Consider the following 57671-nt stretch of genomic DNA (forward strand, 5'->3'; position numbering starts at 1 on the left):
ATATCGATATGAATGCTGCAAATACCAGCGACAATCTTGATTTTACTAAAGTCAATATTTCAAAATTCAATATGGATTTTGGAAGTAATCCAATATCAGGAAGATTACTTTTGGAAAATTTGGTAACATACGATATCGATGGAAATTTGGTTGGTAAATTGAATTTAGAGGAATTGACTTCGATTTTTCCAATAGAAGGAATGACCTTAAAGGGGATTTTGGATGTCAATGCTTCTGCAAAAGGAAGGTATGATTCTGTGAAAAATATCATCCCAAATATCAACGCGAAGATGCTTTTGACAAATGGATATGTGAAAAGCTCAGAATATCCCGCTCCTATTGATAAGCTCAACGTCAATGCAAGCATCATCAATACAAGTGGAAATATGAAAGATTTCTTGGTAGATCTCAGCAACTTTGGTTTTGAACTCGAAGATGAGGCTATCAGTGGAAATATAAAAATCCAAGATTTTGAACAAATGAATTGGGACGGTGCTGTGAAGGGAACAATTGATGTTGGTAAAATGATGGCTATTTTCCCAATCGAGAATACCATCATGGAAGGAAAAGTGGTAGCTGATCTTAATTCCAAGGGATCATACAAAGATGTGGAGGAAGGAAGGTTTAACAAGCTAGATACAAGGGGTGATATGTCTATCCAGAAGTTCTTCTATACTTCTACTGATCTACCGCAGGGAATCAGAATCAATGATGCAAAGGCGGACTTTACACCAGAAAGAATCAATCTGACAAAGTTTGATGCAAGAGTAGGTGAAAGTCCTCTACAAGCTTCAGGATTTCTGTCAAATTATATGAATTACTTCCTTAAAGAAAACGAAACCTTAAAAGGACAGCTTTCATTAGAATCATCGAAATTCAATGTGAATCAATGGATGGTTGAATCTGGAGAAGCTGAAGATTCTGAATTGACCGTCATAGAATTGCCCAAGAATATTGATTTTACAATGGCTGTTTCTGCAAATGAGGTTTTGTACGACAATTTGAACTTGAAGCAAGTGAAAGGCAATATGACTTTGAGAGAGGGAGTGTTGAGCTTTAGGGAAGCTTCTATGGCGACGATGGGTGGACAAGTGGTCATGAATGGCACATACGATCCTAGAGATCTGACAGCACCGAAATTTGACTTCAACTTCAATGTCATTGATCTGAGTATTGCGGAAGCATTCAGCTCTTTGAATACTGTGAAAGTTTTGGCCCCTGTAGCACAACATTTGACAGGGAAGTTTTCTACGAAATTGGATTTTTCTGGACTTTTGGGCCAAGATATGATGCCAATCCTAGCCTCATTGGATGGGAAAGGTATACTGAGAGTATTGGAAGCTGCGTACAAAGATAGCCCATTGCTGAAAGGTGTAACGAGCTTGACCAAACTGAATGATACCAATACGATCCAATTCCGTAATCTCAATCTCCCAATTGTAATTCAAGACGGGATGTTGAATTTGAGTCCCGTGGATCTCAAATTGTGGGATTACCAAGCTAAGGTACAGGGAAGCACAGGATTTGATGGATCGATCAATTACTTGATCAATATGCAGATTCCTGCAGGTAAGTTTGGGTCACAAGCCAATAATTTGTTGGCCACGATTTCTGGAACAGAGGCTACAGGTTCTACACTAATTCCTGTATCTATCAATTTGGGCGGTACTTACAATAGTCCCAAAGTTGGTTTGTCAGGAGAGAATTCCATTGAAAGTTTATTGACAAATGCCTTAAGATCAAGGGTGAGTTCTGAAAGGGAAAACCTGCAAGCCAAAGCTACGGAACAATTCAAAGCAGCTGAGGATAGTTTGAAAAGCGAACTGAAAACAAGATCAGAAGCACTTCAAGATAGCGCCAAAAAAGAGGCAGAGAGAAAGGTAACAGAGACCAAAGATAGAGCTGTAGAAGAAGCCAAAAATGTGCTCAAAGGAGTATTGGGCAATAGAGCTAGACCAGCAGCAAAACCAGACACTACCAAAAATCAGCAGTAAGTTTCACCAAAAGTTCCTTAGTGTGCAATGTTTTACAGAGGGGGAGGTGTGTTTTAAGGTTGAAAAGTTTTAAGGTTAAGGATCTCTAATAGCTTCCTCTTGGTTGGTGTCCGCACCAACCAATCCTTCCTCAATCCCCATCCTTGGTCGGTGTCCGCACCGACAAATACACAATCCCTTGTTTTAAGGTTGGAAAAGTTGGAAAGTTAAAAGGTTGACGGCCTCTAATATATTTGCTTCCGTCCATGGTTGGTGTCCCCAACGACCAATCCTACTCCTTAGTTGGTGTCTTCACCAACCAAGCGAAATAAACAAAAAGCACTATTTACATAATTTACTCATTTTCTCACTACCCAACGATACCCGTGGTTTGTGTCCGCACAGACCAACTCCAAATCACCCAACAACCCAATACCAAAAGCCAATAGTGAAGAAGGATAAAGGAATCCCCAATCCAACCAAAAGAGAGGCTAGCTTGGGCTCCAAATCATGGGAAATAGCGATAATGGATCCTGTGATCATGGGAGCCATGGCTGTTTCGATCACGGTGACTTTGAATACAAAATCTTCCAAGCGAAAAGCAAATCCAAATAGCAAAAAGATCACTGCAGGAATCAATAGGAGTTTGTAGCCAAGTCCAAGCCATAGATATTTAGAACGTATTGCATCCATATTTATCTTGACTTGCAAGCCAACTGCAATCAGGGCAATTGGGGTCAGGGTTTTGGCAATAAGATCAAATAGTATTGCAATGTTTCCGGTAAACTGGATATTTGAAAAATTCAAAACAAATGCTAGAATAAAGAAAATAAAGGGAGGAAAAGTCAAGATTTTCTTGGTGATATCTCGTTTTCTTTTTTTCTCTTCAGAATAGATAGAAGCTACGATGATAGCGATGCTACTGACGATGATAAAAGATCCTGCCTGATCTATTAGCAGGGCGATTTTTAGAGCTTCCTCACCAAAAAGAGCCTTGACTATCGGAAATCCCACAAAAGATGTGTTTGCTAAGCCCGCGGTGATGATCAAGCATCCGGTGACAGATTTTTTCCAGTTGAATTTTCTTCCCAATGTCCCAAAGAGCACCCAAGACAAGCCAAAACTTATCCACGCACTCGAAATGGGCAAGAGCAGTGATAGCTCCAAGTCGATCTCGGGGATGTATTTCAACGCAAGAATCGGCAACACCACATAGATCAGGTATTTATTCAAATACTGGGCGGTGCTTGTAGGGACTTGTTTTACAAACTGTAAAGCGATACCTACAAGGAGAAAAACGACAACGATGAAGAGGTTGGTCATAGGCAGATTTCGCCGAAAGTTAACACAATCGTAATTTGGTTTTAATCAATTAGTAATTTTTTTTGAGTTGATTTGAGCTTAAAATAAGCCAGTTATGAATAAATTGATACCTATAGAGATCGAAGGCCAAAAGATTGTACAGTTGTCACAGTTAACCATAGATCAGGCAAATGACTTGAGAAGCTGGTTGCCGACTGATGGATTGAAGAAAGTAAACCTTCATGGTGTGGAGTTACAGGACTGTCTTTCTTTTGAAACTTATGAGTATTGGTTCAAGACCAATCATGTACTTTCAAAAGCCTATGAGACTATTCTGGATTTTTAGATCATCCCGAAAGTTTTTCTTTTCTCTGCAAAATATGCTTCTAGGTGATTGTAGAGCATGCTTTCGGCTACAGGTATTCCAGAAAGTGTTAATTCAATATTGCCTTGCGCTGATTTTGGATCAACATCCATTGTTTCGATCATAAATATCAACTCTTGTAAAGTAAGTGGTTGATTGCATTTTTCAGGGTTTAGGTTGATTTCATTGCCATAGAAATCCACCGCTTCAAAGTAATATTCTCCATCCAAAATATTGGCATAAATGCTTATTTCCTCACCCCACTGACTTTCGGGATAGCTAAGCTTGCAAATCAAAGTGTTTGGCCCTGTACCATTGAAGTAGCTTTCGGGTCTATAGTTGAAATTTATCACAAGGCAAAATTAGGGATAATTATTTGTCTTGGAAGTGAGGATTGAAATGTGATTAGAGATTTATTTTATATGATTAAAAATAAACCCAAATTCTTTCTTTTTTTGCCAAAACTACTTTTTAGGTATTTGAATAGTTTGTTTTCAACTACCGTTGAAAGTGCTAATTCGATATTTAATTCAGATACATTACTAAGCTATGGCTATTTAAATATTATTTAAGTAAACATTTTTTTATAAATTAGGCTCTCAATGTTCTTTAGTTAATATGAGGTTTTTCTATTGTCTATATTTAGTCTTTGCTTTATTTCTACTGTTTTTCTCATGTAGTTCTAAGGATCAGAGTGATCAAAAAATCATTTCAATCAACCCTACTGAGGCCTTGGAATCTACCCTTTTATCTGAGTTTGTGGAGGAAGTTAAATTCATAAAGCTAGAAACAAAAGAAGAGTCGATTTTGGCAGGAACGAGAGAAATCATTATCAAAGATAGATTCATCTATGCGGTAGATAAATTTCAAAAGGCAGTATTGATTTTTGATATTGAAGGGCAGTTTGTGACCAAACTACTTAAATTGGGAGATGGACCTGATCAGTATAGAAACCTTGGTCCTGTGTTTATCTCAGATGATGAATCCACCATTGAGGTGATTGAAATGATGGGAGAAAAATCAAGAAGATTGACTTATTCAATGCCAGACTTCACATTGTTGGATACTAGTCCTTTTAATACACCATGGTCGAATTCATGGAGAAGGGATGGGGAATTGTATTATTTTTCCACACAACAAATAGAAAATAATATTGATGGTGAAGCAACCAATGCGGCCATAATTGTTAGAGACGAAAACAATCAACTTTCTTCCATATTTCCAAAGACTATTGAAACAAAAGGTTCAGGATTTTCACCGTTTACTGAAAGCTTAACTGAAAATAAAAATGGAGATCTTTTTATTTCTTTGGTATATGACAATACATTTTATCAATTGATAAATAAAGAAGCCAATCCTGTGATGTCGATTGATTTTGGGTCCTTTGGGATAGATCATTCGATCAGTTTTGAGTCTATTGAAAGACAAATGGAATACTTGGCACAGCAAACAGAAGGGAAAGCATCATTCCCTGTTTTAAATATTCAAGATCCAAGTTTGTTGGCCTTCTCCTACTATTTCAAAGAAAATGGGAGCAATGGACTCCATCAATATCTAGATTTCAAAGAAAGAAACAAGGTTATTCATACCAAGTCTATACTCAACGATCTCAGTCCTTTTCCCGAGAAAGTATTTCTAAGTTCCTACTTTTTCACAATAAAACATGAAGTAATGCACAAAGGATACTTGGTAGATATTGTACTCCCAAGTTATAGCCTCAATGGCAAAAAAGAAATAGAAGTAGAAGGTTTGGGATTGATCCATGCAGAGGATAATCCGATAGTGATGTTGATGAAGATGAGGAGTTTATAAGACTGTTGAGTTTAAGATTGAACAAAGTGTTTTTTTTAACATAAAATAAAATCATTGAATATCAGATAGTTATGACTTTTGCAAAAAAAAAGAAAATAGTTTAAAGTTTGGAAAATGTACTAATGATTTGTTATTATTGATAATCAGATCAATACAAAGATAACTGCGCAGGAATTTTTAGGTCGGGTGAGTTAAATAAATTTTAAAACTTCTAATTTTAATAAAGATGAAAAAGATAAAAATGGTAATGGCAATTTGTGCATTTTTAATTGCATCGATTAGTATAACCCAAGCTGGAGATACATTTATTGATGCAGGATCTGGAGATATATATGTGGTTTCAACTTACGTTGATGATTATGCATGTGCTGGTAGCGCGGGAGATTGTACTCGTCGTGTAAGTTATGGTTACTAATTAAAAAATTATAAACTAAAAGTCATGAAAAATTTAATTTTGAGAATTTTATGTGTTAAAACAATTCTTGTTTTTGGGTGTATTCAATTTATATCCATAGCGAATGGTCAATCTGAAGCAGATTACTCTATAGATGAAGGGACCGGTACAATAACAGTTTATTCTACCACTGTTGATGAAGGTGCCTGTATGGGAGCTTATACTGACTGCGCTCGTCAAGTTTGGTCTTGGTAATTTTAACAACCAGTGGATTAATCGTCCTCTGGTTAAGTTTTATTATATGAAATCGGCCATGTCAAATTTGAATTATCTTCCCTGAGTGATTCTATATAGAAATTCAACTTAGTAAAGGTACAAAATTGATAAATGAAATGAAGTATATCAGATACATGACATAATGGGATGATTAATTGCCATTCTAGATTCATTGTTATAATTAAAAGACAAATTTCAAACATATGAAAAGTAAAATTTTATTATTTTTTTTAAGTATAATATTGGTTTCATGTACTACAAATAATTTTCAAGAGTATACCAACAATCTTATTAAGGTTGATTCATTAAGAACAAAGCTTCCTGAATATGGTAATTATTCATTGTCCTACATCCAAATTTATGAAAATGAATTTGACACTTTGCTTTTTGCAGGAAATGTAATTAACAATAGTATTGATGTTTTTGATTTAAGTGGGGAAAAATTTAGAACTAGGATAGAATTTCAAAAAAATGGGCCTAAGTCATTAACTACCTTGCAAGGTTTTTACATAATTAATTATGATTCTATTCTTGTTTTTCCTAATAGTCTTTTACACAAAAGTTTAATAGTTGGTATGGACTCAAATAAAATTGAAAATTTGGTAATTCAGGATTTTAGAAACCAGGAACCGAAAATCATCAATCATGTTTCATCAACTTTAAATCCAGTAATTCTAAATAATAGTAAGTTAAGTTTTATTCAATACCCTCTTTTTGATGTTGAAAGTGCAGAAAACATAAATAATGAATTTGATTTTGAAATTATTTATGATTTAAAAGACAGCACAATTTCTGAAGGAGGAATTAAATATCCTCAGTTTTATCATGGCAAGATTTGGAGTATTTATAGTACATTGTTATTTAGAACATTAGGGGAGAACGATTTATTAGTATATTCTTGGTCTTTAAGCGATAGTATTTATGTTAAATCAATTAGTGGAGAGGTTGAAAGCTTTATTGCAAAAGGTGTTTCCCACAAAAAAGTTTTACCATTTACTCAAAAACCTGAACAACAGGAAAGGATAAAAAAAACAATAGAAAGTATAAACTATAAAGGCATTCTTTATGATAAGTATCGCAATTTATATTATCGAGTAGTTTTAAATTCTACAAGGTATGACCCTAAAATTCATATTGATTATAAAGCTTTTTTTGATCAACAGTTATCAATAATTACATTGGATAGCAGTTTTAATATGATTGATGAAACAATACTTGATAAAAATGTCTATACTTATTCTTCTATGTTTGTTGGCCCAAAGGGATTATATATTTCGAAAGCCAATGTGAGAAATAATACATATGAAGAAGATTATCTTCTTTATGACATTTTTAATTTACAAAGATGATGAAAAAGCTCTTGTCAACATTAGTAACTGTTAGCTTGCTATTTAGTTGCTATAAATCTAATGACGATTATTTGCTTATCAAACAAATTATTGGAGATAGTTTAGTTTCAAATAAAGAATTTAAAGTTTTAGTACTCTCATTAGATGGGTGTATTTACTGTCTTGATGATGCAGTTTATAAAATAAATATTGATGGATCAATTGATGCTTTAATCTTAACGAGTAAAAATGAAAATACTTCCAAGATATTTCTGAAAAACATTAACGAGTCTATTTCAACATATACTTATAAAGGTGAAATACCCCCAGATTTTTTTCTGAAAAATGAGTTAAAAATAATATTGTTTGACATAGATGGGGGAAAAATAGTTAAAAAAGAACCTTATGAAATATTCAAGAATTAGTTTAGTTTTATTTATTTCTTTTGTTTTTATAACAAATGTTTATGCTCAGGCAATAAAATTAGAAAATATACAAAACATAGAGATGAAATATATTCAATGTATTGTTAAAGAAGATAAAATAGTAATTCATGATAAAAGAGAAACTGAAATCTATATTTATGATATGAATGGAACTTTATTAAACCAAAGGAAAATGGAGCATAATTTTCCTGGAAATGGAATCTTTCAAATTGATATTTCTGATAAGAATATTCATTTGCTTTTGTTGAGTCCATATGCCATTTCTAAACAAAGTTTAGATTTGAAAAGTAAGGATAAAAGTTTGGTAAACATGCAAACAAATAAGCTAAAAGTATTTGATTTTAGCTCTTCAGTTTTTCTAGAACTATCAAATGGAAAATACTTAGCTTCTACATTAGAATATGAATATTTAAATAAATTTAGAAAAGGAAATTCTTTGACAATATTTGATATAAAAAATAATTCGAATATATCTTTTTCTGAATTCCCAAAATTTCTCAGTAATGGTTTTTATTTTTTTTCAGGGAAACAAAGGTTTATTTCATTCTCAAATAACTTAATATACTCCTATTTCAATGGAGATTCCGAGATTAAGGTTTACAACGAAAATGGCTCTCAAATTAATTCTATTAAATTAGAAAAAGATTTTGTTCCTAAAAAATTGTACGATGCTTCTACAAAAATCGAATTATTTAGAGATTTTTTATCTCTTTCAGTCGAAGTAAAGAAGAATTTAACAAACCTTTGGGCTATTGACTTTTCGGTAAATTCTAGTCAAAACATTTATTTTGTTTATCAAAATTTAGAAAACGGATATTTAATAAAAGAATTAGATTCAAATTCAGGAAAGATTCTAAAAACGAAAGAAATTAAAGATTATCCAATTAACCCAGTTGGATTTGTTAACGACAAATATTATTATATTTTTAAATCGGATGGGCAATATTTTTTAAAATCAATTTAACATATTATACCTTAATATTTAAACTAACTAATGGTGTTTGATATATGAATTTTAACACTTCATAGCTCGATTTCAAAAATGTATAATTCTTAAAATCAATATGATTTTTCTAAATTTTAACGGAATAATAAAACTCATTCAAATATATCCAAAATAATAGTTTTTCTTGATCAGTTTAATACCACCCAACCGCATAAACCTGACCTAAAAGTAATTCTTTGCTTATTATTTCAAGATTCTTTTATAAGTTTGCAACCTAACTGCAAATATTCAGTTTGAAGTTTAGCATATACCTTGGATCAGTTTAGAAAAATATTGCCTCAGTTTAGCCATTTTTGTTTGGCTTTGTTGCTAAGTGTTTTAGCCAACGGTGTATTCTTTTTTCACTCCCACGAACTTGATAATGGCCGAATAATTACCCATGCGCACCCTTTATTAACAGAGGAGCAGCAGGAATTGCCAGATCATGGACATACTGAGGAGGAGCTTCTCTATCTCGATTTGATCGCCCATGCGGAATACTTTCTGTTTGATTTTCAAATTGATTTTCAGGAGGTTTTAGCCTTAAACACAACTGCGGATACCTTTGTAGTTTCCATTAATTCTTATATTGATACCGATTTTGGATTTGAGCATCGAGGCCCACCAATCGTTTGATTTTTTTTCTTCATTTACAATCGCTAGTTCTACAATCCTGAACTGCGAAATTCCCTTATTTTAAAAAATTATCTAATCAGACGAAATGCGATTAATCATACTAATTGCTATGTGCTTCATTTCTGTAGGCGCATTGGCATCACAAAATCTATCTATAGCTGGAAAAGTAATAGACAAAAATACAAGAGAACCGTTACCTGGAGTTTCGGTTTTTATTCCTGAATTGAACAGAGGAGTAGTTACAGAGATGGATGGTACTTTTTCCCTTGGGGCTTTGCCTGAGAGAAATATCACTGTTCAGTTTTCATTCATCGGCTACGCTACTCAGATAGAGGTAATAAAATTGAGTGCCTCAAATAATTCTTTGGTCATTGAATTGGAAGAAACAATATCCAACATTGATGAAGTGGTAGTTTCAGGTGCATACATCATGAGTAAGGAAAGCTCACCTATTTCCATCGAGAAAGTAAGTAGAGATGCAATCCTAAAAATGCCCTCTCCAAGCTTGATGACTTCCTTGACCAAAACGCCGGGAGTCAATGAAATTTCCTTGGGCCCGGGCATTAGTAAGCCGGTGATCAGAGGATTGTCATTCAGCCGTGTGCTTTCTGTGTATCAAGGTGGAAGGTTCGAAAACCAGCAGTGGGGAGCAGATCACGGTTTGGGCTTGTCTGAGACAGGCATCAGTAACATTGAATTGATCAAAGGTCCTGCATCGATCATTTATGGCTCTGGAGCAATGGCAGGTGTAGTGAACTTGATAGAGGAAAAAGATGCAGCTGCCGGTAAGGTAGAAGGAGATGTTAACTTGAGAGGATACAGCAATTCATTAGGTTTAAGGTCTGAAGCTGGAGCAAAAGGAGCTAGTGAAAATGGTTTTGTTTGGTCATTGAGAGCCGCTGCAGAATCCCATGCAGATTATCTAGACGGTGATGGCAATGCCGTAGGAAATACAAGATTCAATACACAGAATGTCAAAGCTGGAGTTGGGTTACAGAAGAAATGGGGTGATACCAGAATTCGCTATACCTATTTGAGCCAGAAACTTGGAATTATAGATGAGGATGATGTGAGCGAGTTGGTGACTAATAGAGGAGATAGGAAAGTTCAGTTACCCTTCCAAGATGTCAAAGATCACTTTATCAATTCGGAGACGAATCTATTTATCGGAGAAGATAGGTTAAAAGCAACTTTTGGCTATCATATCAACTTCAGGGAAGAAGTGGAAGAAGCCGCAGACGAAGTTGATTTGGGTCTGAGACAGTCAAATTTCATGTATGATGTCAAATACTACAAGGAGTTGACAGATGGTCTTGAAGCGATTTTGGGTGTTCAAGGTTTCTATTTGAGAAATATCAATTATGAGGAAGCAAATGAATTTTTGATTCCTGATGCCACAAAGGATGATAGATCTGTTTATTTCTTATTGAACTATAATAAAGACAAATGGGTAGCTCAGGGTGGAATCCGCTATGATTATAGAAAAGTGACAGCCGATGCAAGTGCGGCACATATCGTTGATTACGGATTTTTGCTTCCTGGAGAGCCGGCAGATAGGACTTTGACTAGAACTTTTGATGGGGTGACAGCTAGTGCCGGGACGACATTCAGGCCAAATTCCTCGTGGAGGTTCAGGTTGAATGTAGCTCAAGGATTCAGAGCTCCTGATTTGGGAGAGTTGTTTTCCAATGGACCACATCCAGGAACGAATAGATTCGAAAGGGGAAGTGCTGACTTTGTAAGAGAACAGAACATCCAAACCGATTTTGGTATCAGGTATAGCACACCAAACTTCTCCCTTTCTGGTGAGGTGTTCTACAACCACATAGACAATTATATCTTCTTTGCTCCGACAGATGAATTGATGGGAGACTTGACCGTTTGGGAGTTTGAGCAAACTGATGCTAGGCTATATGGTGGAGAAGTGGAACTGGATATCCACCCTACTTCGGCAAAGTGGGTTTCTGGATCGACTTCCTATAGCATGGTGATCGGCCAAAGAAGGTCAGATATGACTTATTTGCCTTATATTCCGGCATTCAGATGGAATCAGTCTGTAGATTTTAGATTGAATAATTTGGGAGTATTTACAAATCCTTATATCAGTTTGCTTGGATCGTTTATCTTTGATCAAAATAGAGAGGCACCATTGGAAGAAGCTACTCCAGGGTATTACTTGTTGGGACTGAATGTAGGAAGTCAGGTAATGATGGCTGGCAAGTCTCTTGATATCTATGTGAGTGGCTCAAATATTCTGAACAAGACCTATTTAGATCACATGTCACTTTTCAGGCCTTTTGGAGTAAATCAAATGGGAAGAAATATTGCATTGAATGTGAGAATACCTTTTTGAAAGGTAAGACACAAGATATGAGACTTGAGACAGAGACAAAATGCATTAACCCCAATGGGCCTGCCTGGCGTCAGACAGGGTTAAACTTTAAATAGCCCCGGGTCGCAACCCGGGGATTAATGATGATACAGGAGACAACAACCCCGAAGTGGGTTGAACTTATTTAATCAATAGAAAAAAGTTGTCAACTTTTTTCAGGACGTGACACGAGAATCAAAGTGACAAAGAAATTAAAAATGAAATAAAAATCACAAAGTTCCTTTCCCATATGGAGCGTTACATTTAGGTCTTTATTTTCTATGTGGCCCTATGTTTCTATGTGGTTTATTAATTTTTTCGAACCATATAATAACATAGGGCTTTCTTTTTCTTTGTCGATTTCTCCTATACCTTCTCCTTTGGGAAGGGTTTAAACAATTATTTTGACTTTAAAATATTAAATTTTTGATATAAACTTATGGGTTAGCCTTAGCTTTGAGGTTGAATTTTGTGGTTAACATTAAAATTCTTAAAATTTAATCTGAGATTTTGTGTTATTCAGTCTACAGGATATCCCTTTGCTGCCCACCAAATTCCACCCATGATGTGTTTCATGAAATTGTCATCTTGGAATGCCCAATCGGTATGACCCAATGCTGTATAGAAAATCCTACCACCATCATATTCGTTCGTCCAAGCCATTGGGTGAAATTCCCCCATCCCATTTTTGGCGTCGTAGGTTTTTTCATCCGCAGTGATCAGCACATTTACATCTGGATTGAAATTTTTGAAAGCATATATTTCATCTGACCAAACCCATTTTTCGGGTAAATGATAAGTTGAGGGATGATTTCTATCAACGACATTGAGTTTTAATGTCTGCTGATGGGGATGGTTGAGAAATTGTGCTCCGATAAGTTTGGTAAACCATGGCCAATCATATTCGGTATCGGTGGCACTGTGTATCCCAACTATCCCTTTGCCATTTTGTACAAATTTTTCGATGCTATTTTTTTGCTTTTCATTGAAAATTGTCCCCGTGGTACTCATCAAGATAATGACATCGTATTCTGCCAGATTTTTGTCTGTGATATAATCCTCATCTTCTGTGGTGTATATTTGGAATACGTTGTCTCTGGCCAACTTTTTCAATGCCACGATCCCATCAGGAATGGATTGGTGGCGGAACCCCTTGGTTTTGCTGAATACCAAAGCTTTGAATTGGTTCTGTGAAAATGCAGCTTCGCTTGAACAAAATATGATAGAGAGCGTCAGCAATAAATTGGTGAAATAGGTTTTTGGCATCATTGTCAATAGGTTTAAATTTCAAGCTAATAAATGATTTCCAAAAAGAGAAGTGGATTTTGATAAAAGGAGAGTTGTAAAAGCTCTAATTTCGATAATTTGAGAATTTAAGTTTAAAACCATCCTTGGTTTTTGTTACTAATGAAAACCAAAATGTTTTTTTGCTTTGTCAACTTCATTAAAAATATGTATGATTATCCGCTTCTTTGCCACTAGCCTTAATTCCATTGTTGATTGTTCGCTTATGTTCAATATCTATGAGTATCTAATATCAATTAATATCGGATCTAAGCTAAATCAGGCTTTTCTTTAATTAGTGGCAAAGTTCCGTGTAGACATGAAAATATGAGTTTGTTCCCAGAGCTTTCGCAAGGAAGAATGGGAATTGCAGCAACCTTTTTATCTAATTGGTTTTGAATAATATAGCTCAAATAAGTATTGGATAAAATTTATTTTACCAACTCCGCCATGAGCAAAGTGTTCTTTTCCGCGACCTTTGTTCCAATCAAAAAACTTTCACTACCATCCTTGAGTTTGTACTTTTTCTTGAATTCGTCAGGTGAAAGGATGTAGTTTCTAGTGATTACATTTACCTTTCCTGACGGGAAAAGTTGCTTCAAATCCTTTTTTGGATTGGAAATTTCCTGAATTACCCTAAAGACTCTCCCTGGGATGGCAATAGTAGGCAATTTTTCAGTTGTGTAAAGGTGACTATTTGGATGAAGTTTTTTCAGCCCATATTTTATTCCGAATGTTTTGAATGCTCCAGCTTTTAGAATACTACCCAAAGGTTCGATAACATATTGGCCGATTGATCCAAAATTGCTTTCTGACTTTTCTTCTTCTTCAAATGTGAATGAAAAAGTGCGCTCTCCATCAGGATGAAGATCTATGCAATTGATCATTCTAGGAGCTTCAAATTGTTCCTTTTTCCAAAAAAGCAAAACTTCCTTGACTTCGTTGCGAACTGAGATTGTCCAGATTTTTTGGATATCGGGGATTTCGATAAGTGCCTGTTTGATATCAAGCATAGGTGATGCTTTGATCAAAATAGACTTAGATTTTGATTTCATCAAACCCCAATGGTTCACAACATCCGGTTCACAGTCTGCAAGTTTGTAGAGTTTTTGATTTTCACCACCACGACGTGCAGGATCGACATAAACAAGGTCGAAGGTTTCCTGATATGAATCTAGAAACTCCAAACTATCTCTATTGACTACAGTGAATTTGTCTGGAGAAAGTTGCTGAAAATTATGCAATGCAATGTTTGCCAACTCCTCTTGACGTTCGCAATAAGTAGCTTTTTCAAAATTTTTGGAAAGAAAATATGTGTCCACACCAAATCCTCCTGTAAGATCAGCCATCGATTTTCCAGTAACCAAATTTGATTTGAATTTGGCTGTTTCTTCTGAGGAAGCTTGCTCCATAGAGATTGATGCTGGAAAAAGCAATTTAGGGTTTTTAGCCCAAGTAGGGATTTTGTTTTTTGCCTTTTGTCTGGCGGCAATTTGTTGAACAGCTAGTTTGAGATCAAACTCAGTTTTGCCAGAGTGCTTTAAAAGTAAATGTGCAGGATCTTCGGTGAGATGATCCTGCACAAATTTTTGCAATGATTCGGTATAGATTTTATTCAAATCCAAATTACACCAAGCTATGTGCTACTAGATATTCTGCAATTTGCACGGCATTGGTAGCAGCACCTTTTCTAAGGTTGTCAGCCACGATCCACATATTGAGCGTGTTAGCTTGAGATTCATCTCTTCTAAGACGACCTACAAATACTTCGTCTTTTTTGTGGGCTGTCAATGGCATCGGGTACACATTGTTAGCAGGATCATCCTGAACGATGATTCCAGGCGCTGAAGCAAGTAAAGCTTTTACTTCTTCCAAGTCGAAATCCTTGTGGAATTCCACGTTGACAGCTTCTGAGTGACCGCCCATTGTAGGGATTCTGACAGTGGTTGCAGTGACTTGAATGTTATTGTCATTGAAGATTTTCTTAGTCTCGTTGATCATCTTCATCTCTTCTTTGGTGTAGCCATTTGGTTGGAATACATCAATATGAGGAAGCACATTCAGATCAATTTTATGAGGATATACCATTTCAGCCTTTTCACCAGCACGCTCAGCCATCATTTGATCTACTGCAGCTTTTCCAGTGCCAGTCACAGACTGATAAGTGGATACTACAATTCTTTTGATGCCATATTTAGCTCTCAAAGGCTCCAAAGCTAAGACCATTTGTATGGTAGAGCAATTTGGGTTTGCGATGATTCTGTCATCAATGCGAAGATCTTTTGCGTTGATTTCAGGCACAACAAGTTTTTTGGTAGGATCCATTCTCCATGCAGAGGAGTTGTCAATTACGATTGTACCTGCCTCTGCAAACAATGGTGCCCACTCTTTGGAAGTATCACCTCCAGCCGAAAAAATAGCGATGTCAGGCTTCTCAGAAACTGCCTGTTTGAGTCCAATTATAGTGTACTCTTTACCCTTGAAAGTCATTTTCTTTCCTGCTGATCTTTCACTTGCGACCAAGAGTAATTCGTCAAATTGGAAATCGTGCTCTGCCAGCACTTCTAGGATTTCTGAGCCTACCAATCCGGTAGCTCCTACAACGGCTAGTTTCATTTTAATAGTTTTTGATTGTTTGAAATGAACCGCAAAGGTAAGGTAAGTATTTTCAAAATGAACCTTTGATGCGGTGATAATTGCTTTAACATCAAATATATGTTAGAAGGTTTACCGATTTTAAAATTAAATTGATTTAAACGTTTATTTTCCAAACATATTAAGGTTGATTTCTTATTTTTAGTCCATGAAGATCCTTCTTTTTGTATGGGGTTTCATTGCTTTTTCCATACTAGGCTGTAGTTTTTTCAAACAAGCCGAAACTTTTGCTCAAAATCAGGATTTTGAAAGCAGTTTTAATATAGTAAATCATCCTGATGAATTTTTGCCATTATGGTCTGCTAATGAGATCAGAAGTACTTCTTCTAGGGTTTTCCAAGCCAATGGTCAAGGAAGAAACAATTCTAGGGCATTGGCAGTGCAGCCGATTGCCAGTTTTGATGGTGTAATTTATAGTCAAATCAATCTAATGGATTTGGTGGAGCCAAAAATTGCATTTTTTGCAAAAACGAACCAAAATGGATCAGGAAATAGACCTGTGGAAGTTTTTGTTTCCTTTTCGCACGATCAAATTCAATTTACTGAAGCCATTCAGGTCGGGAATGATGATACTTTTAGCAATCAGCAGACAGAGTACAACCTTTATGAAATGTTTATTCCAGATCTATTTTGGAACGAAGAGAATGTCTATTTGAAGTTTGAAGTAAAATTTGGTCAAGGCTCAGGTTCAGCAGCAAGATTTTTTATGGATGATTTTGGCGTTTTTTCAGGAGATGAACAAGTAGATCCCATTCGGGTAGTTGAGACCTTGGTCTTAGATCCATTTAGGGTGAAAATTAATTTTGATAGAGAGATTCAGGTTTTTGACAAAGCCAAAGCAAGTCTTCAAGGGTTGGAAATATTGTCAATAGATTTTCCAGATGATTCTTCGGCGATTATTCACACTGCCTCTGAGGTTCCAATCCAAGTTCTACAACTTTCATTGGAAAATATTTTTGAAAAGAATGGGGTCTTGACAGAAGAAGTTAATGTATCGGTTGACAATACCAAAATTCAAATAGGTGAAATCCTTGTTGAAAACCCCAACTCTTTAGTCATTAGATTCAGCCAAAATTACTTAAGTTCAGATGTGAGTCAGACATCAAAGTTTTTGGTAAATGGTGCGAATCCTTCGGATATTTCTCTGAATGAAGATGGATTCAGTATTAAGCTAAGCTTATCCAATGGGTTACTTCTCAGTCAAATGGTGAAGATCGAAACGCAGGCTTTCCTAAACACAAATCAAGAGCTTGGACTTCCCCAAACCCGTGAGTTTGTTTACATAGATGAAATTGAGACCATCTTTGCAAAAAATCAAAATCGGATTTCAATCGTCAGTTTTCTGGAATTGGATTTTGAGTCATTTGATTTTAATGATTTTTCGATAATCGACGGAGAATTTATTTTTTCCGAATGGGAAATTTCCGATGGTAGAAAAGTCTTTGATTTGCTGTCCGATAGCCCATTTGAAGAAGGAATAACATATACACTTCGAATTCCTTCAAGAAAAACATTGCGAGGGAAACAGTTGAATGGATCGTATAGGGATTTTGTATGGGATGCCACTCCACCAGAGGTAGTGAGAGTGGATGGAATAAGTTCCAGAGAAATAGTACTTGTATTTTCTGAGCCTTTGGATCCTATTTTTGCAATGATTCTTAGCTTTTACAAAATCAATGGAAGAGAACCAATGGAAGCGCAAATCCAAGGAAATGGAAATTCGATGATCTTAAAATGGGATTTTGATTTTGAAGAGAACAGGATATATGTATTAGGAATAGAAGGCGTAGCAGATTTTGCAGGCAACGTGATTAGTAAGACTGATTTTGCTTTTACGTTTGAATCTCCAAAGAAGTTAGCCTTCAAAAATCTAATCATCAATGAAATCATGCCAGCCCCACGCGCTGGAAACTCTTTGCCAAATGTCGAATATATAGAAATCTACAACCCAAGTTCAGATCCAATTGCTTTGGGCGGTTTTCAATTGGCCAATTCAAGGAGAACTACAACAATTCCTTCTGAGGTGATTCTACCAGATCAATATATAATCCTATGCCCTCGGACTCAGGTGAATCAATTTTCAAGGTTTGGGAGGGTAATAGGTTTAACTAACTGGCCCACATTATTGAATTCGGCAGATCAAGTCAAATTGTATGACAATGAGGGGATAATTATAGACAGTTTGAACTATACCACTGCAAACTTTGGCGGTAGTTCTTTTGCTTCTGGTGGTTACAGTTTAGAAATTGTTAATCCTTTTATAAAATGTAATTTGATCGGCAATTTGAAAACATCTATTGCGACCGAAAGGGGAACACCTGGAAAAATAAATTCCTTATTTGACGAAACACCTGATAGAAGCACACCTGTTTTGTTGAATGCAAGCGTACTTTCGACAAATCAAGTACTTTTATTTTTTTCCAAAAGCCTAAGTCCCGATTTGTCAAATTTAGATTTTATAATAAACCCTCCCCTTTCAACAATTAATATCGAATTGGATCCGGAGCAAAATTCATTGTTATTGACTTTTGATCAAATAATCCAAGAAGGAACCCAGTACTTGATAGTTGTAAATGGCTTGCGTGACTGTATTGGTAATTTAATCAAAGAAGGTGAAAATGCAGCATTTTTCACAATCCCATCCTTGGCAGCTTCAGGTGATGTTATAATCAATGAGGTGTTATTCAATGCAAATACAGGGGGGCCAAAATTCGTAGAAATATATAATCAATCCGAAAAGTTTATAAACTTGAAAGATTGGAAATTGGCGAATTTGAATACATCTAATGAGATAGATAACAGGCGAATCGTTTCAAGTGAAGATTTGATTATTGAGCCAGGAGGCTTTTTGGTATTCACTACAGATGTGGATCGGCTGAGCTCTGACTACCCTAAAGGGGTCAGGGAGAATTTTGAATTGGTCAGTACACTGCCAAGTTATCCGCAGTCATCGGGAAATGTGGTTTGGCTTGATCCAATTGAGGAAATCGTAGAGATCTTCTCCTATTCTGAAAGAATGCATCATAGATTGTTGAAAGAAGTTAGAGGAGTTTCCCTAGAGCGCTTGTCGGCATTAGAGCTTGTGGAAAACCCCAATAACTGGAAATCTGCGTCTGCATCAGTAGGTTTTGCGACTCCTGGATACAAGAATTCAAATGTTTTTGAGGAAATAGATTCATTTGGGATTGAGATTCAACCAAAGGTATTTGTACCTGATGCAGCAGGAGAGCAAAATTTCACACAGATTTCTTATAAAGTGGACCAAGCTGGGGATTTGGCAACTATGAGGATTTATTCCATTAATGGACAATTGATTAGAGAAATCTGTCAAAATGAGATTTGGGGATCTTCAGGTTTTTATACTTGGGACGGTACAGATTCCAATAGTCGGAAAGTTCGACCTGGATATTACATCCTTGTTGTGGATTTATTTGATTTGGAAGGAAATGTTACTCAAATCAAAAAAACAATCGTGGTTGGAGCTAAAATCCAATAATTTTTGGATTAATATAAAATAATCTTTACATTAAAGAACCGTTAACTCAAACCCAAAAACCAAATGAATCACGACATCGTAACGCAGACGCTGAAAACCTATTTCCTCGAAAAAGGAAAGACAATCAAAGTAATCCAAAGGTATTTGAGGATAAAATACCGATTGATGATGGATGAAAAGCTGTTAGAAAAAAGGTTGCAAAATATCTCAGTAAATTAAAAACCGCCTAGTGCGGTTTTTTTTATTTTTGATTTCAAAAAGGTAAGTGTATTTTAGGGGCTTTTAAACCCTAGGGGTATAAAAAGAGTATACCACATTTAAAACACAAAGCTATGAGTCAAGACCAAAAAACTGCTTATTCTCCCGATGAATTGAAGGAGTTTGAAGAAATAATACTACAAAAACTAGGGGTAGCCAAATCGGAGTTGAACTCATTGAAGGAAACACTCAGCAAAAAAAATGACAGTGGTACTGATTTTACAGCTTCTACATCCAAACTCTTAGAAGATGGAGCAGATACACTTGAAAGGGAAAACATGAGTCAGCTGGCTGCAAGACAGCAAAAATTCATCATCAATCTGGAAAATGCACTCGTAAGGATCAAAAATGGCACTTATGGAGTATGTGTTGACACTGGGAAATTAATCGCTAAAGATAGGTTGAAAGCGGTTCCGCACACAATGCATTCAATAGAAGCTAAGTTGGCAAAGAAATAAATTGGATTTCTTACATAGACATATTGAAGCACTTATATTTTGTGCACCTTCTCCGATAAGTATTGATGAGATTCAGAAATGCTTGTCAGAAATGTTTGAATCAGAGGTTCCAAAAGACCATATTTTGACTGCATTGAAAGATTTGCAGTCAAAATATGAATTTGAGGATTTTTCATTCTCTTTGGAGCAAATCGGAGGTGGGTATCAATTTTTGACCAAACCGGCTTATCAAGCTAGCATATCGATATTGCTCAAGCAGCAATCCCAAAAAAGATTATCAACTGCTCAACTTGAGACGCTTTCTATCATCGCATACAAGCAACCTGTGACCAAAACAGAAGTCGAACAAATCAGAGGAGTAAGCTGTGATTATTCAATACAGAAACTCTTGGAGAAAGAACTAGTTACCATCAAAGGAAAGTCTGAGAGTATTGGAAGGCCTATCCTATATGGTACCAGTGAGAAGTTTATGGAATATTTTGGTATCAACTCACTTTCTGATTTGCCACAGCCAAAGGACTTCACAGCAGAAGAAAATCAAATAGGCGAATCCAACGAGTAAATAGCTTATTTCACTTTAACTTCTGCATGGCATAAGATCAAATATTTTTTTCCAGAATCAACTTCTTTACACAAAACACGGGTTCTTCGTGTTTCCAACTTTTCAAAATATCTACCTTTCATTTCGAATATAGTTCCAACTTTGATTTCCTGTAGCAATTGTATTCCTTCGATAGCAGTGTCAGGATCAAATTTCCTCAACTCCACCGCCAAGAAATAATCGGAAACAGAACTTGCTTTTGGGTTTGCCATATATCGTTTTAAATGAACCAACAATTCTAATGGGAATACCCTATTGCTCAACATGGGCGTCATTAATTTTTGGAAGGTTGATTTCCATTCTATGCCATGAGGCTTTATTTTTAAACCATATTTTGTGAATGCATGATAATGAGCAACCTCATGGATGTAAGTAATCAGGAACTGGTAAGGATTAAGGTTATAATTTATTGTAATTGTCTGGACTTTTTTGTCACTTCTATACCTGAAGTCACCTAGCTTTGTACTTCTTTTATTTGTGATATAAAAGTTAAACGGTTTTTCCTTCCAGATGTCAAAACAATATTTTACAGCATCTTCTGGTACATGTTTTTGAAATGCTTCAAAAAAAAGCTGATCTTTATTCATAAAGCAAATATACGCTTTGAATCAAAAGTTAAATATTATGAATTCAAAATTACTCATTAGGCTCTCTCTCGTTTTTAATTATATGGTATTCGCAGTACTTCTTAATTCAGTAGGTGCTGTGATATTACAAGTTCAAAGAACTTTTGATGTCAGCAAAGCAGAAGCTTCTGTATTGGAGGGTTTCAAAGACTTGCCAATTGCGATTTTTTCCTTCATAGTAGCATCCTTTCTTCCAAAATTAGGAATTAGAAAGGGTATGTTGATTGCTCTTTTTGCAGTAGCGGCATTGTGTTTTATGATGCCCTTGATAGCTGATGAATTTTGGTACTTCAAGCTTCTTTTTGCAATTGTGGGGATTTCATTTGCAGTGATCAAAGTATCCGTATTTGCTACAATTGGTCTTGTGACAAACAACCCCAAAGAACATAGTAGCTTTATGAGTACCATTGAAGGGTTCTTTATGGTTGGGGTTTTGTTGGGAAATGTTTTTTTTAGCCTGTTTGTAGATGATGCTAACCCTAATTCCAGCAATTGGCTGAATATCTATTGGTACCTTGGGGCGATCACATTACTGGCAGCATTGCTTCTGTATTTCGCCCAAATCAATGAATCAGAATCAAGGAAAAGTGATTCCAAAGCCTCGGAGGACTTTATGGAAATGCTGAGGTTGGTTGTAAAGCCGTTAGTTTTGGTGTTTGCGGCATCGGCATTTTTGTTTGTCCTCATAGAGCAGAGTTTTATGACTTGGACTCCTACTTTCTATCAAGATGTCTTACAAGTTCCCGCTAGCATGAGCATTCAGGCTGGTGCAGTCTTGGCGGGTGCTTTGGCCATTGGAAGATTATTGGCAGGTTTTATATTAAAAATGATCCATTGGCTTACCTTTACTTTGGGTTGTATAGTTTTAGTTGGAGTTTGTGTTGTATTGACCTTACCATTGACTAGCAATCAGCCTGAAATTACCGAAACAATTACTTGGTTCAATGCTCCATTTGTAGTTTATTTATTTCCAATATTGGGCGTCTTTTTGGCACCTATTTATCCTACGATAAACTCTGTAGTTCTGAGTGCGCTTCCTAAATATATGCAAAGCTCTATGTCAGGATTGATAGTCGTATTCTCAGCATTGGGAGGCACAACCGGTTCTATTGTAACTGGACATATATTTGAAGCGTATGGAGGAACTAATGCATTCTATTTCTCCTTATTTCCCATTACAGCACTATGTCTTGTGTTGATTTTGCTACATAGACAAGTAAGAAAACAGACCGCATGAAATTTTACGAACAACCAGAAGATTTATATTTAGCCCTTTTTGAAGTGGTGCAGATGAGTGGCGTTTTTGCAGACTCGAAGACCTTTGTAGATTGCTTACCAAAGCGGGATGCAAATGATATAGTTACAGATTTTTATCGTGCGCTGAAAAAGCCAGATTTTGACTTGTTGACATTTCTCAAAGAGAATTTCATAATTCCGGAGGAAAATGACGAAATCAAAATGGATATTCCTCAGGACTTTTCACTGGAAGAAAGATTGAAAATACAATGGCAATATCTTACCAAAGAAGCCGACTTAGAAATAGAAGGGTCAAGTTTGATACCTCTACCATTGCCATACATAGTTCCAGGAGGTAGGTTTCAAGAGATTTACTATTGGGATAGCTATTTTACCATGATTGGTCTGAAGGCTTCAGATCGGGTAGATTTGATAGAATCAATGGTGGAAAATTTCGCGCACTTGATACGAACAGTGGGTCATATCCCAAATGGAAACAGAACATACTTTTTGTCAAGATCACAGCCACCTTTTTTTGCAAAAATGGTGGAGTTACTTGCAGAGGCCAAGGGACACAAAGAGATCATTAAGAAATATTTGACCGAAATTTGGGTTGAGTATCTCTTTTGGATAGAAGGTGAGACGGAAATTCCTTTACCAGGAAAATACTACAAACGTGTAGTAAGGATGGATGATGATACTGCTTTAAACAGATATTGGGACGATGACAATACACCAAGGGCAGAATCTTATGTGGAGGACATAGAACTTTCTGACAAATCAAGGCGCTATCCTGAGAAGCTTTTTAGGAACCTTCGTGCAGCATGTGAATCCGGTTGGGATTTTAGTTCACGATGGCTTTATGACGCTATGGATTTGAAAAGTGTACAAACCATTGCCCTGATTCCTGTTGATCTCAATGTCCTACTATCTGAGACAGAAAGGATTATTATTGAATCTATGGAGCTGTATGGCGAGGACGAAAATGTCATTTCTAGAATGAAAAATTTCAGGAAAAACAGAATAGAAGGGATTGAACGCTATTGTTGGGAAGAGGAGAGAGGGATTTTCTTGGATTATCATATCAAATTTAAAGAAAAAGTAAACCGCCCTTCATTGGCAATGCTCTATCCACTATGGGCTAATACTGCGACGCCAAGTCAAGCAAAAAGGGTGTTGGATTATGTTGAATATCATTTTCTCCGGGATGGAGGACTCGTCACGACAGAAATCAGCTCTGGCCAGCAATGGGATGCACCAAATGGCTGGGCACCTTTGCAGTGGATTGGTTTTCAGGCCATGCTGAATTATGGAAGGGAAGATATGGCAAAAACCTTGGCTGAAAGATGGACAAAACTCAATGAATCCGTATTCGAAAGAACGGGAAAAATGATGGAAAAATACAACGTCGAAGACCTGAGCCTGGAAGCTGGAGGTGGAGAATATCCAGTTCAAGACGGTTTTGGATGGACCAATGGAGTATACTTGGCCATGAAAGAGTGGTTGAGGGAGAATAGCTGAAAGCCAAGTTGATTTGTTAAAAATGAAAAATGAATAGAGAGATTATATTATCGCAACAACATATTGAAAATAAAATTTACAATGTGCGAGGCGTCCAAGTAATGTTGGATAGCGACTTGGCTGCGATGTATGAAGTTTCTACAGGTAGGTTGAATGAACAAGTAAAACGAAACATTGAGCGTTTTCCTGATGATTTTATGTTTCAGCTTACACAAGAAGAATGGGAAATATTGATGTTGCAAGAAGCGAAATCAAGTTTAAGGTCGCAAAATGCGATCTTAGAAAACAAGCAAGGAAAGCATCGAAAATACTTACCATATGTTTTCACTGAACAAGGTGTTTCGGGTTTATCTGGCATATTGAAGAGTCAAGCAGCAGCTAATATGCACGTTGCGATTATGCGTGCTTTTGTTCAAATGAGGAAGTTTATAAATGATAACCTAGGGCTGTTGCAGCGAATGGACGGTATTGAACGCAGACAATTGGAAACTGACCAAAAATTTGAGAAAGTATTTAAAGCCCTTGAAAGAAAAGACATCATTCCATCTCAAGGAATTTTCTTTGACGGACAAGTATTCGATGCTTATGGATTGGCTTCCAAAATCATCCGCTCTGCCAAGAAAAACATTGTGTTGATTGATAACTATATAGACGAAACAACCTTGACCCATTTAGCTAAGAAAACAAAAGCAGTAAATGTTCTTTTATTGACCAAAACAATTTCTAAGCAATTGGCCTTGGATGTAAAAAAAGCCAATGAGCAATATAGTAATTTTGAACTCAAAACCTTTACGCAAAGTCATGACAGGTTTTTGATAATCGATGGAGAAGAAGTTTATCACCTCGGTGCCTCATTAAAAGATCTGGGTAAAAAATGGTTTGCCTTTTCTAAGATGGATAAAACTCTAGTAAATAGTATTTTAAAAGAAGTTGACTTATGAAAAAATTAAAAATGATTGTATTTGCAATAGCACTGTTTAGTTGTGGGCTTGCACTTGGACAGAATGAACCACATGCTTTTTACCTGACATGGCAAGAGGATCCTACGACTACCATTACGATTGATTGGCATTCTGATGAGGCTGATCCTTCAGAAATTAGCATTAGAAGAAAAGGGCTGGAAGAATGGTCGAGTGTAGAAAGTGATGTGCTTCCTTATCCTTTTTCAGAGAGACTCGTCCACAGGGCAAGTGTCAAGAACCTAAAGCCTGAAACTTCCTATGAAATCAAGTTTCCCGACTCTAAGGAAGTTTACTATTTCAATACCCTACCATCAAGCCTCGATAAGCGGTCACTGAAAATTGCCATTGGTGGTGATTCTATGCACAAAAAGGAATGGCTCGAAAAAACAAATAAAGTAGTCGCTTCCTATGAGCCTGATTTTATCATCATTGGGGGAGATATGGCATACGAAAATGGCTTGGCTGAGAATGTAGGGAGGATTTATGATTTTTTTGATTCATATAAAAACACATTAGTCACTGCTGATAATAGAATATTGCCATGCATAGTGGCCGTAGGAAATCACGAAGTTGTAGGTGGATATCATACCAAACATGAAGGTTATGAACAGACAGACTCATTCAGAAATAGAATTGCTCCATACTTCTATGCTTTATTTCCATTTCCAGGACAGCCAGGATACAATGTACTGGATGTAGGGACTTATTTGAGCTTGATTATTCTTGATACAGAGCATTCCAATCCCATTCAGGGAATTCAGACTCAGTGGTTGGAAAAAACACTGGAACAAAGAAAGGATGTAATTCATAGAATCCCCATTTATCATGTTCCAGCGTATCCTTCAGTGAGAAAGTATGAAGACAAGACCCAAACTTTGGTGAGAGAAAATTGGACACCGATATTAGAGAAACATGGAATCAAGTTAGTTTTTGAAAATCATGACCATGCCTACAAAAGAACTTTTCCGATATTAAATGGCGAAATAAATCAAAGTGGAATCGTATATGTGGGGGATGGATCTTGGGGTACAGAGCCAAGAGAGATCCATGATGTCGCAAGTACTTGGTATCTCAAAAAAGCACAGTCAGTGAATGCTTTCACGCTATTAACTTTGGAAGGAAGTCAATTTAGCTTGATCTCCATAGATTCCGAAGGAAATATTATAGATAGTTTTCCTGAAAATCCACTTGTAAAATAAACCGTTTACAATTTTCGGATTCCATAGTTTGGGATTTATATTTAGCTTAGTACATGGAAAGAAAAATCGCCCTCGTCACAGGAGCTACATCTGGGATTGGTAAAGCTACAGCAATAGCATTGGCTAATTTGGGATATGATATTATTGCGACTGGAAGAAGAAAAGACAGACTAGAAACCCTTCAGGCTGAATTGCCCGAAAATACGGGTTTACTGACACTTTGTTTTGATGTAAGAGACAAAGAATCCGTAAAAAATTCAATTTCCAGTTTGACTGAAGAATGGAGGAATATTGATGTTCTGATCAATAACGCTGGTAACGCTCATGGCTTGGATCCTATTCAAAATGGGAGCTTGGAAGATTGGGATGCAATGATGGACATCAATGTGAAAGGATTGCTATATGTTTCCCATGAAATCATGCCAATCATGATCAAAAGAAAATCCGGGATCATTGTCAATATAGGGTCGATTGCCGGCAAGGAAGTATATCCTAATGGAAACGTGTATTGTGGATCGAAGCATGCTGTAGATGCGATTACAAATGGCATGAGGATAGACTTGAATCCATTTGGAATTAAGGTTATTGGGATACATCCGGGATTAGTCAAAACGGAGTTTTCATTGGTCAGGTTCAAAGGAGATTCCCAAAGATCTGATTCGGTGTATCAAGGATTCGAACCATTGCTTCCTGAGGATATAGCAGATACGATTGCCTTTGCAGTGAGCAGGCCAAAGCATGTTGTATTAGCAGATATTGTAATGCTCCCAACAGCACAGGCTTCAGCCACCATCGTCAATAAAAACCAAGATTTATGAAAACATTAAGTGTAAATTATTTGGTAGTAGCACTGTTTTTTGTTTTTTCTTGTGAAAGCAAAGCACCTGAAAGAGATGTTTTGGAAGTTGAAAAACCATCGCAAACAGAAGAGTCTGTTCAGGTAGAAGAAATTATCCTAGCAGAAGATGAATTCATAGGTGAATTGGAGCAGAGATTGATTGACGCTGGCTTGGTGGATGTAGCTACTGTGATCCCGGATATCTATGTGGATTTGAAATATTCTACCACAGACAACTTCTTTGGGAAAGATGTCTATGGAGATTTGATTCGATGCTACGTACAGCCCATTGTAGCAGAAATGTTGCTCAAATCCCACCAAAAACTCAAAGAGGAGCATCCAGAATTGACATTTTTGGTCTATGATGGTGTTCGGCCGCAATCAGTGCAACAGATTCTTTGGGATAATTTGGATAAGCCAGATAGTATCAAGCCGCTTTATGTTGCAAATCCCCAAGTGGGCGGATTGCATAATTTTGGGGTAGCTGTGGATTTGACTTTGGCAAATCAGGAAACTGGAGAGGCTTTGGATATGGGTACAGGGTATGATTTTTTTGGCTATCCAGCCTATCCCGATAGAGAAAGTCAAATGCTCAAAGAAGGCAAAATCACCAAAGAACATATCTCAAACAGGGAGATCTTAAGAAAAGTAATGAAGCATGGAGGTTTCTCAGGGATAGGTTCAGAATGGTGGCATTTCAATGCCTTCTCCAGAAAAGAGGCTGCTGAGAAGTTTGGGATGGTGAAGTGAGATTGAAAAATTTATGATTCAAGAACAGAAAATTGGAGCTGAATTAGAGACTTGAGCTCAGTATTTGTATTAGTTTAATTTTTATTTGAAACTCTAATATCAACTCTTCCATTTTTGCTTTCTTTTAAAAGCAAAAAATGTTAACTGAACAAAACAAATATTCCTCTAATTGCTGTTTACAAAAAGCAATTTAAAAAGAAAGTAGAATTGGAATCAAGCATTTAGAGAAATCCGAAGATTATCTAGCTGAGATTTGATCAGAATGATTTTTAATGACTATCCTTACTCTTACTTGTTGAAAAATAAAAAGGTTTGGTAATCAAGATGATAGAAATCATCAATCGATTACCAAACCTTTTTTAGCTAAGAACTCGCTATTCTAAAGCATCGACTTAAACTGCTTCAAAAATCTGACGTCATTTTCTGTGAATAACCTAAGGTCTTTGATTTGGTATTTGAGCATTGCAATTCGTTCTATTCCCATTCCAAAGGCAAATCCAGTATACTTTTTGGAGTCAATGCCGCAATTTTCCAACACATTAGGATCGACCATTCCTGATCCGCCTATTTCTACCCAGCCGGTTCCTTTGCAGACATTACAACCTGACCCACCACAAAGTTGGCAAGAAATATCAATCTCAGCGCTTGGTTCTGTAAAAGGGAAATATGAAGGTCGGAAGCGTACTTTTGTTTCTTTTCCAAACATCTCCTTAGCAAAGTGGTAGAGTGTGTTTTTCAAATCAGCAAAGCCCACATTTTCATCCACATAAAGACCTTCCACTTGATGGAAAATACAATGTGCCCTTGCCGAAATCGCTTCATTTCTATATACCCTTCCTGGCGAAAGTGTTCTGATGGGTGGCTTTTGGTTTTCCATCACTCTTACTTGTACTGAAGAGGTATGGGTTCTTAGAGCGATGTCGGGATTTTTTTCGATGAAAAATGTATCTTGCATTTCCCTAGCCGGATGGTTTTCAGGAAAATTCAAGGCAGTAAAGTTATGCCAATCATCCTCAATCTCAGGGCCTTCAGAAAGGTTGAATCCAATCCGCTCAAAAATCTCAATGATCCGCTGACGGGTAGCTGTCAATGGATGGATTCCTCCAACGGCATTGTTGGTAGGAGGCAATGTCAAGTCTATATCCTGAGATTTCGATTGCTTTTGGCTGTTGTTTACCTTGTCAATCAATTCCTGAAATTTCTCTTCTGCAAGAACTTTCACCTCGTTGATCAACTGTCCATAAGCTTTCTTTTCTTCGTTGGGTACATTTCTCATTTCAGCAAAAAGCTCCCCAACGACACTTTTTTTGCTGATATATTTCATTCTGTAAGCTTCAAGCTGTTCTGCATTTGTAGCATCAGCTGCGGCTATTTCAGATTTTATGGCATCTAATTTCTCTTGTTGCATCTGCTCCAGATTTTTTGAAAATACAAATCTATAAGATTCTGATAGAATGGTTGATTTTTTAAACCTTAAAATCCTAAAACCTTCAAGTATTTATGGATTTAAAGCTGCTTATTTTAACTTTTTGACTGAAATAAGATTGGGTTTTATCAATCAATAATTTGAATCCGCCAATCTGTTTCGCGTTATAGAAAATTCTATTAAGCTTTCTTTTTAAGCTTAGCAATGTAAAACCCATCGAAGCCACTTTCTTGAGCCAATACTTTTTGGTCTTCAATAAGTTCAAAAGCTTTACCCTTTTCGGAAGCCAAAAATTTTGCTACTTGATCCTGATTCTCACTAGGTAGAATACTGCAAGTGGCGTAGACCATGATTCCTCCTGGTTTCAACATTCCAGAGTAATTTTGGATAATTTCCTGTTGGATTTCTTGGACTTTCGCCACTGATTCTGGGGAGATTTTCCATTTTGTATCTGGATTTCTTCTCAATACTCCCAAACCTGTACACGGTACATCAAGCAAAAGTCTGTCAGCAGACTCTTTCAACCTTTTGATGGTTTTGTTTCCTTCGATTACTCTTGGTTCGATGATGCTTACACCGGCTCTTCTTGCCCTTAATTTAGCATTTTGAAGCTTCCACCCCTCTATGTCCATAGATAGGATTCTGCCTTTATTTTCCATCAATGCTGCTAAATGGAGAGATTTTCCACCTGCACCAGCACATGCGTCAATCACCCTCATGCCAGGTTCTACTTCCAATGCCTGCGCTACAAGCTGCGAAGAAGCATCCTGTACTTCAAACATTCCTGCTTTAAATGCTGGATTTTTGAAAATATTCTGTCTTTTGCCCAATACCAAAGCATCTTTGTAGCCTTTTGGAGCATAAGTTTCAACACCCTCCTCAGCCAACCTGTTCATTAGATCTTCTCGTGATATTTTTAATGTGTTTACACGAAGTACTACATCAGCTTGAGTGTTGAGCATTTCGATTTCTGAATCCCACATTTCCCCCAAAAGACTCTCACCCATTTCATCAAGCCACTCTGGAATTGATTGAAGTGTAGGTCTATCTTGGATTTTGTTGAATCTATGTTCCACCATCTTGGAATCGATTCCCTTGAATTCTTTCCAGTCAGGCAATTCATTTCCTTGAAGAAGCCAATATGTTCCAAATAAGTGGAATGTATTATCAGACGGGCTGACTTTATTGATCAATTTCCACCAGCGAACCATATCATAGACAGATTCCGCAATGAAGCCTCTGTCTCTCGCTCCCCATTTTGGATTGGAGCGCAAAGTTCTTTCTATAACTTTATCTGCATATCTATTATTCTTGAATATATCCTCTATGGCCGTGATGACGCCATGGACTGTACTGGTGTGAAGTTTCATGTTTGTATTTTTGAAAAAGCAAAGATAGAAAGAAAAGCGTGGAATCAGGAAAAAGAGAAAAATTCAGAATTTAATGCTGGAAATTTATCTCGGTATCATGATTGCGGTTTATAGTTATATCAAGGATTTCAGTAGAAAGATGATTAATTTTGAGTTATGGGAGAGAAAAAATGTCCCCACTGTGGGAATTGGTCCAAATGGACTACAGATGTAAATGATATTTGCGAACATTGTGGAAAGCCACTTGGCGGTCGTGATTTGGAATACAAAGAGCAGCGGGATCGTGATACAAAAGCCAATGAAGAGCAGTGGATTTTTTATATCAAAGAAACTGACAGTGAATTCGTCAAAGGCATGAAAAAAGTAGGAAACTTCTTTTACACCATTTACATGGCGATCATTACATTTTTGGCTTGGGTGATAGCTGCGCTTCCTGGTTGATGTCTGTATTTAAAAATATTTATTTCATAATCCCCTGCATCCTTTTTTGGATCAATCAAGCAGTCGAAAGATTGTTGGGAATATACATTCCTTATGTCCATGCCTACTTGGATGACCTTTTGGCGATGCCTGTTGTGTTGGGAGTGACTTTGCAAGTGTTTAGATGGATTCATCCTTCGAGAAATTTGTTCTACTTTACCAAAGTCCAGTTGTTTGTAGGTTGGCTTTATTTTTCTTTCCTCTTTGAAGTATTGCTACCCAGATGGTCAGCTACCTATACAGCCGATATTTGGGATGTACTTTGTTATGCTATAGGGACTGTTATTTTTGATAGATTGATCAATAGGAAACATTAACTTTGTCTAAATTTTAAAACTCAATGAATCTAAGATCCCTCTTCAGCCAATATTCTCAAAAACTTCAGGCTATTTATGATAAGCAAGAAGCAGAAAGTTTGGTGTTTTGGCTGTTTGAAGCTTTTCTGAAAAAAGGGAGGTCTGAAATTCTTAGAGATGAATTTATAGAAAGTGTTCCGCAAGAGTTGGACGAGGCATTATCTCAGCTTTTGGAGAAAAAACCTATTCAGTATATTCTGGGTACAGCTCCTTTTTATGGCAGGGAATTCAAAGTTAATTCATCCGTCTTGATTCCCCGAAACGAAACTGAAGAGCTTGTTCATTTGATAATCAAAGAAAATAAGCGGTTGAATCTACGGATTTTGGATATTGGCACCGGTTCGGGCTGTATTCCTATCAGTTTGGCACTTGAAATTCCCTCTTCCAAAGTGTATGCATTGGATGTAAGTAAAGAAGCTTTGGCTGTGGCAGAAGAAAATGCAGAACAGCATGAAGCAAGGGTTGAGTTTTTTCAAATAGACGTTTTGAATGAAGAGATACCGGTTAATGAACTGGATATAATTGTCAGCAACCCTCCTTATGTTTGCGAATCAGAGAAAAGCTTGATGCATGAAAATGTCCTTCAATTTGAGCCACATTTGGCCCTGTTTGTTTCAGATGAGGATCCTTTGATTTTTTATAAAGTGATCGCACACAAAGCCAAACTACATCTCAAGATTGGTGGGAAAATTTATTTTGAAATCAATGAAGCATTAGGAAATGCAACAAAAGAACTCTTGGTTGAGCTCGGGTATTCACAGGTTGAGGTATTAGAAGACCTTAATGGCAAGGAAAGGATGGTGAAGGCTGTGTGGGGTTGAATAGCTTCATGGTTTATTCAGTTAAAGAGGCATTCATATTTGAAGTACAGTTAGTAGTCGCATAGTGATCAGTGGATTATGGGTCAAGGGTTTAATTCACCATAATCGAGAAGATAATTTATTGAAATTCATCAGTAGCTTAAATCAGCCGATTTTTGACCTTAATGCAGTATACTTTTTTGCCTACACCTCCATCACAAATTCCCCAATCCAAAATGTTTTGTCTGATTTGAAAACAACTGTACCTTCTTCTACTTCAATAAAAGTCGCATAAGTAATGCGCTGGATTTGGCTATCACCCTCTTCCTGAATCTCAATAAATGTGCCTTCAGGAGCATGAAGCTGCAAACTTGCACCGGCAAACCATTTTTTGAACTGTCCATTTTTCACTGGAAAATACCTCATGGGGGCATCCCAGACCACCAAATCAAGAAATGAAAGCTTGGCTTCCAATCCGAAAACCTGCTGATGGTCAAACCCAATGATATTGACTGCCCCATGTTTGGTCGCAATCAAATACTGCAATCCTTCTTCAAGAAAATCCTCGTTGCTGACGCCTAAAAACTTAACGGGATACTGTTCCTCCAAGAGGCTGTAGTTTTCTTTTTGGAAATCCATACTTGCAATGATCAGATCAATTTTGATTCCCCAAGAAATCACTGTATGAACCTCTTCCTGAGTCACCAATACAGTCGGCGACCATTCCAAAAGCGGAGCGATATTTTCGTAGCCAAAGCCTTTTGTGTCTAGTATCAATAAAGCTGGCTCTTGTTGTTCTTTTACAAAATGGTGGGAAGACATGGTGCTTGTGTATTTTTTTAATGAAAAGATCAAACCTAAATATAAATAATTACTAACCATTGTTTTGAAACTAAAATCATTTAAAATTTGTAAATTTATTGTATGGAAAAGATCGTAGTTCAAACTAAAGATAAATCAAAGCTTGATCTAGTAAAATCAATGCTTGAAGCTATGCGTATTGACTTTAAAGTAGTCACGGATCATGTTTTAAATGAAAATCCTTCACCAAGTGGAGATCCGTATTTTGATAACCCAAAAAATATTGAAAACATACTCGAAGGAGTAAAGCAATTGCAATCTGGGAAGGTTGTTAAATTGAGCAAAGATCAACGCAAAAAAATGCTAGACTTGTGAGTTTTGAAATCACCTTTACTAAGATTGCCGAAAAGGATCTCTTAAGGCATAAAAATTCTGGAAATAAAAAGCTCATCAGAAAGCTTGATCAATTATTAGACGAACTTGAAGAACATCCTGAGACTGGTACAGGCAAACCAGAAAGATTGAAGAATAATCTTTCTGGATTGTGGTCAAGAAGAATAAATCATGAACATCGTCTTGTTTATTCTATTGATGGTAAAAAAGTTATAGTCACTGTAATTTCAGCTTATGGACATTATTAAAAGGCTATGATACGATAGCCTTTTTTTGTGACGAAGCTGATTCATATTGGTTGATTACTAGACCTTACTTTTGGAATCAGTTATTCTCACCTCCAAGTTCTCAGAAAAAAGTCCTTTGCATTCTTGAAAGCTAATTTTTCTAGCTGATCTTGGCTTAATTTTTCAGAAAGAGTTTTCAAAACATCTGGATATTTACTGGCATTTTCCACATTGGGGAAATAAAACGGAATCCTGCCTATATCCGGAAAACCAACCGTATAGAAGAAGTCTGCACCAAAGCAGATTTGATCTTCGGCGCCTTTTTCAAAACCATATAAAATGTGCTCGTAGATCCTGTTTGGATCTTCTGTATCGAGAAATGCCCTTAAGAAATTCACCCCAATAATGCCTTTTCTATGGATTATTTCTTTGACAAATTCATCTGTCAGGTTTCTTTTATGATTCCATATAGACCTGAAGTTTGAGTGGCTCGCGATAACGGGTACGTGGAGATTAGTCTTGTCAATATGGTTGAGAATACCTTCTGCAAGCAAGTCGGATGTATGGGAAAGGTCTATGGCTATTTTTTTTCCTGACATATAATCAAGTAGTCTTTTCCCATCATCTTTGAGCCCGATTCCTTCAGTATAATTTCCACCACCAAACCGATTTTCTTTGTGGTGCGTCATGCTGATGTAAGCAACTCTTCCTGTTTTCTCAATGATTTTGTCTAATCGGTCAAATGCAGCTTGAATTGGGGCAGTTTCATTCGCCAATCCAGATGCGCTCTCTATTGCAGCCAAGAGTCCGATTTTATCTTGATTTTCTAAACTATTCAAAAATTCAAAATCTGCTAATGTTAAGTCCTCAGCGAAAGTTTTTTGAATAGATTGAAAATGGTCAACTTGCTTGTCGGCAAAATCCATACTCCCTGAAACCACATCAGTGAAAATCGCCATCACCTGCATTTTTACATTTCCTGTTTTCAAAAAAGGTAAAGCACAAGCAATATCTTCTGTTTTGTCGGCTCTCGCTCCTGGCACATTAGCCAAGTAAGAAAGTAAGTCACAATGGGTGTCAACTATCGGGGTTTTCATAAAGTCAGTTTGAATCAGATATCAAAGAAACTCAAAAAATGACAGTTTTTTTATACTTTTAGACTTCTTTTGAGTTAAAGAAAATAGCGAGTTCCAGATTAACATTGCTTAGCTCATAAGTTTAGTCATTTATTACAGTGAATAAATCAAATATTTAATTTCCAACTGACAGCAACATGCCTATCTCCAAGCCTATAAACTTCACCAAATGGATAGATGAAAACCGACATCTCCTCAAACCTCCAATCGGAAATCAGCAAATCTATAAAGAGAATGAAGACTTTATCGTGATGGTGGTCGGTGGGCCAAATTCAAGAAAGGATTATCATTACAATGAAGGGGAAGAATTTTTCTTTCAAGTCGAAGGAGACATCACACTAAAGATAGTAGAAGAAGGAAAGCCAAAAGATATAGAAATTAAGGAAGGTGAAATCTTCTTATTGCCACCTCGAACTCCCCACAGTCCAAGGAGACCGGCAAATACGATTGGTTTGGTCTTTGAAAGATATAGAAGAAAGGGTGAGAAGGATGGCTTTATTTGGCATTGTGAAAATTGTGGTGAAAAGCTCTATGAAGAGTATGCAGAAGTCACTGACATTGTCAATCAACTTCCACCGATTATGGAACGTTTTTGGTCAAATCCTGAAAACACCAAGTGCAAAAGCTGTGGAACGGTCATGAAAAAATAGGCCTCAGTTTTCTAATTTAAATCAAAAATTACCCAAATAGAAAATATAATGTCAAACCAAGTCAACTTTGAGTTCAGTATAGATTTTGCGGAAAAAATGGATGCGGAAGATCCATTAAGAGATTTTCGATCTAAATTTATTTTTCCAAAGGTAAACGGAAATGAGGCCATTTATTTTTGTGGAAATTCCCTCGGGATTCAGCCAAAAGCCACCCAAGCTTATATCCAAAAAGAGCTTGACAACTGGGCAAACATGGCTGTTGATGGACATTTTCATGGTGAAGACGCTTGGTATCATATTCGCAAAAAATCAAAACCAGCACTGGCAGAGATTGTAGGAGCCCACGAACATGAAGTTGTGGCAATGAATAATTTGACATCCAACCTTCATTTTTTGATGGTTTCATTTTATCAGCCTACAGCAGAGAGGTACAAGATAATTACCGAAGCTGGGGCTTTTCCTTCTGATATGTATATGCTGGAAACCCAAGTCAAATTTCATGGCTTAGATCCTGATGAAGTAATTGTAGAAATCGCACCAAGGGCAGGAGAGCATACGCTGAGGACTGAGGATATTTTACAAACGATTCAGGAACATGGAGATCAGTTAGCATTGGTGATGATGGCTGGATTACAATATTACACTGGACAGCTTTTTGATATGAAAGCTATAGTCGAAGCTGCCCATAAAGTAGGTGCTTATGTTGGGTTTGATTTGGCGCATGCCGCAGGCAATGCCCAATTGGGTCTTCATGATTGGCAAGTTGACTTTGCTACATGGTGTAGTTACAAATACATGAATTCTGGACCTGGGAATGTTTCCGGAATATTTGTACATGAAAAACATGCAGAAAAGCCAGAATTGCCTCGATTTGCAGGTTGGTGGGGACATGATGAAGGTCAGCGATTTAAGATGGAGAAAGGCTTTGTGCCCATGTTTGGAGCTGATGGCTGGCAATTGGCAAATTCAAATGTATTGGCATTGGCAGCACACCAGGCTTCTTTGGAAATATTTATGGAAGCTGGAATTAAGAACTTAAGGAAGAAAAGCGAAACTTTAACAGGTTATTTGGAGTTTTTAATTCATAAAATAAACGGAGATAGTGGGGTAATTGAAATAATAACACCGAAAAACGAAAACGAAAGAGGCTGTCAGTTATCTTTGCTCGTTCATAAAGGAGGCAAAGCTGTTTTTGATGAATTTTATCAAAATGGAATAGTTGGTGATTGGAGAAATCCAAACGTGATCAGAATAGCTCCTACACCACTTTATAATAGCTTCATGGATGTATTCAGGTTTGCCCAAGTCCTGGAACAATCTCTCCGAAAGTTTGCATAAAAATAAGGGTATTGAATTGGAAGTGATGGAAAAAAATGAAATTAGCATCTTAGGAGCCGGATTGATTGGGTCTCTTTTGAGCATTTATTTGAAAAAAAGAGGACTTGATGTTTCTATTTTTGAAAAAAGACTAGACAACAGAAATTCACAATATAAAGAGGAAGGCCGATCGATCAACATGGCGCTAAGCGACCGTGGTTGGCGTGCTTTGGAAAAAATAGGTCTAAAAGACAAAATCATGCCCCTTGCCATTCCGATGTATGGAAGGAGAGTTCATGACGAACATGGAAAAACTACATTTATCCCATACGGAAAAGACGATCAAGCAATATATTCTATTTCCAGAGGCAGGTTCAATAGGGTCCTGATTGATGAAGCTGAAAAAGAAGGTGTAAAGCTCAATTTTGGACACAGGTGTGACCATGTCAATATTGGCAAAGGTGAGCTACATTTTACTGTTGGAGAAGAAAGAAGTCAGCTTCACTCTAATGTAATCATAGGAGCTGATGGTGCTTATAGCTCGCTAAGGATGGCTATGCAAAAGCAAGCTAGGTTCAATTATAAGCAAGAGTATATTTCCCACGGCTACAAAGAATTGACTATTCCGGCTACAGCAGAAGGGGAGTTTGCCATGGATCCAAATGCACTTCATATTTGGCCGAGAGGGAAATTTATGCTGATTGCTCTACCAAATCCTGACAAATCATTTACATGTACTTTGTTCTTGCCTTTTGAAGGGACAAAAGTATGTTTTGACAAAATCAATGATGAGGTAGATATCAAAAGTGTTTTCAAAACACATTTTGATGATGCCTACAAGTTAATGCCAAATTTGACTGAGCAATATTTTAACAACCCAACCTCAGCATTGATCAATATTGAGTGTTTTCCTTGGGTTCAAGATAGGGCCTTGCTAATAGGTGATGCTTCCCATGCAATGGTTCCATTTTATGGTCAAGGAATGAACTGTGGTTTTGAAGATTGTTTTATTTTGGATAGCTTGATTGATAAGTTTGGAACGACTGCTTGGGATTTGATTTTTGCAAAATTCCAGAAAATGAGGAAGCCAGATACAGATGCTATTTGTCAATTGGCAATGGAAAATTTTGTAGAAATGAGAGATGCTGTTTCGGATCCTAAATTTCTTTTAAGGAAGAAAATTGAGGCAAAACTGCATGCATTGTACCCGAATGATTGGGTGCCTCTTTATACGATGGTTACTTTTTCTGATATGCCTTACTCAGAGGCTTATGCCCAAGGAAAATTACAGGAGGCAATTATGGATAAGGTTATGTCAAGCCCTTTGATAACTCAAAATTGGGACAAGTTGGATTATGGAGATATCATAGATCAAATGGATGCTGCAAAAGCTGTCTAACCAATTAAGCTAATCCAAGAGAGTTATTTCCCTTTGGGAGATCTCTCTTGGTTTCTGGTTGACTTCATAATTTTTCTTTACCAAATGATGTTTACTGAAGTGGCCTCAAGCTAAATCAGCTGATTACAATTTTCCAGATCATTTATATTGACTATGACTATAATGACTCTTGGATCTGGGAAAACTGATTATTTTTGATTTGGTAAATACAGAAAAATCCCTCCTATACAGCTCTAATCAAACAAGTAAAAAAACAAGTGTTTTTTATCCACAATTTACTAAAGTTATCCACACTTAGGTTTTGATTGTGTTTAAGGTCTTGATTGTCAGTTATTTATGGATAAAATTTAAATTAAAGATTTGTGGATAATCATCTGTAAATGAGATTATTAAATATGTGTATCCGCTTTTTTGCACCTAGACAATCAATAGAATGTTTGATGAACGATTTGAGGTTCTGTTGACTGTTCATAGTTGTCCGTTGCCGAGAATCCACAACACAAAAACCGCTTCTTAGCCAACGTGCAACATTGCGGATACTCTTATAGTTAAAAATATTTAAGTATTTTATTGTTTAGGCTCTACTGAAGTAAAATTAAATTTCATCTTTTGAAATGAACTGATAGATTCCATGATGTTCTGTCTTCTTTTACTTGAGAAGGTATATATGAGGTTCCGTTTTTTGGTATAGTTTTTCCAGCTGTGGGATTCTTTGAATTAGATTTTCGAACACACTTTCTTCATCAATAATCACCTCAGGCCTCTCAAGCAAAAACTCCTGATAGACCATGGCCATGTCAGCATAATCGTCAAAATCTTTCAGGATTCTATTGGACAATTTACTGTTTAGGTAAGATGTGGCCAGACTTGCTTTTTTATAATAAGCGATATCATCTCCAAGAACTAATATTCTTTTTCCTCTAGTAAATTCATGTTTGGTTTGGTGGACAATAGCGTAGTTATCAAGCTTTCCTGAACTTTTTTGATAAGCCAACCATGTGTAGCCTACTAAAGGGACGCCCAAAAACAAGATAACTGCAAAAGTATTTAATATTTTTGCCTGCGTAAGGTAAATAAATATTTGACTGATAAAATAGGTTAAAGCTGGTATCAATATAATCCATTGGTATGGAGTTCTTCTATTTGTCAAGAATATTGAAAAGACGGCGAATATAAGAAATATAATGATTAACTGCCTTTGCTTTTGCTGATTGACAGTGATCATTTTGAACCATATTCCGACAAAATAACCAGTCAAACTAAGAAAAATAGGTAAAGCAAAAAGAACCAGTATGTCCTTCAGACTGACATGTGGATAGACATCAATAATTCGAGTGGCAAAAAAATATTCAAATATAAACTCAGGCAAAGCGTCCATCCAAAAGTAGTATAAAGTACACAAAGCTATTGGCAACAAGTATCCCACCAAAGAAAGTACAAATTGATTGAAGGAAAATCCGCTGACTACAATTCCTGATACTATTAGGAATGGCAAGAAAATTACCAAAGGAAAATGAAAACATGTCGCAATACCTCCAAATACGCCTACCAATAGGACTGAATCTGAACCTTCTTTCTGCAATACTGTCTGTGAAAAAAGTTGGCCAAGAGCCAAAACTATAAATGTCCCTCCCATCAATGAAGGGGAAATCGTCAAGAAATCAAATGAAAGATGGAAGAGTACAATCATTACGACGGCTGGTATGTATGTATTCTCTTCAAATGATCTGTATTGAATAAATAGTGTATTGACGTAGGCTACCTGAAATAAAATAATCAAAGCCGCAATCAGTTTATACATAAGTATGTTCTTGCCAAAAACTAAATGAATAATCCAATATACGCCAGCAGAGAGGGGTCCTGTGTCATCTACTACGTCTTGGTACATATGAAATCCACTAGACAAACGCTCACCAGCAAGCATCCAAATAAGCTCTGGCTGTGTCATTGGGGCTTGTAATACCCAATAGTAAATTCCACTCAAAACAATAAGTATGAGCAAGACCCCAATCATTCGAAAAGGATCGTTTATTTTAAAAAAACTGAGCAAAATCTATTTGATGTTAAAAGGTGTGACATTCATGACCCACGAAATTAAAGGTTACTCATTTAATTCACTAAATTTGTACCAACTATTATTGATATGGAAAGTAAAAGACAACAAAAATATTCTAAACTGATTCAAAAGGAACTTGGTGAGATTTTCCAAAAAGAAGCTAAGTTGCTCGTTGGTAATGCGATGGTCACTGTTGTAAGGGTTATTATGAGCCCAGATTTGAGTGTTGCAAAAATCAATCTCAGCTTGCTATTGGCAAATAACCAAGACTTGTTTGAGAAAATAAACGACCATAAAAAGGAAATTCGTAAATATCTTGGCAATAGAATTGGGAAAAGTGTTCGAATTATTCCTGAATTGGCATTTTTTATGGATGAATCAGCTTCATATGCGCAGCATATGGACAAAGTGATTTCTTCATTGGATATTCCGGAAGCATCGGATGAAGATGAGGAAGATGAAGATTAATTTCAAATAGCCATTTCTTTGAACCTCTCCTATTTCATAGCAGCCAGATATTTCCGCAGTAAAAAGAAGCGGAACTTTATCACGATTTTGTCTCGGATCTCCATGGTAGGAGTCGCGATAGGCACGATGGCGCTTGTCATTGTGCTTTCTGTATTCAATGGTTTGGAAGATTTGGTAAGAGGATTATATGCTTCTTTTGACGCTGAATTGAAGATAGAGGCTGTTCAGGGAAAATCCTTTCTTTATGATGAGGATTTTATTTCTAAAATCACAAATACAGAAGGTGTAGAAGTAGTTACAGAAGTAATTGAAGACAATGCACTTTTCAAATATAAAGATTACCAGCATCTTGCTAGGCTAAAGGGAGTTTCAGAAAATTATTTGGATCAGGGAAGATTTGAAGAAGGGTATGTGTGGGGAAATCTAGAGCTTGGGACTGATTCCCAACCGAAGGCTATCATTGGAAGGGGAGTGGGTTTTTACCTTTCTATTGATATTGAAAATGAGTTTGAGCTGCTCCAAGTCTTTTATCCCAAAGCTCCTCGAAATGCGGGTACCTTAGACCCAAGACAGCTTTACGCTAGAAATGTGATCAAGCCTGCTGCATTTTTTAGCATCGAAAAAGAGTTTGATGACAATTATATCATTGCTCCAATAGGATTTGTAAGGGATTTGTTGAGTTATGGACAAAAACTAACTTCTATTGAAATAAAAGTTCATGAAGGTTATAGAATCTCTACCGTGAAAAACAATCTTAAAACAGTCCTAGGACAGGATTTTTCTGTAAAAGACACGGATGAACAGCATGCAGGATTGCTCCGAACCATCAAAATCGAAAAACTATTTGTCTTCATTACTCTTAGCTTCATTTTGGCAGTAGCTTCTTTTAATATTTTCTTTTCCCTTTCGATGATGGCTATAGAAAAGAAAAAAGATACTGCCGTGCTCATAGCGATGGGTGCCAAAACTGATTTGATCAAAAAAATCTATATGAAGCAAGGTGCAATAATTGCGTTTTCAGGTGCTATCATTGGCTTGGTTTTAGGGTATTTGGTCTGCTTGGTACAATCCACTTTTGGGATTGTATCCTTGGGAATCAGCTCATCGGTAATTGATAGCTATCCTGTCAAAATGATTTGGACTGACTTTCTATGGACAAGCATTGCAGTGATTACGATCACCTTTGTGGCTTCCTACAGACCTGCAGTCATTGCTTCGAAAGTAAAATCTACGGATTTGTAATAATTTTTTAGACCAATTTCAAAATCTCATCAATATATTCCCTTGTATTGGATAATCTTGGGACTTTGTTTTGGCCGCCCAGCTTGCCACGGGATCGCATCCAAGACTCAAACAAACCTTCGGATACCAAATGAATCTTCGGTTCTGTCAATGCCAAATCTTTATACCGCTTGGCATCATAGTCGGAATTGATTTCTCTCAATGATTTGTCGAGTGTGGTTTTAAATAACTCGGGATCATTTGGCAAAGTCTTGAACTCGACGATCCATTCATGTGCACCTTTTGATTTTGAATCATTGAAATAAACTGGTGCAGCTGTAAAGTTGATAATGCTTGCATGGGTTTTGTCTGCAGCCATCTGAATAGCTTTTTCAGCATTTTCTACGATCACCTCTTCACCGAAAGCATTTATAAAATGCTTGGTCCTGCCGGAAATTTTGATTCTGTATGGGAAAGTACTAGTGAATTTGACTGTATCGCCAATCTTGTATCTCCAAAGTCCTGCATTTGTTGAAATCAAAATGGCGTAGTTTTTACCGACTTCTACCTCACAAAGAGGGACTACTTTTGGTTGAGATTCATCCCATTCATCCATAGGAATGAATTCATAGAAGATGCCATAATCTAGCATGAGCAAAAGCTCCTCTGAATCTTTTTGGTCTTGTATCCCAAAAAAACCTTCTGAGGCATTGTAAGTCTCCATGTAGTGCATTTTTTCGGAAGGAATCAATTCTTTGAACAGACTTCTGTACGGGCCAAAAGCAACGGCTCCATGAAAAAAAACTTCCAGGTTTGGCCATACTTCTAGAATGTTTTTGGCATTTTTCAATTCTAAAACCCGCTGCAAAAGCACAATGGTCCAAGTTGGAACTCCTGAAATGCTAGTGACATTTTCATGCATGACTTCTCTAGCCATCCGATCTATTTTCGCTTCCCATTCTTCCATCAAAGCAATGTCAAGGCTTGGTGTTCTGGCCATCTGTACCCAAATAGGAAGGTTTTGCGTAATCACCGCAGAGATGTCTCCTACTTTGCTGGAAAGGTTGGGAGATATTGGGTTTGGGGCTAAGCTTCCTCCGATCGTCAATGCTTTACCTGAAAACAACTTGCTGTCAGGATAATTATTGACATAAAGAGAGATCATGTCTTTGCCTCCCTTGAAATGGCATTCTTCCAAAGATTCTTGTGAGACTGGGATATATTTGCTTCTACTGGAAGTTGTTCCGGAGGACTTAGAAAACCATTCGATTTCGGTATTCCAAATTACGTTTTGTGATCCCTTCATAGTCTTTTCTATATAGGGTTTCATTTCTTCATAATCATGAATTGGGACTTTTGAAGCAAAGTCTTTGTAGTCTTTGATTTTGGAAAAATGATGTTTTTTTCCAAAATCAGTTCTTTTGGCGTCATCGATTAGTTCAAAAAGAATTTCTTCCTGAGTATCTATCGGATTTTCCATGAAATTTTTGATTTGACCAATTCGATTTTTAAAAATCCAAGTCATAAAAGTATTGACCACTTCCATCAATTAAACACTTTACGTTTCAATTCAAAATTTTGCCCTAAATACACTCTCCTTACCTGTTCATCTGCTGCCAACTCTTCTGCTGAACCTGCTTTTAGTAATTTGCCCTCAAACATTAAGTATGCTCTATCTGTGATAGAAAGGGTTTCATTCACATTATGATCTGTGATAAGGATTCCAATATTTTTGTTTTTCAATTTGGCTACTATAGTCTGAATTTCTTCTACCGCTATAGGATCTACCCCAGCGAAAGGCTCATCTAGCAATACAAATTTAGGATCAACTGCCAATGCCCGGGCGATTTCGGTTCTTCTTCTTTCACCACCTGATAGTACCATTCCAAGATTTTTTCTAACATGTGTCAATGAAAATTCTTCCAGAAGACTTTCGACTTTTTCCTTTCGGTCAGCTTTTTTCATTTTGGTCATCTCCAATACCGCCATGATGTTTTCTTCTACAGAAAGCTTCCGAAATACAGATGCTTCTTGGGCAAGATATCCTATTCCCAATTGTGCTCGCTTGTACATGGGAAGGGAAGTTATATTTTTATCATCCAAAAAAATCTGACCTTCGTTAGGCTGGATCAATCCAACTATCATATAAAAAGACGTGGTCTTGCCAGCTCCATTTGGTCCAAGTAACCCAACTATCTCACCTTGTTTTACTTCCACAGAAATGTCATTTACCACTTTTCTGCTCTTATAGATTTTGACAAGGTTATCTGCCTTTAGAATCATCATATCAATCGAATTTTATGTCTTTGACGTACAGTTGCAAGCTACTATTGTTCCTGAAAGTATTTTCTCTAATTTCAAATGCAAGGTCAAACCTCATTTTCTGTTTGAGCATCTTGTAAACGATTTCATCTTCGTATTTGGTTCTGTCTGCCATTCCAAATGCAATACAAACGGGTTTGGTTACCTGTCCATTCTGTACGACATTGAAGCGAAGATGTTTTTCCTTAAGGATCCTGACATCTTCTGCATATACTTGATTGGCGTAGAAAATGGGCTCTGGATTCCCCGGTCCAAAAGGAGCCATCTGCTTGAGGATATTGTAAAATTTATAATTGATCTGATCCAGCAGGATTTCATCATCCACCTCCAATACTGGCATCAAATGTACATCTTGAATTCTTGAACTGACTACTCTTTCGAATTTTTCTTGAAAAGCTGCCACATTTGCGACTGACATTGTTAGCCCGGCAGCATATTTATGCCCACCGAATTGCTCTAGCAAGTCACTACATTCGCTGATAGCTTCATATATATTGAAGTCATAAACAGACCTTGCGCTTCCTGTAGCTTTGTTGTTGGATTCGGTAAGGATGATTGTAGGTCGGTAGTATTTTTCTATACAGCGTGAAGCCACGATTCCGATGACGCCTTTGTGCCAATCTTCTTTAAATAGAACTGTCGATTTCATCTGCTGGACAACATCCCTTTCTTCAATCATCTGGAGGGCTTCCCTAGTGATGTTTTCATCAAAATTTTTCCTTGCTGCATTGACAGTATCCACGATTTCTGCCCTTCGCATAGCATCGTCTAGATCTTTTGAGATCAACAATTCCACAGAGGCTTTTGCATGCTCCAATCTTCCTGAGGCGTTGATCCTAGGCCCAATTTTGAATACAATATCCGATATATCAATCTCTTTTTCGACCAAATTACTTTTCAACATCAATGCCTTGATGCCAGGTCGTGGGTTGTTGTTCAACCTTTCTATTCCATAAAATGCCAAGATTCTATTTTCCCCCGTGATAGGAACGATGTCTGCCGCAATACTGATGGCCAACAAATCTAGGTATGCAGTCACTTTGGAAGCATCTTTATTTGTTTTCATTGCATAACCCTGGATCAATTTGAATCCAACACCACATCCGCTCAACTCCTTGTATGGATAGTTGCAATCCAATCTTTTTGGATCTAAAATTGCCACGGCAGGTGGCAACTCTTCTCCCGGTGTATGGTGATCACAAATGATAAAATCTACCCCAAGCTCCTTGGCCAACTTGACTTTTTCAATGGCTTTGATACCACAATCCAATGAGATGACCAATTTGAAATTCTCTTCTGCAGCATATCTTACCCCACGCTCCGAAATGCCATATCCTTCTTTGTACCGATCTGGGATGTAAAACTCCAAATGCTGGTAAAATTGACTCAAATATCCGTAAACCAAAGCTACGGAAGTAGTACCATCTACATCATAGTCTCCATAGATCAAAATCTTTTCCTCAGCAGCGATTGCATGGATCAATCGATCCACTGCTTTGTCCATATCCTTCATCAAATAAGGGTCATGGAGCTTATCCAAATCTGGGCGAAAATAGTCTTTTGCTTTCTGAAAAGTATTGATACCCCTGTTGACCAGCATATTGGCCAAAGTTTCATTGACATTGATTTCACTACTTAAAGAAACTACATTTTCTATATCCGCCTTTTCCCTGATCTTCCAGTTGTACACCATAAGGCTAAATTACTAAACTGTATGGCTATTTTTATAAAGGCCTTGAATTAATTTGTTCTTTTCTGATAAACTGGATTATTGTTTATATTTTAATATGTGTAGTTTTCTGAGAAAATTAAAAAATTGAGGGCTAATTTGAAGGGTGAAAATGTATCGGTTGACATTGGATAGAATTAACATGTATGTTGAATAGCGAAATTACCATTTGCAACCTTTTTAAAATGGTACCGAGCGTTTGGAGTATGAGGAGATGTTGCAGAAAGTTACGCTGTTTGCGAAATTGAAAAAATGAAGAAAAATGAGCAGGAAGGAAAACAAGAAATCGGAGTCAAAGGAGATAATCCGTTCTTCTTCAGCTGAATACCTAACTTTTATTGCAGCTACTGGAGAAGGAGGAGTTGAAGCTATTTATGCAGATGAAAATATTTGGCTATCACAAAAAATGATGGGTACGCTTTATAATGTAGAAACTCATACTGTGAATTATCACCTCAAAAGGATTTTTTATGACAGTGAATTGGAGGAAAGCGCAGTTATTCGAAATTTTCGAGTAACTGCCAGAGATGGCAAAAGCTATGACACAAAGCACTATAGCCTTTCAGCCATTATTGCTGTTGGGTATAAAGTAAACTCTGAACGTGCTGTACTATTTCGCAAATGGGCTACACAAATAGTTCAGGAGTTTACAATAAAAGGTTTTGCAATGGATGATGAGCGTCTAAAAAATGACGGCACTATTCTCGGCAAAAAATACTTTGAAGAACAGCTGCAACGCATCAGGGAAATCCGTTTGAGCGAAAGGAAGTTTTATCAAAAGATAACAGATATTTATGCAACAGCTATTGACTATGACTTGAGTGCGCAAGCAACCAAACGTTTTTTTGCAAACGTACAAAACAAACTGCATTGGGCAATACACGGCCAAACAGCGGCAGAAGTAATTATAAAAAGAGCAGACCACCAAAAAGAAAATATGGGATTAACCAATTGGCAAGATGCTCCGAAAGGTAAAATTCAAAAATTCGATGTGAGCGTGGCTAAAAACTATTTATCCGAAAATGAAATGCAACAGCTTCAACGTTTAGTGTCTGCATATTTAGATATTGCAGAAGATATGGCCAACCGTCAAATCCCTATGACTATGGAAGATTGGGAAAGTCGTTTAAATAAATTTATAGAAGCTACCGATAGAGAGATATTACAAAATGCAGGCAAAGTAACTGCTGAAATTGCCAAAGCGCACGCAGAAAGTGAATTTGAAAAATATAGAATAATTCAGGATAGATTATTTGAAAGTGATTTTGATAAAATCATCAAAAATCAACTTCCGCCTAAAAAAGATTAAAAGGTGCCAAATAATTATACCTAACACACAACCAAACAAGGGAATGCAAATGAACAAAACCTTTTGGAATGCGAGAAATGGAAGAGAAAGCTCATAAACGTAGAGCCGATTAATATTTATGAATTAGGCATCTACTGCATCAGAAAAATCCAGAGCTACATTAATTATTGTTTAAATAAACTGAAAAAAGGTCAACAAATCTTAACTTCGATAAACACTTTCTAAAAATGTCATTGATCCCAAGTAAAAAAAGGTTAGCCCATATCGTTTTCGAACATGACGACAAAGCTTCAAAAGCATTTGATGTAACCATTCTTGTTTTGATCTTGGGAAGCATCATCGTAGTGGTATTGGATTCAGTAGGGGAGATTAGGGTAGCGTATCACAAGTTTTTTTCGGTCTTGGAATGGACTTTTACCATACTTTTCACATTGGAATACTTACTCAGGTTGTGGCTTTCTAAAAGGAAAATTGGCTATGTCCTCAGTTTTTATGGTTTAGTAGATCTTTTTGCTATTGTTCCTACCTACTTAAGTTTGTTTCTTTTGAATACACAGTTTTTGGTTGTGATTCGATCGCTTAGGTTGTTGAGGGTGATTAGGATTTTGAAACTGGGGCGATATCTCAATGAAGCTGAGTTTCTCAAAGAAGCACTGAATGCAAGCAAAGCCAAAATCCAAATATTCATTGGATCCGTATTGGCAATTGTGTTGATAGCGGGTACATTGATGTACATTGTGGAGGGTCCAGAGAGTGGCTTCACCAGCATTCCAATGTCCATGTATTGGGCGATTGTAACTTTAACTACCGTTGGGTTTGGTGATATTACGCCATTGACAGCCTTTGGTAAATTTTTGGCTTCACTCATTATGCTGATGGGTTATGGGATAATCGCTGTGCCAACAGGTATAGTCACTGCTGAAATGGCTAATGCAAAAAATAAAATCAGCATGGCAAATGCTAGATCTTGTGGAAATTGCAAATTCATAGAGTCTGACGTCCAAGCAAAATTTTGTAAAAATTGTGGAGAGAAGTTTCCCCCAAAATAAGCCATGACGAAGCTTTACCCTTAAAAGCTCTAAAACTTAACCTTCATATATGAAAAAAGCTATTTTCTTTTAATTACTGTTTGAGTGTGCCGGATTTACTGCACAAGTTCAATCTCGATCCCATGAACTTCAGGAATCATTTAATAAATGGAAAATCGTAACTGTGGTATCGAAGTTATAATTTTTTTATCTTTCATTCATGAAGTTTAAGATTGCAATATTAGGGACAGGAAATGTGGCCTATCATCTGATTCCTGCTTTGGAAAATGCCGGCCATACCATCACCGAAATCTATGGTAGAAACTTGGAAGATGCTGAGAAATTGACAGAAAAAGTCTATGTGGCTGAGGCTGTTGATGAGCTGGACTTTTCTGAAAGTAAAGCTGAAATTTTCATTTTGGCAGTAAGTGATTCCGCAATTTCAGATATTGCCGATGAGATTATCTTGCCAGAAAATAGCATCCTAGTACATACATCAGGCACAGTTCCTTTAAGTATTTTGGGTTATAGCTCGGCTACTTACACAGGTGTAATGTATCCTTTGCAAACTTTCAGCAAAGGGAGAGCAATTGATTTTGTAGATGTTCCTTTTTTGTTGGAGTCAGAGGATGAGGAGACTTTGCAGAAGTTGAAAAAATTGGCTAAAAGCCTAACTCCCTACAATTATATAGTCAAGTCAAAGGATCGGCTTGCTTTGCACATAGCAGCAGTTTTTGCAAGCAATTTTACGAATCATATGATAAGATTGTCTGAAGAAATTATGGCAAGGCAAGGTTTGAATTTTGAAATGCTCAAACCCTTGATCATAGAATCAATAAGCAAAACTTTGGAAATCGGTGCCAAGAGGGCACAAACAGGACCTGCAATTAGAGGTGATTTTGGTACTCTTGACAACCACTTCCAGTTTTTGAACTACAACGAGCAAGTTGCAGAACTTTATAGACTTATCTCTCAAGACATTATCGACGTGAATTGAGAAATTGAAGATTGAAAGATTTGTGAAATTTTAAGATTTTATCAAGCTGGAAATTAGCCTGAAACTTCTTAGAATAATTGAGATGATTAAGCTTCAAATGATTAAAGATAAAAAAACAAAAGAGGTTTTGGAAACCCAAAACCTCATAAATTTTGATTTAGGACTAGTCCTCCCAAGTCCCAAATTTCCCTGCTTGATAATCTTGGTATGCTTGCATGATTTCTTGCTGCGTATTCATGACAAATGGGCCTTGCGCCACCAAAGGTTCATTGAAAGGCTTGGCATGTCCCAAAAGAATTACTGCATCTTGTGAAGCTTTGACGGTTAAAGAATCTCCATCGTTATTGAATTCGATAAGATTTCTGTAAGGAATTCTTTCTCCTTGTATTTGTACTTCGCCACGTACCACATAGAAAAATACATTTTCTTCCTGAGGAATGGTTTTTGTAAAGGTACTTCCTGATTTCATGTAAACTGTGCTCATCATCAGAGGGCTGATGGTCTCAAAAGATCCTTTGTGACTATTCCAATCACCTGAGATCAGTTGAACAGAGATTTTTCCGTCTTCCAAATCAAAATGTGTGATTTCATCTTTTTGTAAGCCTTTATACTTAGGCTTAGTCATTTTGTGCTTTGCAGGTAAATTGACCCATAATTGGAGGATTTCCAGATCTCCCCCTTCTTTTTTGAATTGCTCAGAACTTACTTCTGCATGGATAAGTCCGCTTCCTGCAGTCATCCATTGAATTCCACCTTTTTCGATCACAGATTCATGCCCTCCAGAATCCTTGTGCATAATATCACCTTCAAGAATGAAAGTTACGGTCTCCATTCCACGATGTGGATGAGGTCCAAATGGAAGTCCATTGTTGTTTTTTGGATAGGTTTGGTGTCCATGATGATTGAGAAAAATAAATGGGTCGATCTGCCTCAACTCCCTTGAAGGGAGTGGGTTATAAGTTATAAGATCTGCAATAGGATGGTATGATGCTGTATGTATTGCTTTGATTGTCTTCATAGTGAATTTATGTGTATATACATGTAAATGTTTATTCTTTATAAATTGTTCCAGTTAATCAAAAAAAAAGCGCTGGAATTATTTCCAGCGCCTTATGATTTTTAGTTGTTTTTACTTTAGCCAAGCTAGTTGAACCTCGTCAGGAGCTTTCATCCTATCAGCTACACGCATGTATCTATCAGCTAAATTTGCCAAGTAGTCCTGTGCTTTTGATGCTACATCATTTAATCCCGTCAATTTTTCTATATCCCAAAGTTTTACCAAATGATCAATAATCCTTGCATAATCCCAGCCTGTGTAGACACCAATTTTTTGGGTGATGGCAGAGAATTGATCAAATAATGTAGGGTTGGAGCTTCCATGTCCCATCAATACTGCTGGCATCACAATTTGTTTTCTCATCATTTTTTCGAATGCTAAAATAGCCCCATTTGGATCTATCTTGAAGATTTCAGACATAAAGCTTTTGTAAGCTTTTTCATGTCTAGCTTCATCTCCTGCTATAGTTTTGCAAATTCTTGACAAGACATCATCACCTGCTTTATCCGCAAGCTTTCCAGTGTTCACATGAGATACTTTTGTAGCTCTCTCTTGGAATGATGTATATATAATTGCTTGAAATGGATCTTTTTCTGATTTTGGATCAAAGCCATTGTATATCAATCTATGAATAGTCTGCTCTACTTTTTTCATGTCAGCTCGACCAGAAAGGTATAAGTACTTATTTAGAAGATCTCCATGACGGTTTTCTTCTGCAGTCCAAGCCTTTGACCATCTTACCCAGCCGGATGGACTTAGTAAGTTGCCCTCTTCATTGATGCCCTCCAATAAGTTGAAATATGTCTGATAACTAGGAAGTGCTTCTTCAGTAATCATGTTTCCAATCAAAGAAGTGATTACTGTGTCAGGAATTCCTGCTGCTCTTTCCTGTAGTAATTTGACTTGATCGAATGCGTCCAACTTAGCCATATCCGGCAAAAAATCTGTTGGTTGCCAACAATCATCTGGATCGACCAGAACATTGTCCACAGCATGACCCACGAAATCATCCAATTGACTGATGACTTCCATGTTTTTTTCTAATTCGTAATTGATATTTTTTGACTTGTTCATAATATGATGATTCAATACCTTACCAAAAACTATAAAAATTTTTTAAATCTAAGATTTGGGTTAGGCAATTCTTCTATAAAGATAAGAACAAAATAGATAAATGCGATGCAGGAAACTCGATTTCTAATTTGAGTTTACTCCTCAATAGGTTAATTTATACGCTACTACCTTGTTCTTAAAGAACGTAGGAACAAGCACAAGGTTATCTTCTGGAATATAATCTATATCAGCTGTATTGGACTCTTCTGCCTTAGTATCAAGGATTTTGGATTCTTTCCCATCTTGGATTAGGTATATTTCCCCTTGCCATCTGCTAGCAATGAAGGTATTGTCGTCAATTACCACTAGACCATCACCACCTGTGACTACTTCATTGATCATTTCGAAGCTTCCATCACTGTTATATTTTTTCAATCCTGATCCATCCAATCCATAAAGAACTCCATTTGAGCCAACTCTCAGTCCGTTGATATTTTCCTGCCCTTCTGCAAAAGTGCTGATCGCACCATCTTGGAACATATGAATTTTGCCAGTATTCATATCAGAGAAATACACTTTGTTACCATCTGTATCTACATCATTTAGGAATTCTGCACCTTCTATTTTAAATCTATTGCTGATCTTGGCAGTTTCAATATCTATTTCTACTAGCTCATCTATATTGGTTACATATAGTTTTCCATTACTGATTCCCATACCTTTTGGAGAGTCTATACCAGAGACCCACTCTTTTTGAAGTATTTCGCCTTCTTTGCTGATGATAGAGATAGAACCTTTGCCATCTTTTTCTGTTGGGGAACCGTCGATGTTGGATACATAGATAGTTCCGGTAGAGGAATCAAACAATGTTGATTCGTTTGTCATCAACTCAGCAGGTGTCTGCCAAATCTCTGTTAGTGAGGGTTCTATAGATTCTATTTCCTCTACTTCTGTTGTTTCTTCACTTGTAGTTTTGGAATCGCAGCTCCACATGAGTATTGGGAAGATTGCTGCGAGTATTAATTTTTGGTTGGTTTTCATCTTTCTGAATTTTGATTTACATATAAATTTAGAGATAATTTATGAAATAGAGCGAATTCCTATAATTCAATCTCAAGAGAAACAACAATAATAGCTGAAATCTGTTTTACCCAACATTTCAACCGCTTATAAATCTTGTGATTAAAATATTTGACTGATTTATTAAATTGAAAATTAAACCTAATCATTATGAAAAAAATCTTACCAATAGTAGTCAGTTTAGTCCTTTCTATTTCCTGTAGTGAAAAAGAAAAAGAGGTAGATTATTCTTTGCTCTCTGATGAAGAAAGATTGGAAATGGCAAAAGAATTCACAAAAAACACCATTTTGGTGGATGGCCACATGGATTTGCCATTTCGAATGTATAATATGGGAAATACTATGACTGGAGATGTCTATGATTTCATAAACAAAAGTGACCAAGGAAATATCGACTATGTAAGAGCCAAAGAAGGCGGGATGGATGCGCCGTTTATGGCAATTTATATTCCGGCGGGATATCAGGAAAAGGGAGGGGCAAAAGACCTTGCTGATACTTTGATTATGATGGTCGAGCGTTTGGCGGAAACCTGGCCAGATCAATTGGCTTTGGCAAAATCCCCGAAGGAAATTGAAGATAATTTCAGTAAAGGTTTACTTTCCCTTCCTATGGGAATTGAGAATGCAGCAGCAATTGAAGATAAATTGGAGAATGTCGAATATTTTTATGACAAAGGAATTCGCTACATGACATTGACCCATGGCAAAGATAATCTCGTAGGAGATTCTTCGTATGACGATGCTGAGACCCATGGTGGCTTGAGTGATTTTGGTAAAGAGGTAGTCAAAGAAATGAATAGACTGGGAATGATCATTGATGTATCGCATATCACGGATAAGACTTTTTTCGACGTGGCGGAGATAAGCGATGCACCTATTGTGGCCACCCATAGTTCCGCAAGGAAATTTACCCCTGGTTTTGAGAGGAATGTTTCTGATGAGATTATCAAAAAAATAGCTGAGAAGGACGGTATGGTCATGATTACATTTGGAGGTAGTTTTGTAGACCAATCTTTCTCAGAAAAAAACACAGAGAATAGAGCACATATACAGTCTTGGATGGAGGAAAATGGGCTTGATAGAAGGGACTCTGCAGCCATGGAATATATCAAAACATATATGTCAGAGAATAAGCCAACTGTCCATGTGTCGAAGGTAGCCGAGCATATTGATTATGTTGCGAAAATGGTTGGGATAGACCATGTTGGTCTTGGGTCTGATTTCGATGGGGTTGGTGATACTTTGCCAGATGGACTAAAAGATGCTTCCATGTATCCTAATTTGATTGCAGAATTGATGAAGCTTGGCTATTCTAAAGAAGATTTGGAGAAAATCTGCTACAAGAACTTCTTCAGGGTATGGAATGCTGTAGAAGCTATAGCAAAAAAATAACTTAAGCAGGAGTATTGATTTTTGTTCTGAAAAAGGTAAAGGAAAATTGTTTCTTTTACCTTTTTTTATTTTGTGATTTACTTCACATGAATTTCTTATTATCCGTTTTCTTACACGTAGCCAAACATTAGTTTGTTGGATGAACGATTTGTGGTTCTATTGACTGTGAACTGTGGTGTGATGAAGAGTCTTCGCAACTTACAAAGCCACTTGTTATCCTACGTGCAACATAGCAATTACTTATTAAATCATTTGGAAGGTTTTTGATATTATTCCAGTTCTTTGATTTCTTGATCCAATTTTTGAATGATTTTTTGAATTTCCTCGTCAATTTCCGAGAAATTATTGTCGTTGTCATTTGTTGGAAGTTCTTTTAATTTCTCAACGTCATTAGCCAAGTGAACTAGTCTTTTCAAATCCAAATTTAGCGCTATACCTTTGATGGCATGTCCGGTTTGTTTTAATTTAATCAAGTTTTTCTCTTCGATGTGGTGCATAAGCGCACTGTGAAGAAGTGTGATATTTTCCTTGCTTACTTCGATCAATTCTTTAAAAAATTCAGGATCAGTTTTTTTGTATTCTTCAAATTTCGATTCGTATAGATTTTCTGATTCTTGACTTTCCGGTTTTAGATATTTAAATAGTTTTTCGGAAATGTCAGAAACCAAAATAGGCTTACTTAAATAATCATCCATTCCAGCTTCTATGCATCGCCCATATTCTCCCTTGACCGTTCCGGCAGTCAATGCAATGATAGTCACTCTATCTTTCTTTTCATTTTCTTCTATGATCCTAATTTTCTTGGTTGCATCATATCCGCTCATTTCAGGCATTTGAATGTCCATGAAAATTATTTCAGGAAAATAGGTCTCATACATTTTTACTGCTTCCAACCCATTTTTTGCTTCATAGATTGTAGCGTTTGGAACAAGACTTCGGACGATGGTTTTTGCCAGAAGCATATTTACAGCGTTATCGTCTACTAAAAGGAATTTTCGTGCTATGCTTGCCAGATTCCTAGGTTCAGCTTGATTGCTGTTTTCTATACTCTTTTGATAGTCAGGGTCCAATTCGCCAATTTCATATGGTACATCCAGCTCAAAATAGAAATCACTACCCTTTAGTGGCTCGGTTTCCAGTTCAAGTTTACTATCCATCAATTCCAGTAGTTTATTGCAGATAGACAACCCTAACCCTGTACCACCATATTTTCTTGTAGTTGAGTTGTCTTCCTGAGCAAATGCCTCAAAAATAATCTTTTCTTTTTCTTTGGACACCCCTATTCCAGAATCTCTTACTGAGAAAATAATTTTTGATTGATGGGTGTTAGCATTCAATTCATTGACTTGAATTGATAGTTCGATCTCACCTTCATCTGTAAATTTTACGGCATTGCTTAGGAGGTTTATCAATACTTGCTTGATCCTGATCATGTCCAAAATCACGATATCAGGTAGCTTAAGATCGAGGGAAAGAATTAGCTTAATATTTTTTACTTCCGCCACAGGTTTGATTACATTCAGAGACTCTTCTGCAATTCCCCTTAGGTTCACCCTGATGGGGCTAAGCTCAAGTTTACCTGCTTCGATTTTTGAAAAATCCAAAATATCATTAATCAATTCTAAGAGTAGATTTCCAGATTGCGTGATTGAGTTGAGGTAGCTTCTTTGTCTTTCGTCCAAGCTTGTACGCAGCAAAAGATCCGAGAATCCTATTACGCCATTCAGTGGTGTTCTGATTTCGTGACTCATATTAGCAAGAAATTCGGACTTCGCCAGACTTGCCTCTCTTGCTTGCTGCATTGATTTTATGAGATTTTGCTCCAGGTTTCTCCTTTCTAAGGCATTCGAAATGCTATCTGCAAAACTCAAAAGCAAGGCCGATTCAGCATCACTCCATACTCTTTCATATGTGCAATCGTCAAAACCAACATAGCCCCAAAATCTTTGGTTGATGAAGATGGGTATTAGTAGAATAGATTTGATGTCTTGGCCAGTCAGTAAATCCTTGAGTTCTTGATCTTGGATTTGTGAGACGATAGATTGATATACTTGGTTTTTCTCCAAATATCCAACTGCTTCACCATAAAATTTCATCGGGATGTCCTGTAGCACTGGATTGTTGATCTCAGGAGGTACTCCGCTAGCGCTCCATTCGAATCTTTGCGAGCTGTATAAGTTTCCGTCTTCTCCTATACTGTTTTCAAACAGATATACTCTGTCCACACTGGCTCCTTCTCCCAATACTGTAATTACTTTTTGGGTTGCTAAGGCAAAATCTGGATTAGACAAAAGTTCTTTGGTGGCCATTGCAATTGACTTGAGCATTTTTTCATTTCTCAAAAGATTTGCATTGGCCGTTTTAAGCATCAATTCATTGGATTTTATGAGTTTTTCAGAAATTTTTTCGGCCGTAATATCTCTGATCATGATATAGTGTATCATGTTTTCTACAGAGCTTGGGTCTATTGCTGTTTCCCTCTTTATTTGGATGATTTGGTTTTCGCTTATAGTATACTCTGTGATATCCACATGCTTTTTGACAAGTAAATAGGGTTCTAAAATTGGCCATTCACTGATGATTTTCTCACTACTCAATGGTGGTTTGACTCTTAGTATTTTTTTTGCGACCTTATTGTGAGTGATTATATCTCCCTGGGAATTGAGAATGATGATACCGTCATTGAGTTCATTGAAAATCTGATCAAAAGCGATAGGGGCTGATTTGAAAATATTCAATCTAAATAAGCCATAATATACAAATATTGCACTGATGGCTAGTGAGAATGGGACTAAGTCTAATTGGAATGTGTAAAGTCCGGCCAAATCTATAATCAAGGTGACCCATGGTACTACACATGCAACCAATATCACAAAAACCTGCTTGGAATAGATATTTGGTACAAACAAAAGCATCCTGATCAAGAGTGTATTGGTTAGAATTACTATTGATACATTAAAAATACCATATACCCAATGGAAGATCGTCGGCTCATACAGGATAGCGGAGTAATATTCATTCTCAATGATGTCAAAAGATGCGTAGAATAAATGATGGAAGGAATTTGTAAATAATATCGCCAGAAAAAAAACAGCTAGCCCAAAAAGAATGAAAAGGTTGGACTTTGTGAGGAAGTTTTCATTTTTGGAGTATTTTAGTACAAATGCCAATAACAATGGTGTGATAAATACCCCGCCAATATGTTCGAGCTTGTAAAATAACACAATGTATTCTATTCTGGTAGAGATAATCTCAAAGCCATAAAAGAAGGCATAAAAGAAACAGCTTATAAGCAAGTAGAAAAAATATTGTTCACCAAAATTGTTTACTTTCTTTTTGCTAAGCACAATTAGAAACAATAATAAAATACTCGTTATAAAAACAGGTATTGAAATTAGATTAAACTGAAATTGTTCGATTACTTCCATTAGATAAAAATTATTTTCTAATTTATAAATAAGGTTTTAACAGACAGCTATTTTATCAAAAAAAAGTGTTTTTTCAGGTATAAATATTCTTAAAATCTTAAAAATAAAGGTGAAATCTACAGATTATACCTCAATTCATATCTTGTCAAAACAGAATCAAATGATCATATTTTATTTAAATTTGTGTTTATTGTGACACGTTTAGCTACTCTTATGCGTGTATGTAAGTATAAATCGAATTTAGGAATAATTATTGTTCCTATTATTTAAGTAAAAGTTTAACCAATTTTATAGATTATGAAAAAGATAAAAATTATTGCCGGGATATTTTTGATGGCTTTTTTGGTAAGCACCCAAAGCTTTGCACAATCAGTAGAATCTGAAAAAGAAAAAACAAAAGAAGAA

General features: G+C 36.7%; 53 protein-coding genes (2 of these 53 only partly in view). 35 read left to right on the forward strand and 18 right to left on the reverse strand.

Translation table 11 applies throughout. From position 1 onward, the window contains the following. Positions 1 to 1994, forward strand: the 3' portion of a protein-coding gene (locus MM236_RS07900) for an AsmA family protein (RefSeq protein ID WP_241274419.1). The gene continues 1003 nt to the left of window position 1, outside the view; 1994 of the gene's 2997 nt are visible here — the last part of the coding sequence; its start codon lies off the left edge, out of view; its stop codon occupies positions 1992 to 1994. Positions 1995 to 2390: 396 nt separating this feature from the next. Here the strand turns inward: MM236_RS07900 and MM236_RS07905 are convergent, their stop codons facing one another. Then, positions 2391 to 3296, reverse strand: a complete 906-nt coding sequence (locus tag MM236_RS07905) for an AEC family transporter (RefSeq protein WP_241274420.1) — start codon at positions 3294 to 3296, stop codon at positions 2391 to 2393. A gap of 94 nt (positions 3297 to 3390) precedes the next feature. Between MM236_RS07905 and MM236_RS07910 the strand changes: the two genes are divergently transcribed. Continuing rightward, entirely contained in the window at positions 3391 to 3621 is a 231-nt protein-coding gene (locus MM236_RS07910) for a hypothetical protein (protein WP_241274421.1), read from the forward strand. Here MM236_RS07910 and MM236_RS07915 read toward each other — a convergent pair. Further along, complete coding sequence (locus MM236_RS07915) at positions 3618 to 3992, reverse strand: UDP-glucuronosyltransferase (protein ID WP_241274422.1); 375 nt, start codon at positions 3990 to 3992, stop codon at positions 3618 to 3620. The genes MM236_RS07910 and MM236_RS07915 overlap by 4 nt on opposite strands. A gap of 265 nt (positions 3993 to 4257) precedes the next feature. Here MM236_RS07915 and MM236_RS07920 point away from each other — a divergent pair, with 265 nt between their 5' ends. The 8 genes from MM236_RS07920 (at position 4258) to MM236_RS07955 (ending at position 11869) form a co-directional block, all read left to right on the forward strand. Further along, the gene (locus MM236_RS07920; protein ID WP_255742350.1) at positions 4258 to 5451 is read left to right on the forward strand and encodes a DUF4934 domain-containing protein; all 1194 of its coding nucleotides are present in this window, start codon (positions 4258 to 4260) and stop codon (positions 5449 to 5451) included. 226 nt (positions 5452 to 5677) lie between these two features. Beyond that, positions 5678 to 5866 (forward strand): hypothetical protein, encoded by a 189-nt coding sequence (locus MM236_RS07925; protein ID WP_241274424.1) that lies wholly within the window; start codon positions 5678 to 5680, stop codon positions 5864 to 5866. Positions 5867 to 5890: 24 nt separating this feature from the next. Continuing rightward, a complete protein-coding gene (locus MM236_RS07930; protein ID WP_241274425.1) occupies positions 5891 to 6100 on the forward strand; it encodes a hypothetical protein in 210 nt (69 codons plus the stop codon). 224 nt (positions 6101 to 6324) lie between these two features. Further along, positions 6325 to 7470, forward strand: a complete 1146-nt coding sequence (locus tag MM236_RS07935; RefSeq protein ID WP_241274426.1) for a DUF4221 family protein — start codon at positions 6325 to 6327, stop codon at positions 7468 to 7470. Next, positions 7467 to 7874 carry a hypothetical protein gene (locus tag MM236_RS07940; protein ID WP_241274427.1) on the forward strand — a complete coding sequence of 136 codons (408 nt, stop codon included), beginning with the start codon at positions 7467 to 7469 and terminating at the stop codon, positions 7872 to 7874. Before MM236_RS07935 ends, MM236_RS07940 begins: the two co-directional genes overlap by 4 nt. After that, positions 7855 to 8859 (forward strand): hypothetical protein, encoded by a 1005-nt coding sequence (locus MM236_RS07945; RefSeq protein ID WP_241274428.1) that lies wholly within the window; start codon positions 7855 to 7857, stop codon positions 8857 to 8859. Before MM236_RS07940 ends, MM236_RS07945 begins: the two co-directional genes overlap by 20 nt. 294 nt (positions 8860 to 9153) lie before the next feature. Next, a complete protein-coding gene (locus tag MM236_RS07950) occupies positions 9154 to 9516 on the forward strand; it encodes a DUF8478 family putative metalloprotein (RefSeq protein WP_241274429.1) in 363 nt (120 codons plus the stop codon). 85 nt (positions 9517 to 9601) lie between these two features. Continuing rightward, positions 9602 to 11869: a TonB-dependent receptor gene (locus MM236_RS07955; protein WP_241274430.1), complete on the forward strand. Its 2268-nt coding sequence runs from the start codon at positions 9602 to 9604 to the stop codon at positions 11867 to 11869. Positions 11870 to 12406: 537 nt separating this feature from the next. On the opposite strand, the gene MM236_RS07960 is transcribed toward MM236_RS07955, so the two are convergent. From MM236_RS07960 to MM236_RS07970, 3 genes are all read right to left on the reverse strand, one after another. Next, positions 12407 to 13153, reverse strand: a complete 747-nt coding sequence (locus tag MM236_RS07960; protein WP_439648013.1) for a ThuA domain-containing protein — start codon at positions 13151 to 13153, stop codon at positions 12407 to 12409. A gap of 449 nt (positions 13154 to 13602) precedes the next feature. Then, positions 13603 to 14766 (reverse strand): THUMP-like domain-containing protein, encoded by a 1164-nt coding sequence (locus MM236_RS07965; RefSeq protein ID WP_369415191.1) that lies wholly within the window; start codon positions 14764 to 14766, stop codon positions 13603 to 13605. Between the two features lie 31 nt (positions 14767 to 14797). Continuing rightward, positions 14798 to 15787, reverse strand: coding sequence for an aspartate-semialdehyde dehydrogenase (locus MM236_RS07970; RefSeq protein ID WP_241274433.1), 990 nt, complete (start codon positions 15785 to 15787; stop codon positions 14798 to 14800). Between the two features lie 187 nt (positions 15788 to 15974). On the opposite strand from MM236_RS07970, the gene MM236_RS07975 reads away from it, so the two are divergent. From MM236_RS07975 to scpB, 4 genes are all read left to right on the forward strand, one after another. Then, the gene (locus MM236_RS07975) at positions 15975 to 19322 is read left to right on the forward strand and encodes a lamin tail domain-containing protein (RefSeq protein WP_241274434.1); all 3348 of its coding nucleotides are present in this window, start codon (positions 15975 to 15977) and stop codon (positions 19320 to 19322) included. Between the two features lie 63 nt (positions 19323 to 19385). After that, the gene (locus tag MM236_RS07980; RefSeq protein ID WP_241274435.1) at positions 19386 to 19541 is read left to right on the forward strand and encodes a hypothetical protein; all 156 of its coding nucleotides are present in this window, start codon (positions 19386 to 19388) and stop codon (positions 19539 to 19541) included. 113 nt (positions 19542 to 19654) lie between these two features. Then, complete coding sequence (locus tag MM236_RS07985; protein WP_241274436.1) at positions 19655 to 20038, forward strand: TraR/DksA family transcriptional regulator; 384 nt, start codon at positions 19655 to 19657, stop codon at positions 20036 to 20038. Position 20039: 1 nt separating this feature from the next. Further along, a complete protein-coding gene (gene scpB, locus MM236_RS07990; RefSeq protein ID WP_241274437.1) occupies positions 20040 to 20600 on the forward strand; it encodes an SMC-Scp complex subunit ScpB in 561 nt (186 codons plus the stop codon). Between the two features lie 5 nt (positions 20601 to 20605). On the opposite strand, the gene MM236_RS07995 is transcribed toward scpB, so the two are convergent. Continuing rightward, positions 20606 to 21226, reverse strand: a complete 621-nt coding sequence (locus tag MM236_RS07995; protein ID WP_241274438.1) for a SprT-like domain-containing protein — start codon at positions 21224 to 21226, stop codon at positions 20606 to 20608. A 37-nt stretch (positions 21227 to 21263) separates the two neighbouring features. Here MM236_RS07995 and MM236_RS08000 point away from each other — a divergent pair, with 37 nt between their 5' ends. From MM236_RS08000 to MM236_RS08025, 6 genes are read left to right on the forward strand one after another with little or no spacing between them, the layout of a single operon-like run. After that, on the forward strand, positions 21264 to 22502 hold the full coding sequence (locus tag MM236_RS08000) for an MFS transporter (RefSeq protein WP_241274439.1): 1239 nt from the start codon (positions 21264 to 21266) through the stop codon (positions 22500 to 22502). Then, positions 22499 to 24022 carry an alpha,alpha-trehalase TreF gene (gene treF, locus MM236_RS08005; protein WP_241274440.1) on the forward strand — a complete coding sequence of 508 codons (1524 nt, stop codon included), beginning with the start codon at positions 22499 to 22501 and terminating at the stop codon, positions 24020 to 24022. The genes MM236_RS08000 and treF overlap by 4 nt, the downstream gene beginning before the upstream one ends. Positions 24023 to 24051: 29 nt before the next feature. Beyond that, entirely contained in the window at positions 24052 to 24963 is a 912-nt protein-coding gene (locus tag MM236_RS08010) for an ORF6N domain-containing protein (RefSeq protein WP_241274441.1), read from the forward strand. Next, positions 24960 to 26183: a purple acid phosphatase family protein gene (locus MM236_RS08015; RefSeq protein WP_241274442.1), complete on the forward strand. Its 1224-nt coding sequence runs from the start codon at positions 24960 to 24962 to the stop codon at positions 26181 to 26183. Before MM236_RS08010 ends, MM236_RS08015 begins: the two co-directional genes overlap by 4 nt. 53 nt (positions 26184 to 26236) lie before the next feature. Further along, the gene (locus MM236_RS08020; protein WP_241274443.1) at positions 26237 to 27001 is read left to right on the forward strand and encodes an SDR family NAD(P)-dependent oxidoreductase; all 765 of its coding nucleotides are present in this window, start codon (positions 26237 to 26239) and stop codon (positions 26999 to 27001) included. Further along, positions 26998 to 27771 carry a M15 family metallopeptidase gene (locus MM236_RS08025; protein WP_241274444.1) on the forward strand — a complete coding sequence of 258 codons (774 nt, stop codon included), beginning with the start codon at positions 26998 to 27000 and terminating at the stop codon, positions 27769 to 27771. The genes MM236_RS08020 and MM236_RS08025 overlap by 4 nt, the downstream gene beginning before the upstream one ends. 379 nt (positions 27772 to 28150) lie before the next feature. Here the strand turns inward: MM236_RS08025 and MM236_RS08030 are convergent, their stop codons facing one another. Continuing rightward, on the reverse strand, positions 28151 to 29179 hold the full coding sequence (locus MM236_RS08030; RefSeq protein WP_241274445.1) for a phenylalanine--tRNA ligase subunit alpha: 1029 nt from the start codon (positions 29177 to 29179) through the stop codon (positions 28151 to 28153). 197 nt (positions 29180 to 29376) lie between these two features. After that, positions 29377 to 30567, reverse strand: a complete 1191-nt coding sequence (locus MM236_RS08035) for an RsmB/NOP family class I SAM-dependent RNA methyltransferase (protein ID WP_241274446.1) — start codon at positions 30565 to 30567, stop codon at positions 29377 to 29379. A gap of 156 nt (positions 30568 to 30723) precedes the next feature. On the opposite strand from MM236_RS08035, the gene MM236_RS08040 reads away from it, so the two are divergent. The 3 genes from MM236_RS08040 to prmC are packed head-to-tail and all read left to right on the forward strand — an operon-like array spanning position 30724 to position 32224. Further along, positions 30724 to 31008 (forward strand): YgzB family protein, encoded by a 285-nt coding sequence (locus tag MM236_RS08040; RefSeq protein ID WP_241274447.1) that lies wholly within the window; start codon positions 30724 to 30726, stop codon positions 31006 to 31008. Then, entirely contained in the window at positions 31008 to 31364 is a 357-nt protein-coding gene (locus tag MM236_RS08045; protein WP_241274448.1) for a magnesium citrate secondary transporter, read from the forward strand. Before MM236_RS08040 ends, MM236_RS08045 begins: the two co-directional genes overlap by 1 nt. A 23-nt stretch (positions 31365 to 31387) precedes the next feature. After that, positions 31388 to 32224: a peptide chain release factor N(5)-glutamine methyltransferase gene (gene prmC / locus MM236_RS08050; protein ID WP_241274449.1), complete on the forward strand. Its 837-nt coding sequence runs from the start codon at positions 31388 to 31390 to the stop codon at positions 32222 to 32224. 183 nt (positions 32225 to 32407) lie between these two features. On the opposite strand, the gene MM236_RS08055 is transcribed toward prmC, so the two are convergent. Beyond that, positions 32408 to 33025 carry a thiamine pyrophosphokinase gene (locus MM236_RS08055; RefSeq protein WP_241274450.1) on the reverse strand — a complete coding sequence of 206 codons (618 nt, stop codon included), beginning with the start codon at positions 33023 to 33025 and terminating at the stop codon, positions 32408 to 32410. A gap of 102 nt (positions 33026 to 33127) precedes the next feature. On the opposite strand from MM236_RS08055, the gene MM236_RS08060 reads away from it, so the two are divergent. Together MM236_RS08060 and MM236_RS08065 are read left to right on the forward strand one after the other, a co-directional pair. Next, on the forward strand, positions 33128 to 33379 hold the full coding sequence (locus tag MM236_RS08060; protein WP_241274451.1) for a DUF2683 family protein: 252 nt from the start codon (positions 33128 to 33130) through the stop codon (positions 33377 to 33379). Further along, positions 33376 to 33645: a Txe/YoeB family addiction module toxin gene (locus MM236_RS08065; protein ID WP_241274452.1), complete on the forward strand. Its 270-nt coding sequence runs from the start codon at positions 33376 to 33378 to the stop codon at positions 33643 to 33645. The genes MM236_RS08060 and MM236_RS08065 overlap by 4 nt, the downstream gene beginning before the upstream one ends. 86 nt (positions 33646 to 33731) lie before the next feature. Here MM236_RS08065 and MM236_RS08070 read toward each other — a convergent pair whose 3' ends face one another. Continuing rightward, entirely contained in the window at positions 33732 to 34721 is a 990-nt protein-coding gene (locus MM236_RS08070) for a dipeptidase (RefSeq protein WP_241274453.1), read from the reverse strand. Between the two features lie 176 nt (positions 34722 to 34897). Here MM236_RS08070 and MM236_RS08075 point away from each other — a divergent pair, with 176 nt between their 5' ends. From MM236_RS08075 to MM236_RS08085, 3 genes are read left to right on the forward strand one after another with little or no spacing between them, the layout of a single operon-like run. After that, complete coding sequence (locus tag MM236_RS08075) at positions 34898 to 35410, forward strand: 3-hydroxyanthranilate 3,4-dioxygenase (protein ID WP_241274454.1); 513 nt, start codon at positions 34898 to 34900, stop codon at positions 35408 to 35410. Positions 35411 to 35458: 48 nt separating this feature from the next. Beyond that, entirely contained in the window at positions 35459 to 36748 is a 1290-nt protein-coding gene (gene kynU / locus MM236_RS08080) for a kynureninase (RefSeq protein WP_241274455.1), read from the forward strand. A 25-nt stretch (positions 36749 to 36773) separates the two neighbouring features. Beyond that, on the forward strand, positions 36774 to 38126 hold the full coding sequence (locus MM236_RS08085; protein WP_241274517.1) for an FAD-dependent oxidoreductase: 1353 nt from the start codon (positions 36774 to 36776) through the stop codon (positions 38124 to 38126). 649 nt (positions 38127 to 38775) lie between these two features. Here MM236_RS08085 and MM236_RS08090 read toward each other — a convergent pair. Then, positions 38776 to 40110, reverse strand: a complete 1335-nt coding sequence (locus tag MM236_RS08090) for a hypothetical protein (RefSeq protein ID WP_241274456.1) — start codon at positions 40108 to 40110, stop codon at positions 38776 to 38778. A 159-nt stretch (positions 40111 to 40269) separates the two neighbouring features. On the opposite strand from MM236_RS08090, the gene rbfA reads away from it, so the two are divergent. Continuing rightward, a complete protein-coding gene (gene rbfA, locus MM236_RS08095; RefSeq protein ID WP_241274457.1) occupies positions 40270 to 40650 on the forward strand; it encodes a 30S ribosome-binding factor RbfA in 381 nt (126 codons plus the stop codon). An 18-nt stretch (positions 40651 to 40668) separates the two neighbouring features. Next, the gene (locus MM236_RS08100) at positions 40669 to 41892 is read left to right on the forward strand and encodes an FtsX-like permease family protein (RefSeq protein ID WP_241274458.1); all 1224 of its coding nucleotides are present in this window, start codon (positions 40669 to 40671) and stop codon (positions 41890 to 41892) included. A 7-nt stretch (positions 41893 to 41899) separates the two neighbouring features. Here the strand turns inward: MM236_RS08100 and MM236_RS08105 are convergent, their stop codons facing one another. From MM236_RS08105 to recJ, 3 genes are read right to left on the reverse strand one after another with little or no spacing between them, the layout of a single operon-like run. Next, a complete protein-coding gene (locus MM236_RS08105) occupies positions 41900 to 43417 on the reverse strand; it encodes a GH3 auxin-responsive promoter family protein (protein ID WP_241274459.1) in 1518 nt (505 codons plus the stop codon). Beyond that, positions 43417 to 44154 carry an LPS export ABC transporter ATP-binding protein gene (lptB, locus tag MM236_RS08110; protein ID WP_241274518.1) on the reverse strand — a complete coding sequence of 246 codons (738 nt, stop codon included), beginning with the start codon at positions 44152 to 44154 and terminating at the stop codon, positions 43417 to 43419. Before lptB ends, MM236_RS08105 begins: the two co-directional genes overlap by 1 nt. Before the next feature lie 4 nt (positions 44155 to 44158). Continuing rightward, the gene (gene recJ, locus MM236_RS08115) at positions 44159 to 45886 is read right to left on the reverse strand and encodes a single-stranded-DNA-specific exonuclease RecJ (RefSeq protein ID WP_241274460.1); all 1728 of its coding nucleotides are present in this window, start codon (positions 45884 to 45886) and stop codon (positions 44159 to 44161) included. A 298-nt stretch (positions 45887 to 46184) separates the two neighbouring features. Between recJ and MM236_RS08120 the strand changes: the two genes are divergently transcribed. The 3 genes from MM236_RS08120 (at position 46185) to MM236_RS08130 (ending at position 49256) form a co-directional block, all read left to right on the forward strand. Continuing rightward, positions 46185 to 47231 (forward strand): virulence RhuM family protein, encoded by a 1047-nt coding sequence (locus MM236_RS08120; protein WP_241274461.1) that lies wholly within the window; start codon positions 46185 to 46187, stop codon positions 47229 to 47231. A 227-nt stretch (positions 47232 to 47458) separates the two neighbouring features. Then, positions 47459 to 48280, forward strand: a complete 822-nt coding sequence (locus MM236_RS08125) for an ion transporter (RefSeq protein WP_241274462.1) — start codon at positions 47459 to 47461, stop codon at positions 48278 to 48280. Between the two features lie 199 nt (positions 48281 to 48479). After that, positions 48480 to 49256: a Rossmann-like and DUF2520 domain-containing protein gene (locus tag MM236_RS08130; protein WP_241274463.1), complete on the forward strand. Its 777-nt coding sequence runs from the start codon at positions 48480 to 48482 to the stop codon at positions 49254 to 49256. A gap of 163 nt (positions 49257 to 49419) precedes the next feature. Here the strand turns inward: MM236_RS08130 and MM236_RS08135 are convergent, their stop codons facing one another. The 3 genes from MM236_RS08135 to MM236_RS08145 all read right to left on the reverse strand — a co-directional run bounded on the left by MM236_RS08135 (position 49420) and on the right by MM236_RS08145 (position 52407). Next, complete coding sequence (locus MM236_RS08135; protein ID WP_241274464.1) at positions 49420 to 50274, reverse strand: pirin family protein; 855 nt, start codon at positions 50272 to 50274, stop codon at positions 49420 to 49422. Positions 50275 to 50385: 111 nt separating this feature from the next. Continuing rightward, a complete protein-coding gene (locus tag MM236_RS08140) occupies positions 50386 to 51387 on the reverse strand; it encodes an acyl-ACP desaturase (protein WP_241274465.1) in 1002 nt (333 codons plus the stop codon). 141 nt (positions 51388 to 51528) lie between these two features. Further along, on the reverse strand, positions 51529 to 52407 hold the full coding sequence (locus MM236_RS08145) for a YncE family protein (protein ID WP_241274466.1): 879 nt from the start codon (positions 52405 to 52407) through the stop codon (positions 51529 to 51531). Positions 52408 to 52596: 189 nt separating this feature from the next. Between MM236_RS08145 and MM236_RS08150 the strand changes: the two genes are divergently transcribed. After that, positions 52597 to 53838, forward strand: a complete 1242-nt coding sequence (locus MM236_RS08150; RefSeq protein WP_241274467.1) for a dipeptidase — start codon at positions 52597 to 52599, stop codon at positions 53836 to 53838. A gap of 269 nt (positions 53839 to 54107) precedes the next feature. Here MM236_RS08150 and MM236_RS08155 read toward each other — a convergent pair whose 3' ends face one another. Then, complete coding sequence (locus MM236_RS08155) at positions 54108 to 57266, reverse strand: histidine kinase N-terminal 7TM domain-containing protein (protein ID WP_241274468.1); 3159 nt, start codon at positions 57264 to 57266, stop codon at positions 54108 to 54110. A 297-nt stretch (positions 57267 to 57563) separates the two neighbouring features. On the opposite strand from MM236_RS08155, the gene MM236_RS08160 reads away from it, so the two are divergent. Continuing rightward, positions 57564 to 57671 carry the beginning of an Atg14 domain-containing protein gene (locus MM236_RS08160; protein WP_241274469.1) on the forward strand. The gene runs 372 nt beyond the window's last position, so the window shows 108 of its 480 coding nt (coding positions 1–108); its start codon is at positions 57564 to 57566; its stop codon lies off the right edge, out of view.

It is taken from the genome of Belliella calami, assembly GCF_022549695.1.
GTDB classification, from domain to species: domain Bacteria; phylum Bacteroidota; class Bacteroidia; order Cytophagales; family Cyclobacteriaceae; genus Belliella; species Belliella calami.

Excerpts from the sequence above, each read along its gene's own strand:
- MM236_RS07905 (WP_241274420.1), bottom strand. The coding sequence starts at position 3,296 with ATGACCAACCTCTTCATCGTTGTCGTTTTTCTCCTTGTAGGTATCGCT.
- MM236_RS07910 (WP_241274421.1), top strand. The coding sequence starts at position 3,391 with ATGAATAAATTGATACCTATAGAGATCGAAGGCCAAAAGATTGTACAG.
- MM236_RS07920 (WP_255742350.1), top strand. The coding sequence starts at position 4,258 with ATGAGGTTTTTCTATTGTCTATATTTAGTCTTTGCTTTATTTCTACTG.
- MM236_RS07925 (WP_241274424.1), top strand. The coding sequence starts at position 5,678 with ATGAAAAAGATAAAAATGGTAATGGCAATTTGTGCATTTTTAATTGCA.
- MM236_RS07930 (WP_241274425.1), top strand. The coding sequence starts at position 5,891 with ATGAAAAATTTAATTTTGAGAATTTTATGTGTTAAAACAATTCTTGTT.
- MM236_RS07935 (WP_241274426.1), top strand. The coding sequence starts at position 6,325 with ATGAAAAGTAAAATTTTATTATTTTTTTTAAGTATAATATTGGTTTCA.
- MM236_RS07940 (WP_241274427.1), top strand. The coding sequence starts at position 7,467 with ATGATGAAAAAGCTCTTGTCAACATTAGTAACTGTTAGCTTGCTATTT.
- MM236_RS07945 (WP_241274428.1), top strand. The coding sequence starts at position 7,855 with ATGAAATATTCAAGAATTAGTTTAGTTTTATTTATTTCTTTTGTTTTT.
- MM236_RS07955 (WP_241274430.1), top strand. The coding sequence starts at position 9,602 with ATGCGATTAATCATACTAATTGCTATGTGCTTCATTTCTGTAGGCGCA.
- MM236_RS07960 (WP_439648013.1), bottom strand. The coding sequence starts at position 13,153 with ATGCCAAAAACCTATTTCACCAATTTATTGCTGACGCTCTCTATCATA.
- MM236_RS07970 (WP_241274433.1), bottom strand. The coding sequence starts at position 15,787 with ATGAAACTAGCCGTTGTAGGAGCTACCGGATTGGTAGGCTCAGAAATC.
- MM236_RS07975 (WP_241274434.1), top strand. The coding sequence starts at position 15,975 with ATGAAGATCCTTCTTTTTGTATGGGGTTTCATTGCTTTTTCCATACTA.
- MM236_RS07980 (WP_241274435.1), top strand. The coding sequence starts at position 19,386 with ATGAATCACGACATCGTAACGCAGACGCTGAAAACCTATTTCCTCGAA.
- MM236_RS07985 (WP_241274436.1), top strand. The coding sequence starts at position 19,655 with ATGAGTCAAGACCAAAAAACTGCTTATTCTCCCGATGAATTGAAGGAG.
- MM236_RS07995 (WP_241274438.1), bottom strand. The coding sequence starts at position 21,226 with ATGAATAAAGATCAGCTTTTTTTTGAAGCATTTCAAAAACATGTACCA.
- MM236_RS08000 (WP_241274439.1), top strand. The coding sequence starts at position 21,264 with ATGAATTCAAAATTACTCATTAGGCTCTCTCTCGTTTTTAATTATATG.
- treF (WP_241274440.1), top strand. The coding sequence starts at position 22,499 with ATGAAATTTTACGAACAACCAGAAGATTTATATTTAGCCCTTTTTGAA.
- MM236_RS08010 (WP_241274441.1), top strand. The coding sequence starts at position 24,052 with ATGAATAGAGAGATTATATTATCGCAACAACATATTGAAAATAAAATT.
- MM236_RS08015 (WP_241274442.1), top strand. The coding sequence starts at position 24,960 with ATGAAAAAATTAAAAATGATTGTATTTGCAATAGCACTGTTTAGTTGT.
- MM236_RS08020 (WP_241274443.1), top strand. The coding sequence starts at position 26,237 with ATGGAAAGAAAAATCGCCCTCGTCACAGGAGCTACATCTGGGATTGGT.
- MM236_RS08025 (WP_241274444.1), top strand. The coding sequence starts at position 26,998 with ATGAAAACATTAAGTGTAAATTATTTGGTAGTAGCACTGTTTTTTGTT.
- MM236_RS08030 (WP_241274445.1), bottom strand. The coding sequence starts at position 29,179 with ATGCAACAAGAGAAATTAGATGCCATAAAATCTGAAATAGCCGCAGCT.
- MM236_RS08035 (WP_241274446.1), bottom strand. The coding sequence starts at position 30,567 with ATGAAACTTCACACCAGTACAGTCCATGGCGTCATCACGGCCATAGAG.
- MM236_RS08040 (WP_241274447.1), top strand. The coding sequence starts at position 30,724 with ATGGGAGAGAAAAAATGTCCCCACTGTGGGAATTGGTCCAAATGGACT.
- MM236_RS08045 (WP_241274448.1), top strand. The coding sequence starts at position 31,008 with ATGTCTGTATTTAAAAATATTTATTTCATAATCCCCTGCATCCTTTTT.
- prmC (WP_241274449.1), top strand. The coding sequence starts at position 31,388 with ATGAATCTAAGATCCCTCTTCAGCCAATATTCTCAAAAACTTCAGGCT.
- MM236_RS08055 (WP_241274450.1), bottom strand. The coding sequence starts at position 33,025 with ATGTCTTCCCACCATTTTGTAAAAGAACAACAAGAGCCAGCTTTATTG.
- MM236_RS08060 (WP_241274451.1), top strand. The coding sequence starts at position 33,128 with ATGGAAAAGATCGTAGTTCAAACTAAAGATAAATCAAAGCTTGATCTA.
- MM236_RS08070 (WP_241274453.1), bottom strand. The coding sequence starts at position 34,721 with ATGAAAACCCCGATAGTTGACACCCATTGTGACTTACTTTCTTACTTG.
- MM236_RS08075 (WP_241274454.1), top strand. The coding sequence starts at position 34,898 with ATGCCTATCTCCAAGCCTATAAACTTCACCAAATGGATAGATGAAAAC.
- kynU (WP_241274455.1), top strand. The coding sequence starts at position 35,459 with ATGTCAAACCAAGTCAACTTTGAGTTCAGTATAGATTTTGCGGAAAAA.
- MM236_RS08085 (WP_241274517.1), top strand. The coding sequence starts at position 36,774 with ATGGAAAAAAATGAAATTAGCATCTTAGGAGCCGGATTGATTGGGTCT.
- rbfA (WP_241274457.1), top strand. The coding sequence starts at position 40,270 with ATGGAAAGTAAAAGACAACAAAAATATTCTAAACTGATTCAAAAGGAA.
- MM236_RS08105 (WP_241274459.1), bottom strand. The coding sequence starts at position 43,417 with ATGGAAGTGGTCAATACTTTTATGACTTGGATTTTTAAAAATCGAATT.
- lptB (WP_241274518.1), bottom strand. The coding sequence starts at position 44,154 with ATGATTCTAAAGGCAGATAACCTTGTCAAAATCTATAAGAGCAGAAAA.
- recJ (WP_241274460.1), bottom strand. The coding sequence starts at position 45,886 with ATGGTGTACAACTGGAAGATCAGGGAAAAGGCGGATATAGAAAATGTA.
- MM236_RS08120 (WP_241274461.1), top strand. The coding sequence starts at position 46,185 with ATGAGCAGGAAGGAAAACAAGAAATCGGAGTCAAAGGAGATAATCCGT.
- MM236_RS08125 (WP_241274462.1), top strand. The coding sequence starts at position 47,459 with ATGTCATTGATCCCAAGTAAAAAAAGGTTAGCCCATATCGTTTTCGAA.
- MM236_RS08130 (WP_241274463.1), top strand. The coding sequence starts at position 48,480 with ATGAAGTTTAAGATTGCAATATTAGGGACAGGAAATGTGGCCTATCAT.
- MM236_RS08135 (WP_241274464.1), bottom strand. The coding sequence starts at position 50,274 with ATGAAGACAATCAAAGCAATACATACAGCATCATACCATCCTATTGCA.
- MM236_RS08140 (WP_241274465.1), bottom strand. The coding sequence starts at position 51,387 with ATGAACAAGTCAAAAAATATCAATTACGAATTAGAAAAAAACATGGAA.
- MM236_RS08145 (WP_241274466.1), bottom strand. The coding sequence starts at position 52,407 with ATGAAAACCAACCAAAAATTAATACTCGCAGCAATCTTCCCAATACTC.
- MM236_RS08150 (WP_241274467.1), top strand. The coding sequence starts at position 52,597 with ATGAAAAAAATCTTACCAATAGTAGTCAGTTTAGTCCTTTCTATTTCC.
- MM236_RS08155 (WP_241274468.1), bottom strand. The coding sequence starts at position 57,266 with ATGGAAGTAATCGAACAATTTCAGTTTAATCTAATTTCAATACCTGTT.